This is a genomic window from Microbulbifer sp. THAF38, assembly GCF_009363535.1.
Taxonomy (GTDB): Bacteria; Pseudomonadota; Gammaproteobacteria; order Pseudomonadales; family Cellvibrionaceae; genus Microbulbifer.
On sequence record NZ_CP045369.1, the window covers coordinates 3,677,385 to 3,735,055 of the forward strand.

53 protein-coding genes and 3 tRNA genes (2 of these 56 cut by a window edge) are annotated in these 57,671 nt (G+C 53.1%); 25 read left to right on the forward strand and 31 right to left on the reverse strand.

Annotated elements, in window-relative coordinates:
• On the reverse strand, nt 1-2,217 hold the 5' portion of the coding sequence (locus tag FIU95_RS15930; protein ID WP_152454700.1) for an ExeM/NucH family extracellular endonuclease. 648 nt of this gene lie to the left of the window's left edge; the window shows 2,217 of its 2,865 coding nt (coding positions 1-2,217); it begins with the start codon at nt 2,215-2,217; its stop codon lies off the left edge, out of view.
• Between the two features lie 257 nt (nt 2,218-2,474).
• Here FIU95_RS15930 and FIU95_RS15935 point away from each other — a divergent pair, with 257 nt between their 5' ends.
• Genes FIU95_RS15935 through FIU95_RS15945 form a run of 3 tightly spaced genes read left to right on the forward strand, consistent with a single transcriptional unit; the run spans nt 2,475 to nt 4,430 of the window.
• Nucleotides 2,475-2,951, forward strand: coding sequence for a MarR family winged helix-turn-helix transcriptional regulator (locus FIU95_RS15935; RefSeq protein WP_152454701.1), 477 nt, complete (start codon nt 2,475-2,477; stop codon nt 2,949-2,951).
• Nucleotides 2,948-3,904, forward strand: a complete 957-nt coding sequence (locus FIU95_RS15940) for a S41 family peptidase (RefSeq protein WP_152454702.1) — start codon at nt 2,948-2,950, stop codon at nt 3,902-3,904. Before FIU95_RS15935 ends, FIU95_RS15940 begins: the two co-directional genes overlap by 4 nt.
• 55 nt (nt 3,905-3,959) lie before the next feature.
• A complete protein-coding gene (locus FIU95_RS15945) occupies nt 3,960-4,430 on the forward strand; it encodes an N-acetyltransferase (RefSeq protein WP_152454703.1) in 471 nt (156 codons plus the stop codon).
• Here the strand turns inward: FIU95_RS15945 and FIU95_RS15950 are convergent.
• A complete protein-coding gene (locus FIU95_RS15950) occupies nt 4,423-5,022 on the reverse strand; it encodes a pyridoxamine 5'-phosphate oxidase family protein (RefSeq protein WP_152454704.1) in 600 nt (199 codons plus the stop codon). The genes FIU95_RS15945 and FIU95_RS15950 overlap by 8 nt on opposite strands.
• Before the next feature lie 103 nt (nt 5,023-5,125).
• Here FIU95_RS15950 and FIU95_RS15955 point away from each other — a divergent pair, with 103 nt between their 5' ends.
• The 3 genes from FIU95_RS15955 to FIU95_RS15965 all read left to right on the forward strand — a co-directional run bounded on the left by FIU95_RS15955 (nt 5,126) and on the right by FIU95_RS15965 (nt 8,861).
• Nucleotides 5,126-6,589, forward strand: a complete 1,464-nt coding sequence (locus FIU95_RS15955) for a PLP-dependent aminotransferase family protein (RefSeq protein WP_216646262.1) — start codon at nt 5,126-5,128, stop codon at nt 6,587-6,589.
• Nucleotides 6,590-6,863: 274 nt separating this feature from the next.
• Nucleotides 6,864-8,249 (forward strand): hypothetical protein, encoded by a 1,386-nt coding sequence (locus FIU95_RS15960; protein WP_152454705.1) that lies wholly within the window; start codon nt 6,864-6,866, stop codon nt 8,247-8,249.
• A 162-nt stretch (nt 8,250-8,411) separates the two neighbouring features.
• Nucleotides 8,412-8,861 carry a hypothetical protein gene (locus FIU95_RS15965; RefSeq protein ID WP_152454706.1) on the forward strand — a complete coding sequence of 150 codons (450 nt, stop codon included), beginning with the start codon at nt 8,412-8,414 and terminating at the stop codon, nt 8,859-8,861.
• 48 nt (nt 8,862-8,909) lie between these two features.
• On the opposite strand, the gene FIU95_RS15970 is transcribed toward FIU95_RS15965, so the two are convergent.
• The 6 genes from FIU95_RS15970 to FIU95_RS15995 all read right to left on the reverse strand — a co-directional run bounded on the left by FIU95_RS15970 (nt 8,910) and on the right by FIU95_RS15995 (nt 15,475).
• Nucleotides 8,910-9,974, reverse strand: coding sequence for a hypothetical protein (locus tag FIU95_RS15970; RefSeq protein ID WP_152454707.1), 1,065 nt, complete (start codon nt 9,972-9,974; stop codon nt 8,910-8,912).
• 79 nt (nt 9,975-10,053) lie between these two features.
• A complete protein-coding gene (msrA, locus tag FIU95_RS15975) occupies nt 10,054-10,656 on the reverse strand; it encodes a peptide-methionine (S)-S-oxide reductase MsrA (protein ID WP_152454708.1) in 603 nt (200 codons plus the stop codon).
• 63 nt (nt 10,657-10,719) lie between these two features.
• Nucleotides 10,720-11,904, reverse strand: coding sequence for an iron-containing alcohol dehydrogenase (locus FIU95_RS15980; RefSeq protein ID WP_152454709.1), 1,185 nt, complete (start codon nt 11,902-11,904; stop codon nt 10,720-10,722).
• A gap of 229 nt (nt 11,905-12,133) precedes the next feature.
• On the reverse strand, nt 12,134-12,598 hold the full coding sequence (locus FIU95_RS15985) for a hypothetical protein (RefSeq protein ID WP_152454710.1): 465 nt from the start codon (nt 12,596-12,598) through the stop codon (nt 12,134-12,136).
• Between the two features lie 24 nt (nt 12,599-12,622).
• Nucleotides 12,623-14,011 carry an aldehyde dehydrogenase family protein gene (locus FIU95_RS15990; protein ID WP_152454711.1) on the reverse strand — a complete coding sequence of 463 codons (1,389 nt, stop codon included), beginning with the start codon at nt 14,009-14,011 and terminating at the stop codon, nt 12,623-12,625.
• 90 nt (nt 14,012-14,101) lie between these two features.
• A complete protein-coding gene (locus tag FIU95_RS15995) occupies nt 14,102-15,475 on the reverse strand; it encodes a glutamine synthetase family protein (protein WP_152454712.1) in 1,374 nt (457 codons plus the stop codon).
• Nucleotides 15,476-15,638: 163 nt separating this feature from the next.
• Between FIU95_RS15995 and ppa the strand changes: the two genes are divergently transcribed.
• Nucleotides 15,639-16,175 carry an inorganic diphosphatase gene (gene ppa, locus FIU95_RS16000; RefSeq protein ID WP_152454713.1) on the forward strand — a complete coding sequence of 179 codons (537 nt, stop codon included), beginning with the start codon at nt 15,639-15,641 and terminating at the stop codon, nt 16,173-16,175.
• A gap of 121 nt (nt 16,176-16,296) precedes the next feature.
• Here the strand turns inward: ppa and FIU95_RS16005 are convergent, their stop codons facing one another.
• The 3 genes from FIU95_RS16005 to FIU95_RS16015 form a co-directional block, all read right to left on the reverse strand.
• A complete protein-coding gene (locus FIU95_RS16005) occupies nt 16,297-16,800 on the reverse strand; it encodes a hypothetical protein (RefSeq protein WP_152454714.1) in 504 nt (167 codons plus the stop codon).
• Nucleotides 16,801-16,851: 51 nt separating this feature from the next.
• Nucleotides 16,852-17,676 carry a serine O-acetyltransferase gene (cysE, locus tag FIU95_RS16010; RefSeq protein WP_152454715.1) on the reverse strand — a complete coding sequence of 275 codons (825 nt, stop codon included), beginning with the start codon at nt 17,674-17,676 and terminating at the stop codon, nt 16,852-16,854.
• Between the two features lie 159 nt (nt 17,677-17,835).
• A complete protein-coding gene (locus FIU95_RS16015; protein ID WP_253868686.1) occupies nt 17,836-18,552 on the reverse strand; it encodes a M15 family metallopeptidase in 717 nt (238 codons plus the stop codon).
• 243 nt (nt 18,553-18,795) lie between these two features.
• Here FIU95_RS16015 and FIU95_RS16020 point away from each other — a divergent pair, with 243 nt between their 5' ends.
• The 4 genes from FIU95_RS16020 (at nt 18,796) to FIU95_RS16035 (ending at nt 21,808) form a co-directional block, all read left to right on the forward strand.
• Nucleotides 18,796-19,080, forward strand: a complete 285-nt coding sequence (locus FIU95_RS16020; RefSeq protein WP_152454716.1) for a TfoX/Sxy family protein — start codon at nt 18,796-18,798, stop codon at nt 19,078-19,080.
• Between the two features lie 220 nt (nt 19,081-19,300).
• Complete coding sequence (gene htpX / locus FIU95_RS16025; RefSeq protein ID WP_152454717.1) at nt 19,301-20,185, forward strand: protease HtpX; 885 nt, start codon at nt 19,301-19,303, stop codon at nt 20,183-20,185.
• A 125-nt stretch (nt 20,186-20,310) separates the two neighbouring features.
• Nucleotides 20,311-21,366 (forward strand): S1C family serine protease, encoded by a 1,056-nt coding sequence (locus FIU95_RS16030; protein ID WP_152454718.1) that lies wholly within the window; start codon nt 20,311-20,313, stop codon nt 21,364-21,366.
• A 97-nt stretch (nt 21,367-21,463) separates the two neighbouring features.
• Entirely contained in the window at nt 21,464-21,808 is a 345-nt protein-coding gene (locus FIU95_RS16035; protein WP_152454719.1) for a Rieske (2Fe-2S) protein, read from the forward strand.
• A 78-nt stretch (nt 21,809-21,886) separates the two neighbouring features.
• Here the strand turns inward: FIU95_RS16035 and sfsA are convergent, their stop codons facing one another.
• Nucleotides 21,887-22,585 carry a DNA/RNA nuclease SfsA gene (sfsA, locus tag FIU95_RS16040; RefSeq protein WP_152454720.1) on the reverse strand — a complete coding sequence of 233 codons (699 nt, stop codon included), beginning with the start codon at nt 22,583-22,585 and terminating at the stop codon, nt 21,887-21,889.
• Between the two features lie 255 nt (nt 22,586-22,840).
• Here sfsA and dksA point away from each other — a divergent pair, with 255 nt between their 5' ends.
• The 11 genes from dksA (at nt 22,841) to FIU95_RS16090 (ending at nt 35,707) form a co-directional block, all read left to right on the forward strand.
• A complete protein-coding gene (gene dksA, locus FIU95_RS16045; RefSeq protein ID WP_152454721.1) occupies nt 22,841-23,278 on the forward strand; it encodes an RNA polymerase-binding protein DksA in 438 nt (145 codons plus the stop codon).
• Between the two features lie 78 nt (nt 23,279-23,356).
• Nucleotides 23,357-24,238 carry a tRNA glutamyl-Q(34) synthetase GluQRS gene (gluQRS, locus tag FIU95_RS16050; protein WP_152454722.1) on the forward strand — a complete coding sequence of 294 codons (882 nt, stop codon included), beginning with the start codon at nt 23,357-23,359 and terminating at the stop codon, nt 24,236-24,238.
• 89 nt (nt 24,239-24,327) lie between these two features.
• Nucleotides 24,328-24,504, forward strand: a complete 177-nt coding sequence (locus FIU95_RS21230) for a hypothetical protein (protein WP_172975432.1) — start codon at nt 24,328-24,330, stop codon at nt 24,502-24,504.
• Nucleotides 24,494-27,454: an ATP-binding protein gene (locus tag FIU95_RS16055; protein WP_152454723.1), complete on the forward strand. Its 2,961-nt coding sequence runs from the start codon at nt 24,494-24,496 to the stop codon at nt 27,452-27,454. The genes FIU95_RS21230 and FIU95_RS16055 overlap by 11 nt, the downstream gene beginning before the upstream one ends.
• Nucleotides 27,455-27,581: 127 nt before the next feature.
• On the forward strand, nt 27,582-28,973 hold the full coding sequence (locus FIU95_RS16060) for a sigma-54 dependent transcriptional regulator (protein ID WP_152454724.1): 1,392 nt from the start codon (nt 27,582-27,584) through the stop codon (nt 28,971-28,973).
• A 908-nt stretch (nt 28,974-29,881) separates the two neighbouring features.
• Nucleotides 29,882-31,234 (forward strand): polynucleotide adenylyltransferase PcnB, encoded by a 1,353-nt coding sequence (gene pcnB, locus FIU95_RS16065; protein ID WP_371416967.1) that lies wholly within the window; start codon nt 29,882-29,884, stop codon nt 31,232-31,234.
• On the forward strand, nt 31,234-31,710 hold the full coding sequence (gene folK, locus FIU95_RS16070; RefSeq protein ID WP_152454726.1) for a 2-amino-4-hydroxy-6-hydroxymethyldihydropteridine diphosphokinase: 477 nt from the start codon (nt 31,234-31,236) through the stop codon (nt 31,708-31,710). The genes pcnB and folK overlap by 1 nt, the downstream gene beginning before the upstream one ends.
• Before the next feature lie 108 nt (nt 31,711-31,818).
• Entirely contained in the window at nt 31,819-32,505 is a 687-nt protein-coding gene (locus FIU95_RS16075; protein WP_152456425.1) for a deoxynucleoside kinase, read from the forward strand.
• Between the two features lie 5 nt (nt 32,506-32,510).
• A complete protein-coding gene (panB, locus tag FIU95_RS16080; protein WP_152454727.1) occupies nt 32,511-33,323 on the forward strand; it encodes a 3-methyl-2-oxobutanoate hydroxymethyltransferase in 813 nt (270 codons plus the stop codon).
• Between the two features lie 91 nt (nt 33,324-33,414).
• A complete protein-coding gene (locus FIU95_RS16085) occupies nt 33,415-34,215 on the forward strand; it encodes an acyl-CoA thioesterase II (RefSeq protein WP_152454728.1) in 801 nt (266 codons plus the stop codon).
• A gap of 454 nt (nt 34,216-34,669) precedes the next feature.
• Nucleotides 34,670-35,707 (forward strand): endonuclease/exonuclease/phosphatase family protein, encoded by a 1,038-nt coding sequence (locus FIU95_RS16090; protein ID WP_152454729.1) that lies wholly within the window; start codon nt 34,670-34,672, stop codon nt 35,705-35,707.
• A gap of 50 nt (nt 35,708-35,757) precedes the next feature.
• On the opposite strand, the gene FIU95_RS16095 is transcribed toward FIU95_RS16090, so the two are convergent.
• From FIU95_RS16095 to ubiM, 16 genes are all read right to left on the reverse strand, one after another.
• On the reverse strand, nt 35,758-36,726 hold the full coding sequence (locus tag FIU95_RS16095) for a zinc transporter ZntB (RefSeq protein ID WP_152454730.1): 969 nt from the start codon (nt 36,724-36,726) through the stop codon (nt 35,758-35,760).
• 160 nt (nt 36,727-36,886) lie between these two features.
• Nucleotides 36,887-37,297, reverse strand: a complete 411-nt coding sequence (locus FIU95_RS16100; RefSeq protein ID WP_152454731.1) for a GFA family protein — start codon at nt 37,295-37,297, stop codon at nt 36,887-36,889.
• Nucleotides 37,290-37,940: a hypothetical protein gene (locus FIU95_RS16105; RefSeq protein ID WP_152454732.1), complete on the reverse strand. Its 651-nt coding sequence runs from the start codon at nt 37,938-37,940 to the stop codon at nt 37,290-37,292. Before FIU95_RS16105 ends, FIU95_RS16100 begins: the two co-directional genes overlap by 8 nt.
• 139 nt (nt 37,941-38,079) lie before the next feature.
• Nucleotides 38,080-40,203, reverse strand: coding sequence for a polyribonucleotide nucleotidyltransferase (pnp, locus tag FIU95_RS16110; protein ID WP_152454733.1), 2,124 nt, complete (start codon nt 40,201-40,203; stop codon nt 38,080-38,082).
• Between the two features lie 24 nt (nt 40,204-40,227).
• Nucleotides 40,228-40,428 carry a hypothetical protein gene (locus FIU95_RS16115; protein ID WP_152454734.1) on the reverse strand — a complete coding sequence of 67 codons (201 nt, stop codon included), beginning with the start codon at nt 40,426-40,428 and terminating at the stop codon, nt 40,228-40,230.
• Between the two features lie 39 nt (nt 40,429-40,467).
• Nucleotides 40,468-40,737 (reverse strand): 30S ribosomal protein S15, encoded by a 270-nt coding sequence (rpsO, locus tag FIU95_RS16120; RefSeq protein ID WP_152454735.1) that lies wholly within the window; start codon nt 40,735-40,737, stop codon nt 40,468-40,470.
• A gap of 146 nt (nt 40,738-40,883) precedes the next feature.
• Nucleotides 40,884-41,825 (reverse strand): tRNA pseudouridine(55) synthase TruB, encoded by a 942-nt coding sequence (gene truB / locus FIU95_RS16125; protein WP_152454736.1) that lies wholly within the window; start codon nt 41,823-41,825, stop codon nt 40,884-40,886.
• Between the two features lie 3 nt (nt 41,826-41,828).
• Complete coding sequence (rbfA, locus tag FIU95_RS16130) at nt 41,829-42,224, reverse strand: 30S ribosome-binding factor RbfA (RefSeq protein ID WP_152454737.1); 396 nt, start codon at nt 42,222-42,224, stop codon at nt 41,829-41,831.
• Nucleotides 42,225-42,313: 89 nt separating this feature from the next.
• Nucleotides 42,314-45,169 carry a translation initiation factor IF-2 gene (infB, locus tag FIU95_RS16135; protein WP_152454738.1) on the reverse strand — a complete coding sequence of 952 codons (2,856 nt, stop codon included), beginning with the start codon at nt 45,167-45,169 and terminating at the stop codon, nt 42,314-42,316.
• 64 nt (nt 45,170-45,233) lie between these two features.
• Complete coding sequence (nusA, locus tag FIU95_RS16140) at nt 45,234-46,736, reverse strand: transcription termination factor NusA (RefSeq protein WP_152454739.1); 1,503 nt, start codon at nt 46,734-46,736, stop codon at nt 45,234-45,236.
• Between the two features lie 42 nt (nt 46,737-46,778).
• Nucleotides 46,779-47,243 (reverse strand): ribosome maturation factor RimP, encoded by a 465-nt coding sequence (rimP, locus tag FIU95_RS16145; RefSeq protein ID WP_152454740.1) that lies wholly within the window; start codon nt 47,241-47,243, stop codon nt 46,779-46,781.
• Nucleotides 47,244-47,490: 247 nt separating this feature from the next.
• Nucleotides 47,491-47,567, reverse strand: a tRNA-Met gene (locus FIU95_RS16150).
• Nucleotides 47,568-47,606: 39 nt separating this feature from the next.
• Nucleotides 47,607-47,683 (reverse strand) — tRNA-Met (locus FIU95_RS16155).
• A gap of 40 nt (nt 47,684-47,723) precedes the next feature.
• Nucleotides 47,724-47,800 (reverse strand) — tRNA-Met (locus tag FIU95_RS16160).
• Between the two features lie 401 nt (nt 47,801-48,201).
• Entirely contained in the window at nt 48,202-48,600 is a 399-nt protein-coding gene (locus FIU95_RS16165) for a nuclear transport factor 2 family protein (protein WP_152454741.1), read from the reverse strand.
• A gap of 479 nt (nt 48,601-49,079) precedes the next feature.
• Nucleotides 49,080-50,249 (reverse strand): 5-demethoxyubiquinol-8 5-hydroxylase UbiM, encoded by a 1,170-nt coding sequence (gene ubiM, locus FIU95_RS16170; protein WP_152454742.1) that lies wholly within the window; start codon nt 50,247-50,249, stop codon nt 49,080-49,082.
• A gap of 166 nt (nt 50,250-50,415) precedes the next feature.
• Between ubiM and FIU95_RS16175 the strand changes: the two genes are divergently transcribed.
• A complete protein-coding gene (locus tag FIU95_RS16175) occupies nt 50,416-51,213 on the forward strand; it encodes a PhzF family phenazine biosynthesis protein (protein WP_152454743.1) in 798 nt (265 codons plus the stop codon).
• Nucleotides 51,214-51,310: 97 nt separating this feature from the next.
• Nucleotides 51,311-51,733, forward strand: a complete 423-nt coding sequence (locus FIU95_RS16180) for a GFA family protein (protein ID WP_152454744.1) — start codon at nt 51,311-51,313, stop codon at nt 51,731-51,733.
• A gap of 57 nt (nt 51,734-51,790) precedes the next feature.
• Here the strand turns inward: FIU95_RS16180 and FIU95_RS16185 are convergent, their stop codons facing one another.
• Complete coding sequence (locus tag FIU95_RS16185; protein WP_152454745.1) at nt 51,791-52,951, reverse strand: NnrS family protein; 1,161 nt, start codon at nt 52,949-52,951, stop codon at nt 51,791-51,793.
• 503 nt (nt 52,952-53,454) lie between these two features.
• The gene (locus FIU95_RS16190) at nt 53,455-54,840 is read right to left on the reverse strand and encodes an MFS transporter (RefSeq protein WP_152454746.1); all 1,386 of its coding nucleotides are present in this window, start codon (nt 54,838-54,840) and stop codon (nt 53,455-53,457) included.
• Nucleotides 54,841-55,759: 919 nt separating this feature from the next.
• Between FIU95_RS16190 and FIU95_RS16195 the strand changes: the two genes are divergently transcribed.
• The gene (locus FIU95_RS16195; RefSeq protein WP_152454747.1) at nt 55,760-56,983 is read left to right on the forward strand and encodes a hypothetical protein; all 1,224 of its coding nucleotides are present in this window, start codon (nt 55,760-55,762) and stop codon (nt 56,981-56,983) included.
• A gap of 172 nt (nt 56,984-57,155) precedes the next feature.
• Here the strand turns inward: FIU95_RS16195 and FIU95_RS21365 are convergent, their stop codons facing one another.
• Nucleotides 57,156-57,671, reverse strand: the final stretch of a protein-coding gene (locus FIU95_RS21365) for a chitinase (RefSeq protein WP_152454748.1). Its footprint extends 1,887 nt past the window's final position; 516 of the gene's 2,403 nt are visible here — the last part of the coding sequence; the start codon falls outside the window, past its right edge; its stop codon occupies nt 57,156-57,158.

Here is a 57,671-nt window from a genome sequence, read left to right on the forward strand (position 1 = left end):
CCAGTCCACCGCGGCGGTAACCAGCGGAGCCAGTGAGGGGCTGGCGAGAGCGTGGTCCAAATAGCCAGACTGGCCGTCGTAGACATAGGAATAAGCCTCACCTGCTCCGTACCATTCGAGCAGATCGGTATAACCCGCACCCTTCAAAGTGGTAATGGGGTTTTCCATGGCGTAGCTGTTGAGGTCACCCAGTACCAGCACACGATTAATTCCGGTTCCGGTGGGGTCACTGTCGACCCAGCTCACCAACGCATCGGCAGCTTGAGTCCGCAGGGCATTCCAGCAGCCTTGACCATCCCCCTGATCACTATTCAGGCTGCCATCATTAGGGCAGCTACCCTTGGATTTAAAGTGATTCACCACCACGGCGAGCTCCTCGCCGGAGGAAAGTTCAGCGAAAGCCTGTAACAGCGGCTGGCGGTTACCGCCATCAAAAGGATAATCCTGCAGGGTAACGGCGCTGCCCATAGGCGCAACGCGGTCACTGCGGTAGATCATGCCCACGGCGATTTCATCACTACCCAGCTGCGTGAGATCCGGCTGCACAAACTGGTAGCTCTGCCCTGGTGCTGTAGCATTGAGCCCATTAACCAGATCCTGGATGGCGCTGTCGGCACCATAGCCGTCATTTTCCAGTTCCATCAGGCCGACGATATCGGCTTCCATACGCAGGATTGCAGAAATGATTTTATCTCTCTGGCGCTCAAACTCCTCCAGAGTATCGGCACCACGCGAAGTGGGGAATCCACCCCCATTACCATCGCCATTGAAATAATTCAGCACATTGAAGCTAGCAACGCGCAGGCTGCCATCGCCCGGCAGGATCGGCGCTTCATCGCGGAAATTGACCGGAGTAAATTGAGGTACTTCCACTGGGTGTACACGGTATGCACCAAAACCATAACCCATCACACCGGTGAGCCCCTCTAAGGTATCGCCACTGCGCAAGGTGTTAGAAGCGCTGAGACCCGAGGCCGGATAAGGCATTGTCTCGGGATTTTGCACAGTGGAGCCATCGTCCAGAATAATCTGATTGAGTGCATTGGCTTCCACTTGAGCAGCCGCCGCGGCGCCCGGCATATTGTTGTGGGTGGGGATATACAGGCGACCGTTGGACAAGATCACTTCGCCATAGCGGCCCAGGTTGTAATGACCGTTGACGGTGAGGCTCTGCGGGAATTCAACCAGCATGCCTTCGAGCTGCTCCTGCTCTTCTGCTGAGCCAAATGGCATCTGCACATTAGCGGGCGTTACCTGATAGCCGCTTCCACAAATGCTGACACCATCGATTTGGTTCAACTCGGTGAAATCAAAGAACTCATCGACGATACCGCCAACACGTACTAAGTCGCCAACCTGTACATTCACACCAAAGGCATTATCGTGCACAAACAGCCCTTCGGAAGTCGCATCCACGCCATCCTGATCGCTGTCCTCTTCCTGCAGGAAGAAGCCGGCCAGGCCGGTATTTGGGTCTTGGAAGTTGCCGACAACCACTGCCTCAATTTCGTGGCGCTCACCTTCAAGCGCACTGGCAGCACCGCTACCCTGAATCTGACTGATTAGGGTCGCAGCATCACCACAGGCTCCCAACTCGACTCCGTCATTGTCATTGTCATTTCCATCGCCATCTCCGTTGTCATCGCCTCCATCGGCACCGTGCCAACCGAGATGATCGAAGTTATTTAGGCCGGCGCTGGACCACTCCAGAGCGGGATCGAAAGCGCTGCTGCCATCGGTGCGACCTGTCTGCACATCCAGATTACGCACCAGTGTCTGATTCTGTGTTCCAAGGCTGCTATTGCCCCACTGGCTGCCGGGATCTGTGCCGATTTGGCCGATCACATCGGCAAAACCATTGGGGCCTACCAGCGCTACGGCATCGTCACCATTAAACAGGCCGCTGGTATAAATCTGGTCGGCCTGATCCAGCAAGGCTGCATCGGCACTGCCATGGGCCAGAACAAATACCGCACCGCCCTGCAAGGTGCCACTCAAAGCGATATTCGCTGAGGCACTATCGGAACCGTTGAAAAAGAGCTGGATTGAGTAACCGCTCAAATCAATCGCAGTTTCGCTGCCGTTAAAAATTTCCAGCGCCTTATTGTTACCACTGCCCTCGATGTATTCCGAAATAATGAGGTCACTGGCTTGGACCTCTGCAGCCATCAGTGGAAGACCCAGGGCTGCCAGAGCAGCCAAGCCAAATTGTTTCATCGTCGTTATTCCCAGTTGCCTGATACGGATTAAGCGGCGCACAGAGTGGCGGGGAATTCCTAAATTTCGATGAAACAAATGTTAAATTTCGGTTTCAATTCTGCGTGCTTAGAAACACTCGGCATTTGCTGATAGTGGAAAATGTGAGATCGCGACCAACTGAAAGGTTAACGGGATCACGAGAGTTAGGTGAAACCCCGCAGCAGAAAGAGATACTCTACAATTATTTATATAAGCACTTATATAAATTCGACACTATGAAATATAGCCAGCTGGGTACTCACCTCAGGCATTTAATCGAATTACTGGACAGCGATGTCGCAGATAGTTACCGCGTCTGCGGTATTAAAAACTACAAGCCGCGTTATACACCGGTAATGCGAGCCCTTATCCACAAGAGCCCGGTCACCATCAATGAAATAGCGGCCAGTGCCGCAATCTCCCAGCCGGCGGTTAGCCAGACGGTCAGAGATATGGTCCAGCAGGGATTGTTAGAAATCCTCACCGGGGAGGATGCACGCCAGCGCAAGGTCCGCCTCAGCCGTAAAGGCCAGCGCCTGCTACCAAAGCTCGAAATTCACTGGCAAGCCACTGCTGAAGCGGAACGTTCATTAAACCGGCAACTGTCTACACCTTTAACAACACTCGTTGAAGAAGCGATTACCGTTCTGCAGGAACAACCCTATCTCGATCGTATTCAGCAGTGCACTGCCAAGGAGAATAAAAAGCCATGAAACTGATTATCGCCTTCAGCCTGGCCCTATGCCACACTATCTCTTCAGCGACTTACGCAAGCGATGAGGATTGCCAGTTTAATCCCACCGTAGTTATCCAATCCGCCGCCAGCGCTATTGCAGAAACTTATGTACTCGCAGACAGAGCCCAGAGCGTTTCCTTGGCGTTGTCTGAGATGGCCAGTAGCCCTGAAGCTTTGCGCCTTTGTCGGGATTCCGAAAGTTTTGCCAAGCTAATTACCGAGAAAATCCGAACACTGTCCGGAGACAAGCATTTCTATTTGGAGCCGGTAAGCCCTGATGAAGATTCCAACAACTGGATAGCACAGTGGCGAGCCGAGGCGCCCAAGAGCAACTATGGAGTAAAGAAACTAGAATTATTGCCCGGTAATATTGCCTACTTCAAACTCTCTTCATTCCACACTTTTGAAAATGCCCGGCAAAGCCTGGCCGCGGCATTTACCCTTTTGCAACATAGTGACGGTCTGATATTGGACCTGCGCAATAATGGCGGTGGTGATAGTGATACAGCCACTGCCATCCTCGAATCCTTTGTGGACCCCACTAAGCCCCTGCCATATGTCATTGAAACCAGAGAGAAGCAACATTCCCCTGAACGCATCAAAGAACTTCCTTGGCCAGCCTATGGCACCCAGAGACCCATGGTAGTACTGATCAATGGGCGCTCCTTCTCTGCATCAGAAAGCATCGCCTTCTCACTGCAACAACTCGGTAGAGCCACTATTATCGGTAGTGCCAGCGCCGGCGGAGCCCATATGATGGATGTGCCTCAAACCCTGCCATTTGGCTTTGAAATTGGAATTCCCTCTAGTCGCCCGGTTTCGACTTTATCGAAGGAACTGGTTAACTGGGAGGGTCAGGGATTGAAGCCAAATATTGAAAGCAGCGAGCAAGAAATTTTACAGGTGGCGTTAGAGGTTCTTAAAAAATAAACTGTGTTTTAAAGTACCCCCAAACATTAAAGCAATGGAAATGTAGAACTCAACAATGCGTACTTCTTTACAACCTATAACCCAGAATAACTATGAGCCGGTCTACGATCTCGATGTCGCCGAAGCGCAGCAAGAATACGTCGCCTGCAATATGTGGTCACTGGTGGAGGCACAGTTCAATTCTGGATATGAAACTCGTGCGATTTATACAGGAGAAAAGCCCGTTGGTTTTCTTATGTGGGTTAAAGAGAGCCCTGAAAAAATTTCTATTTGGAGATTTATGGTTGACCAGAAGCAGCAGGGGAAGGGGATAGGTAGGGCAGCGCTTCAGCTAGCCCTACAAGAAATCCGGCAAACACCCAATATCGAGCAAATAGAAATCTGCTACAACCCCAAAAATCCGGTGGCTAAAGACTTTTATTCCAGTTTTGGCTTTACCGAAGTGGGCATGGATAAGGACAACGAAGATATGCTTGCCATTATCAACATCACCAACAAAACTCCTGAAGAGACTGATGCTATTTAAACGGGCAGGCGGGCTTAGTGCCACTCCAGACCGGTAAATCGAGATCTTCTTTATTGTCTGATGGCGCCCCTGTGCGACTCTTAAAAGAGCCTTCCTCTATGGTCAGGCGCATCAGGGCCGTACCCTTGCGCTCCTGTGGATTTGGAGCGCGCACTTGGTTCCAGCGGTCGGGTTCGATATCTTCGATAATGGATTTGAAAACTTCATCAAATTCCTGTGAATCCTGCACTCGTTCACCACGGCAAAACAAAACTGCCGAGCGATAATTTGCGCTGTGGTGATAAGCGGATTTAGCCAATACCCATTCGTCATAGTGGGCAAAGGAAATACACACTTGCTGCCCCGAATCAAGTAACTTCTGCAGGCGGCTTTTATTGGCCACATGTAAATACAAAAAGTCCCCATGGCGCCATACAGTCATGGGGATAACAATCACTTCACCATCCTGGGTAAAACCAATATGCCCCAGCTTCAGTTCATCGACCAAACGATAAATATCCTCGCGACGATAACTGGCCCTCTTGGCAGCACGGCGCACCCGGCTTTTCGCAGTTACCGGCAGTTTACTCTTTGCGGAATCTAAAACTACCATTCTTAAAAACTCCCACAACGATTTATCAAAAACAGATATCGCCAATATAGGGAGTTGCTGGTACTCTGATTAGATCCAGTTTTAATCAGTTAATGGTGCCAGTTTGAGCAGCCCCGATTTTGCCGACTTAACCCTGGACCCCAGGCAACCGTTACAAAGCCAGCTATACCGCAACCTGGTGGAGTGGATTTGCAGCGGCCGTCTCACAGCAGGGAGCAAGCTGCCCTCCTCTCGTAGACTATCCTCCACCCTGAATATCAGCCGTAATACGGTCACACTGGTGTTAGAGCAGCTCAAAGCAGAGGGCTTTGTTACCAGCCATGTCGGACAGGGCGTTTTTGTATCTAACACCCTGCCCGCTTACGTACAGAAACCACAGCACCAGGCATGGTATTCCCAAGACTCCGATGGCACAGCTCCCTTACCAGGGCTCTCAGCCCTTGGCCAAAAGCTGCAGACTGCCACGTCATTTAAAACCGACAGCGGTGTATCTCTACCTTTTTCACCGGGTATACCGGATCTCAATGCCTTTCCTTTAGCTATTTGGTCCAGACTCTACAGGCGCCACAAAGATAGGTTTCCACTGCTTGGCTATGGGCACAGCCAGGGCCATCCTCCCTTGCGCCAAGCACTGGCAGAATACCTGCGCAGCTGCCGCGGAGTGCTCTGTGATGAAAGCCAGATCATCATGACCAATGGCGCCCAGGAAGCCTTGAGTCTGTGTGCACAAGTACTACTTGAGCCCGGAGATACCGCCATCATAGAAAATCCGGGCTACCGACGCGCCCGCTGGGTGTTTCAAACCTGCGGCGCCAAGTTGGCACTGGCCGAATTGCAAAGCGGTTATTTAGACGTGGATGCACTGATTAAAAGCCAACTGCACGGCAAAGTCCTCTATACCACGCCAACCCATCAGTACCCTATGGGCGGAGTCATGCCGGCCAGCGAACGGTTGAAGCTGCTGGACTGGGCCACCAAGACGCAATGCTGGATTTTGGAAGACGACTACGACAGCGAATTTTCCTTTGAGCACAAACCCGTCGCTGCCCTCCAGGGAATGGCAGAGCATACTCCCGTTCTCTATATGGGCAGCTTCAGTAAAAGTCTGCAGCCGGGTCTGCGGTTAGGCTATCTGGTAGTCCCTAAACCCTTTGTTCAGGCATTTGCTCGGGCAAAGGAAATGCTCTCAGGCCACTCCCCACTACTCACCCAGGCAGTAGTTGCCGATTTTATTGCCGAGGGACACTTCGTGCGACACCTGCGCAGAATGCGCCTCAACTATCGGGACAAATGGTTGCATTTTTGCGATTTGGCACGAGATAAACTGGAACCCCAGGCGCAACTCATCGCAAGTAGTGCCGGAATGCACGTGGTACTCGCCACGCCCGGCAGGAATGACCTAGAACTGTCAAAGCAATTAGCTCTGCACCGCTTCGGCAGCACACCGCTCTCATTTTTCTATCCCGACAATCCATTGAATATGGGCTTGGTTCTGGGATTTGCCAATACCAGTAAACAACAGCGAGAGGATTGCATTGATATTCTAAAAGGCTACTTAATAAGCTGACGCAACCAACTCACTACTTTCACCTGACTTGTCTTTGGCAATAGCTTTGACAATAAATGGAGGCGATAACAACAATAGATAAAGTGCATTTGCCATCTTATCCAAGCTTCTTACGCAATATCTTCCTTTACCCACCGTATCAATCCTAGCCTTGACTGATCCGAACCTTTAGCTGTCGGCAATAAAGGTTAAGCTGTTCTAATACATTTAATCTACAAGTTTTTTTGGCATACGTATTGAGATGTAGTTGTCTGATTCAACTAGGCTAGGGTTTATGCACAATTCCAGCCAAAGTTTAGACTCAGGCCAAGCAAAAACGGAAACCTCGCCAACCGCATGGCTAGGCATGATAAGTCTGTTTTTAGGCGCCGCCTGCATTCAGCTAGTCATTATGCGCTACTTTAATGGCGAGATGGCACCGCAGGCCTTCGCAATAGGGTTAGAGCAGCTTATAAAAACCGAAGAAGCGCCGGCGGCCATTCAATCTTTAGCCATATTTTTCACTCCCCACATCAACAGCCTGACCGTCTCACTGCATTTTGCCATTCTACTTGCCGGGGTACTCTTAATATTGCGGGTATTGATAACTTTAGGTTCCCTATTAATGCTTATTAGCTTTATATTGTTATGGGGCTTTACTTATATGGGCGAAAACAGCTGGTTCTTTGAGTTCTTATCACCAGCTTTATTTGCGTTAGTCTTGGCTGTAAGCAGCTATAGCTTCACCCCAGATATCCAGACACCCTATCGCCAGCGCCTTTTGGGCAGCATTCTGGCACCCGACATAAGCCTTTTGTCGTGGAGTCTTTGGGTGATTTTGGCATCTGGCATTCTGTTTGCGATATTTTTGATGTCGCGCAATGGCGGCAATCACATACTACTAACCAGCCTTTTATCCAGCATTACCATTGCCGCCCTAGCAATACTTTCAAAATTTTTAGACCGATATCGCATGGTCGCACAGACAGAACAATCCAACCTACTGGTAGGGCGTTGGATTAACCTGTTCACCATCACCATTGGTGTTATGTTGATTTTCCAGGTTTATGAAGACAGCTTACTGAATTGGTTTACCGTAGAGGGCTATCAGGGCCTGGTGAGCTCCTATGTAGAATACGGAAACACACCGTTATGGTTTCGCAACGCATTAGCCTGGGTTGCAGAACATGCCAATCTTTTTATGCCGATTCAAAGAGTTTTCGAAGTCACTGCCGCAATCTGTATGGTCATATTAATTTTTCGGTTCCCTCTCGTTCTATTGACTACCGGACTATTTGCCATTCTTTCCTTTACCGAGTTCGGCGTGACCAACGTTTGGCCCCCCGCACCAGGCAACCCCCCGGCTTGGGTATTTGAGCTACTACTCACGACCTTAGTGAGTCTGACTTGCGGCCTTTATTATCTTTTCGACGCATTAAAGTATAAATCCTGGCGTTATTGGCTACTAGGACCCAGAGTATTCGATTCTCTATCCAGCCTGGATAAACGCTTATTATTTATCCTGTTCGTTATTCTAGAAATAATTGTATTTTCAGTGAACCCCACCAGTAAAGAAAACGATATACTAGCATTGCATTTTGTAGCGCTAGCACTTATCCCTTTGTTTTATATTTTGATATTTTTAGATAACTTCAGAAAAATCAATTCAAATCACTATTAAATACTATCTCTAAAAGCCTTCAAGCAAGATCTGCAATTCGCTACAACATTTGATCACCCCATAAAAATTCAACCACTCGTTAAATTATAACTTCACAATCTAAATAAAATTGCATAAGATCAAGAAAACTGAGCAGTTAAGTCAACATTATGAGAAAAGGCTATGGGATTTGAGTTACCAGATTTGATTGAGGGGGAACTTGAGGTCGAGATGGGTGGGATAATAACCTTCAGCAAGGACGGGTCTTTAGGAGAACAAGTTGGCTACTCAACATCTATCAATGGTGATCCATTATACGGACTTGATGAGGGAGACTGGCAAGAGTGTTGGTACGTTATAGGTTTTGAAACACTACTTGGCGATCCAATTTTTATAAACCTCAATAAAGGTAGCTTACCAGTTTACACTGCACCACATGGGATGGGAGAGTGGATAGAAACCTGTATAGCAGAAACCTATACTAGCTTCATTTCCACCCTTTCCTTTATTGAGAAATCTTTACAGTCTGGAGAAATAGAAAATAAAAACTCCACCCTCCAGCACATCAAGAGTCTGATCGGCTCTGGAGAAATTAACTTTTGGTCATTACTCATATATTCAAACGACCATTAGAAACCGATGCACTAACAAAATATTTTCTATCGAAAAATCTATCTCACCCTAAAAATCAATCAAACCAAGAATTCGCTTTTGCAGCATAAGAATTTTCTCGACAGTTGCGCGGGCTCCAATAGCCCCAACAAAAAAGAAATGATTTCCCGGCACCATCACTGAAAAATGATTACCTGAAGACCGGACAAATAACTGCAAACTTTCCCATTGGGAAGGTTTAAGAGTTTCCAATCCCTCCTTCCCCACTAACATCCTTATTAAGACTCGATCGCGAATAAACGCCCAATTGGAATTATTGAGCAGTATATTCTCAGCGTCACATATTAAGTTTCCATGAATAACCACAGGAAAAGGATAATCTTCATAGCCGAAAGTGTTGGCAGATTGGATAGTTTTCAATAAATCTTCTTCAAAGTGGCCATGCCTATACATCAATCCTGTACAAATCAATGCTACAGGAGTGGCGCCCAGAATCCTCTCTCGGTAAATATCCCTTGGAAGAATACTATGACCGTTATAGGTACTTTGATCCTCCAGAGCCTGGAAAAACCACGGATACAAGCTCTCACGATTTGCCAGTCCCTCCGGCGTCATAGTGATATTTTCAGCATTTGCCTTTGGTAAAAAGCCAGGGACAGCTGGATCTCCCGACATGGCGACGAACATCACTATTGAGAAGCTCTTACCAATCGCCTCCTTCCCAAGAGCTCCGGCAATCTTGCATCCCATACTCCAGCCACAGACGATCACTTCTCGCTGTAAGCTATTCTCAGAGACAATCTTGTCAATTACTTCCGCGACCTGCTTGCCCCAGTCTGCGATGGTGAAATTGGGGTAATATCCATCAAAGGCCATATTGGCTATGGGGAAGGATATCGCGAGAAAAGGGTGGCCTGAACGATGTACCCAATAACCAATAAAGTCTTCTTCCCTGGCCTCGGGGCAGCCATAAAAGATACGGGCCAAGTGAGAGTTACCCGGCACAAATACCATTAGAGGTTTGGATTTATCTGCAGCTATATAGCGATAAAGAACGGGAAACCCTGCTGTAATGCTCATTACCTCCCCTTCTTGCAATCTACCAGATTTGGTGTTCCCCATGTCTTTTACCACATCTGAATTGTCTTAGTCAGGAGAATAATACTCTTTAAATGCATCACTACTTGGGTGATCAAAAAACACTCCTCACTAATCAACTCTTGCTCTTACTTTTTCCTTTACCCCAAACTTCCTCAAGCCGTTGATCCCGCCCGCAGCGAAAGCGGTAGTATTTATAGCGTAGGGGATTGCGCTGATAATAATTTTGGTGATAAGCCTCTGCCGGATAAAAAGTTGCAGCAGGCTTTATCTGGGTGACAACTTTCTTACCCAACTCAGACTCTACTTTCTTCTTGCTCTCCTCAGCCAGCTTCTTCTCTTCTTCATTACCGTAAAAGATCTCTGCACGATACTGGTCGCCCCGATCACAAAACTGGCCGCCGGCATCAAAAGGGTCTACGTTGTGCCAAAAAATATTGAGTAACTCAGAATAACTCACTTTGTCTGCATCATATTTAACTTGCACCACCTCGGCATGGCCGGTACCACCAGCAGAGACCTGATCATAGGAGGGGTTCTTTACATGGCCACCGCTGTAACCCGAAGTGGTTTCCAGTACACCATTCACTTTGTCATAAGGCGGTTCCATACACCAGAAACAACCTCCGGCAAAAATAGCGGTGCGGATGTTAGGAGAATCCTGGGCATATCCAAGAGTGGCTGCAAAAAGAATAAACAGAGCTAAGATAACGCGCATAACCAATTCCTGTGAAAGATTCTACTGATAGGCTCTCTTCAGTCGGTCCTTAGATGAAATTTCTTACAGTGCAATATTGCCCTGGCAAGCTCGTAGGAAAATATCGCGATATTCCAGGGCATTGAAAGAGATAGGGTTACTACTTGCGGAGGGGTCTTCCGCGGCCATACAACCGATCTTATCGGCATCATCGGTTTTAATGCCGATTTCCATTAGGGTATTCGGGATACTCAATTGCTGGCGCAGACCAACAATCCAATTCAGCACCGCATCAAAACCACTTTCGAACCTGTCTTTGCCCGTTAATTGCAGTGAGAGGGCCAACTGCCCCATGGGAATCTCTATGGCGGGCCGGTTGGCTACGAGCACATAGGGCATCAATATGGCGTTGAGTAAACCGTGGTGCTTGTCATAGAGGGCACCGAGCGGATGTGCCAGGGCATGAATGGCTCCCAAGCCACGCTGAAATGCGGTGGCCCCCATACAGGAGGCCACCAGCATCTGTTGGCGGGATTTCAACTCAGTGCCAATCATGTAAGCACGGGGTAAATAGGTTTTAATCAAACGCATCCCCTGCAGTGCGATGCCCTCTGCCATGGGGTGGTAAATGGGGGAATAATAAGCTTCCAGGTTATGCGAGAGTGCATCCATGCCGGTGGCGGCAGTAATCTGGGGTGGTAACCCCAGAGTCAGCTCTGCATCCAATATAACGATATCCGGTAATAGTTTGGGGTGAAAAATCAGGCGTTTCAGCTTCGCCTGCTCATCGGTTATGACCGCCACCCGCCCGACTTCCGAGCCGGTGCCTGCGGTAGTGGACACGGCGATTACCGGGACCATACCGTCGGGGTCCACGCGTTTATAGTTATCGCCAATATCTTCAAAATCCCAAATGGGACGACGCTGCCCAGCCATCAGAGCAGTCGCCTTACCGGCATCTATGGCCGAACCACCACCAAAGGCGATTACACCATCGCAATTTTTATCTCGTAACAGCTCGACGCCACAATCAATATTCTCACCGTTAGGATTCCCTTTGATTGAGGAGAAAATCTCTATCTCTAAGCCATATTCCTTGCAAGGCTCTAATGCGCGTTGAAGCAATGGCATGCCTGCAATATCGGGATCGGTTACCAGTAAGGGGTGCTGCATATTGAGTTCAGAGCAGGCTTTGGCAAGGTCTGATATCCGGCCGGGACCAACCCAAATATTGGTAGGAAAATTCCAGTTCACCCGGTATTTATCCACATTAGCCTCCCTGCCTTTACCGCTTAAACATTTAAAATTTCTAGTTATCCACAGAGTTTATGCATTTTGCCGATCGGATAAGGATAAAAAACTGTCTGTTCATAACCTCACTGCTGTCTAACTATCTAACCTGTAAAAGCTCGGCGCTATTATCCATGGGCCAAACTCCAGCGGAAAAAGCACGATTTTCATTTTAGTAATTGGACCTATAAAATCAGCAGACGCATCATTAATCGACTACATCCTCAACAGGCTCGATAGATTCAATCACCTTAGTCACTGGTGTGAAATCTGCCGAATTACAGTCACCCTGAAAATGCGCAATTAGCAGATCATGCCCATTCCCCAGGAACCAATTTGCCAAACACCTTCCTTCCGATGAAAAAGTGACAAAGTAGCCTGAATATTTGCCAATCTGAACCGAAGATACTGGATGTTCCACCGGATGGTTTTTTAAAAATGCGCTGGGATCACCTCCACTACTCAACATTCCTTTTCTGAGAATGAAGGCCATCAGGTTACCCGTGTGCCCCTGACGAAAACCAACCCCTACATCATTATTGTAAGGATCTTTGTACCTCGACCAGCCATCAGGAATCTCTAAAGTAATATTTTCATAAAGGTAAGGTTCCGCGCTTGATGCCAGAGGATAAATTAAAAACAATCCATAAATACAACAAGTAATCCGCCTCACAAACTTTCCCTCTTTACTGGTTTACTAGCCCCCAACTTTAAAGTGAAATGATTTGGGCCTGGTTAGCTGCTCAAATCCAATTCTGGACAAGGTACATCCCCTGCCAGACTGTTTGACTCCAGTCCAGGCCAACTCCGGGTCCAGGTAGTCGCAGCGATTGAGGAAAACGGTGCCCACTCGCAAGTAATCTCCAATTGCCAGGGCAGTTTCTTCATCTCGTGAAAAAATAGCTGCGGTAAGGCCAAAGCGGCTGTTATTCATCAATTCTAGAGCCACACCATCGTCATGGACTTTTTGCACCCCCAAAACAGGACCGAAAGATTCCTCGCGCATTAGCCGCATTTTGTGGCGCACACCGGTGAGTAATTGCGGCGCCATATACTGAGTGCCGCGTTTGTCCTTGGAAAATTTATTACTCTGAAGGTGGGGCTGGGCGCCCTGTGCCAGTGCTTCGTCAATTTGAGCGCGCACTTTGTCGGCAGCCTCCGCATTGACCAACGGACCCAGGGTTGTTTGGGGATCATCGGGCCGCCCCAAGTGGTAGTCACCCACTAATGTAGCGGCACGCTCAACAAATTCATCAAACAGATTTTCATGCACATAGGCGCGCTCAATACCACAGCAGGACTGACCGGAGTTAAAAAAGGCACCATCCACAACTGCTTCTACCGCCTGTTCAAGGTCTGCGTCTACCCGCACATAAGCCGGATCTTTACCACCCAATTCCAGCCCCAGCTGGATAAATCGGCCAGCAACAGTGCGCTCAATATTCGCCCCCGCATCTACAGAACCGGTAAAAGCAATATGTTGAATTTCATCAGCACAGGCTAAACGTTGTGTATTTGAATGATTGAGATGTAAAAACTGAAAGACCCCGTAGGGCAGGCCCGCCTCCCTAAAAGCCTCCACCATGCGCTCCGCGCATAAAGGCGTTTGCGCAGAGTGTTTTAATATGACCGCATTGCCTGCCAGCAGGGATGGCACCACTGCATTAACCGCAGTTAAATAGGGATAGTTCCAGGGGGCGATCACCAGGGAAGTCCCCAGCGGCTCACGGCGTATAAAACGGGAAAACCCCGGCTTGATTGGCAAATGGATATCTTCAAGAGCCTCTTCCGCCAAGTTCGCCATGGCGATGGCACGCTCAGCAAAGCCATCTATTTCTCCTGGCGCATAGCGAATGGGCCTGCCCATCATCCAGCAGATTTCCTCTGCCAGTCGATGCTTTCGCTCAGTAAAAAATTCCACCGCACGGTGGACTATGGCGATACGCTCTACCATAGGGGTCAAACGCCAGGCCCTTTGCGAAGACGCCGACCTATCCAGGGCTACACGAATTTCGGCCTCGCCAGCCAGGGCCCGCTCTAGATACACACTGTTATCAACAGGGGAAATACAGCGCAGGTGGTGCATTTTATCTATCCGTTATCGCCGGTATCACCGGCATACATTGATATTCCTTCAATTTAAAAAAACCACTGAAGCGCACTGTTAGAATGCCATTTAAATAATTTCGAAATACCTATCCAATTCCCAATCGGTGACGTGGCGGCGATACTCGCGCTCCTCCCACTCACGGCTGGCGGCGAAGTGCTCAATAAATTCGCTGCCGAATAATTCGTGGGCGGTCTCCGAATTTTTTAAACGCTGGGTGGCATCCCACAAAGTGGTGGGTAATTCCTGCTGTGCCTCTTGTGCCAGGGCATAGGCATTACCTTCAATTGGCACACTGGGTTGCCACTGTTGCATTACCCCGTAAAGGCCGGAACCCAGGGCTGCAGCCAGCGCCAGATAGGGATTGGCATCCGCAGCGCCCAAGCGGTATTCCACCCGCTGTGATTTTTCACTGCCGGGAATAGCTCGCAGCGCCGTGGTGCGGTTTTCCACGCCCCAGTTCGCACCGGTAGGCGCCCAAAAACCCGGAACCAGGCGTCGATAGCTGTTAACAGTAGGGGCGAACAACGCCAGGAATTCCGGCATCAGGCGTTGCTGGCCGGCAATAAAGTGGCGCATGGTTTCACTTATCCCCTGGGGCTGGGAGCCATCAAAGAAAGCGGCACTGCCACTATCCAGATCTCGTAGCGACAAATGAATATGGCCACTCTGTCCCGGGTAATCACTGCTCCAGCGAGACATAAAGGTGGCCATCAGGCCCATACGTTGCGCCAGCACCTTCATAAAGGTTTTAAACAGTGCGGCTTTGTCCCCGGCAGCCTCTGCACTATCCACGGCAATGGCCGCTTCGAGAACACCCGGGCCGGTTTCTGTGTGGAGCCCCTCCAGAGGAAAATCCATGCACTCACCCATATCGAGGATTTCTCGGTAGAGTTCGGCGTGGACCGAGTTGCGCAACATTGAGTAGCCAAACCAGTCCGGTGTGAAGGGCTTCAGGTTGCGAAAACCCTTTTCCCGTACCGACGCGGGTGTTTCATCAAATAAAAAGAACTCATATTCCAGGGCCGCGAAGGGTTCAAATCCAATAGCCCGACACCGGTCTACCACGCGCTGTAAAGCCGCGCGAGGGCAGACTACCTGGGCTCGCTCATCAAACTCCGCCAGAAACAACAGCATATTGTCTTCAAAGGGAATATCGCGGCAACTGTGCGGCAAAATGCGTACCGGCGCATCCGGGTAGCCCGTATGCCAGCCGGTATAGCGGGTGTTATCGTAGAGCTGGTCTTTGACATCCCAGCCCAATACCACATCACAAAATGAGAATCCCTGCTCCAGGGAAGAGAAGAATTTTTCGCGACTCATATATTTGCCGCGCATCACCCCATCCAAATCAAACAGGCCCACTTTGACATGACTGAGGCCGCGCCCCTCAACGATGGCTCGAGCCTCCTGAACGGTTTTTACCTCCCGCGCTTTGATCATGGCCTTCCCTGCCCCATTGTTGTTATCAATGACCTACAGGATAGACCCGCCAGCCGAGCCTTGACGCCCCATATTTCCTTTAGGGGCGTGGCTTTCAGCCGTGCCGAACTGCATATATAATCCGCGCTCCAAATTTTTCGTTTTACCCAGTTCAGGAACAGCAATGAGCTTCGACAAGATCCCCGCAGGTAATGACCTGCCCAGCGATATCAACGTAATCATCGAGATCCCTGCCAACTCCGACCCCATCAAGTACGAGGTGGACAAGGACTCAGACGCCGTATTCGTGGATCGCTTCGTTGCCACTCCCATGTTCTACCCGGCCAACTACGGCTATGTACCCCAGACTCTGTCTGAAGACGGCGACCCCCTGGACGTGCTGGTAGTAGCACCCTACCCGGTAATGGTTGGCTCCGTGATCCGCTCTCGTGTGATCGGCGTTCTGAAAATGACCGATGAGTCCGGTGTTGACGCCAAGCTGCTGGCGGTACCTCACACCAAACTGACCAAGCTGTACGATCACGTTCAGGAAATTGGCGATTTGCCCGAGCTGCTGCTCAAGCAAATCGAGCACTACTTCGAAAACTACAAGGCTCTGGAAGCCGGCAAGTGGGTGAAAGTGGAAGGCTGGGCCGACGCTGAAGAAGCGCGCAAAGAAGTACTGGCCTCCCGCGAGCGCTACCTGAAAGAAGAAGGCTGATCACAGCTTCTTTAAAGCCCGGCACGATTTTGTATTGGCCGGGCTGACAGGCATAAAAAAACCGGCATTTAGTCGGTTTTTTTATGCCTGGGCGTTCCCTGTAATGGAAACTGCAGAAGATCTAATTGAGATCCCACTGGGGAATACTGACCGCTACAGCGGCTGTCTCAGCCCGCTCGCTCTCATCCAGTAACAACCCCTCCGCCGCACGTAGGCTGATATGTTCAGTGGACACCTGCACTTCCACCACCGGCTCGCGCTCATGATCTTTCACCAGGTTGCCCTCCATAGGCGCAAGCGTCCAGTTGGGGACAAGAGGCTCTTCTGATTGCGATACCTGCGTTGGCTCAGCAGTCTTGGATTCTGACGCACGCTTGGCGATATCAGAACCGCCCTCATTCTTGAGAACCACCTGAGCACCAACCTTGGCCAGGGTGGCTTGAAATTGCTCCGCCTGGGCGCGGCTGAGTCCTTTGCGAAGTACCAGCGGCCGACCACTAAACAGTTTTTCCACTGCCTGGGGGCTGCTCTTAAACAGGCGCGCCAAATTGGCCTTCACATCACCGGCGGTAAAGCCGGCAATCAGGTCGCCGTGAAAAATCAGGCTATAGGTGGCTTGGCTCATCACTCAATCCCTATGTGTAATGCTGGTTGGATAATGCTAAACGTGGCTACTTTATTCTTCGGAGCCCAGGGTTTGATCCATGGTCAGAGCGGGGGCGCCCTCTATACGTCCTCCCACTTGACGTGCGGGAACACCAGCCACCGTGGTGTGATCGGGAACGTCCTGTAGAACCAGGCTACCGGCGGCTATCTTCACATCCTCACCCACCCGCACAGGCCCCAGGATCTTGGCTCCGGCGCCAATCATCACGCCGTGACCAATTTTCGGGTGGCGATCCCCAGAACCGCGGCCGCTGCCGCCCAGAGTCACCGAATGCAAAATGGAGACGTTGTCGCCCACTACCGAGGTCTCTCCCACCACCAAACCCGTGGCGTGGTCAATCATGATACCGCTGCCAAACTTGGCCGCGGGATGGATATCCACAGCGAACTGTTCCGACACACGGCTCTGAAAATACAGCGCCAGAGTCGTGCGGCCCTGATTCCACAGCCAATGGGCGATACGGTGCGACTGCAGTGCGTGAAATCCCTTGAAGTAAAGAAAGGGGGTGAGGTATTGGTCGCAGGCGGGGTCCCGGTCATACCAGGCACAGATATCCGCCAACATACTGCGGGATATACTTTTATCTCCCTGTAGGGCGGAGGCGATCACTTCCTGCAAGGCGGTGGACGTGAGCGCATTGTGATCGAGGACTGAAGCTAACTGGTCGGCAATCGCGTGCTCAGGTGACTTGTGGCGCAGCACGGTATTGTGGAAGTAACTCGCCAGAATCGGCTCATCCCTGGCGGCTGCGGCAGCCTCTGCGCGCATGGCACTCCATACGTCTCTGGGCTCAGTTTGGCTGTCGATAATCTGTTCCTCACCTTTCTTACTCATTTTCCCAGCGCTTTCCTTCCCAGTGCCGCCTTATTGTATCTAATCTGCTTGAATCTAATCTGGGCCCCTGAGCTCGCGCAGCTTCGCAGGAATATCAGGGGCTTTCAAGCGCCACTCATTTTAGGAAACCACTGCAGAATCCAGTGGCGCAGATCTTTCTCAGAGCGGCATTTCTGCCGGATAACAGTGATCTGGAATCCACACAAAGCGCGTATAGATGTGCTCCAGTTGATCGCAAATCGTATCGCACAGCGCCAGGTCACTGGAGCGCAGCTGCACTTCCAGGCGCTCCAGGGTCAACAGGTGCTGTAGCTCCAGGGCTCGCGGTGCATAGCTCAAATGCCAGCGTTCCGGTGCCACGCCACCGCGATCCTCGGCATAGGGGCGAAAAAGGCCGTAACTCTGCCCTGTAGCTATGCGCTGGTCCAGCCACTGGTGAAAGGCACCGAAAACCCCATCATCAGACACTTCTTGTGGGGTTAGCTGTACCTGGTAGTCCTCTGCTACAGCAGCGGCATCGATAATATCGAAATCTGTACCCCAGTGATGGCGCGAGGCACCGGGTAATGCCGACCAACGCAGTATGGCCAGCACCAGCTCCTCCTGTGGCAGCTCGGAGATTTCAAGCGCTTCTCCATCGTTGTTAAGCACCGGGCGCTGCCCCTGGGCTTTGCCATTCCAGATGGTGCGCTGGCGCTCAAAACTGCGAAAACCGGAGACAACCTTGGGGTCAAAGCCGGCATCGCGCGCATCGCGCCGCAGGCGTTGAAAGGCGACCAGGGCCTCCGGGTGCAGCAGCTGCCCAGAGGGAGGATCGAGAATAACGTGATGATCCGTGAGCCCGAAGAGCATGCTCTTTAGTGGTGTGGATAACATTTGACTCCTATCGGCAGGCGATTCTTATTGGGCGGTCTAAAGTGAGTAAACACCCGGCTACTCTACCAAAGAGCGGCGTGGAATAAGTGAGCCCACCGCAATTTGCTAGATAAAGTAATAGGCGCTGTCTTAAAGCCCACGGCGGTAATCTTTGTTGGCAGTTTGTTAATGTATGTTAAGTTCAGTCCCGCGATTGAGGATTGATCGCAACCACTGGACGGAAAACCTTGCAGGGAAAACTGAATGCACCCCAGTCAATCAGAATTACTCAAGCTGAAAAATTTGGGGCTCGCCTCCGTCAACATCCTTCACTCCATTGGTATTCGCACCTACGAAGACCTCCATCGTATTGGCCCGGTTGAGGCCTTTATCAGTATTCGCAACCGCGGCATCAACGCCTCGCGTGTCATGCTCTATGCACTTCAAGGTGCCCTCCTCGACGTCCACTGGAACGACCTGGATCCGGATCTCAAGCAGCAGCTGGTCACTGAAGCCGATCGCCTGCTAGCCACGCAGAATTCTGACTAGGGCCTGCCCCTAAAACAATAGAAGGAATACACTGCCTACCGAGCTGTGGGAAGCCTGTGGTATGAGTGCCAATAAAGAGCTAAGAGGAAGCTGTTTCCGGCGGACCGCTAAATCAACACGTTTTTTATTATTTCCGCCCCGGCAGCAACACGAAATTTTGTCACACAAACCACCACACCCTATCTAAACTTGTCTAAGGGCAAAAAGACGGAGAGAGCCGATGTTGCGCATTGGACTATTCCTGCTGACTAACCTGGCGGTATTGGTTCTAGTCGGCATTATTTTCAATATTTTCGGCATTGGCGGCATCCTCCAGGCCAATGGTGTCGACCTGAATCTGGGTGCATTGCTGCTTCTCTGTGCGCTATTTGGTTTTGGCGGCTCTTTTATTTCCCTGTTTCTGTCCAAGAGCATCGCTCGTATGAGCACCCGCACCCAGATTATCACCGAGCCGCGCAGTGCCGACGAGCAATGGCTGGTGGAAACGGTGCGCGAGCTATCGCGCAAGGCCAATATCGGCATGCCGGACGTGGGGATTTTTCCCATGCCCCAGGCCAATGCATTCGCCACCGGATGGAATCGCAACAACGCCCTGGTCTCTGTGAGTGCCGGGCTATTGCAACGCTTTAGCCGCGAAGAGGCGCGCGCGGTGATCGGCCATGAGATCGGTCACGTGGCCAATGGCGATATGGTGACCCTGGCGTTGATTCAGGGAGTAGTGAACACCTTTGTGATGTTCTTCGCGCGCCTGGTCGGCTTCTTTGTCGACCGTGTGATACTGCGCAATGAGCAGGGCCTGGGTATCGGCTACTACGTGACCTCCATCGTGATGGATATAGTCTTTGGCTTCCTTGCCATGTTTATCGTCGCTTGGTTTAGCCGCCGCCGGGAATACCGCGCGGATCACGCCGGCGCCACCCTGGCCAGCCCCAACTCTATGATTGCCGCACTGCAACGGCTCAAAGTGGAATCTGAGCGGGGTCACGAGGAACCGCTGCCGGGCAATATGAAAGCGTTCGGTATTTTCGGCAATATGGGCGCACTATTAGCCACCCATCCGCCCTTGGATGATCGTATCCTGGCCCTACAAAACTTCCGCAAGTAATAGCCAGGTTGCTGTTTACACGCTTCGGGGGCGGGTTTTAATTCATTGCCGCGCCCCCATCTTCACTCCCTCACAGCGAGCACAGTAAACTTTTCAGTAAAGTGATAAAGCGAAGACGGCAACCCATGACACCGCTTAAAACTCTGCCCATTATTCTGTCGGCCCTTTTGTTCTTTTTCACCGCTCCCCTGTACGCAGAGGTACCGGAGTTCGCCACCGATGACGAGCGCAACACCATGCAGGTGTTTAATTTTGCCAGTCCATCGGTGGTGTATGTCACCAATGAAACTCTGGTTCGCGATCGCAGAACCCTGCGCCTGCACGCGGTGCCCAAAGGCGCCGGCAGTGGGTTTATCTGGGATGAGCAGGGGCACGTGGTCACCAATTTCCATGTCATCGAAGGCGCGCGCCAAGTTACCATCACCCTGCAGGATCGCAGTGAATGGCCCGCCACACTGGTGGGTACCGCACCGGAAAAAGATCTAGCTGTATTGAAAATCGAAGCGCCGAAAGGATTGCTCAAACCTCTGGTAGCAGGCACTTCAAGCAACCTATCAGTGGGGCGCAAGGTACTCGCCATCGGCAATCCTTTTGGCCTCGATACCACCCTAACCACCGGAGTGGTCAGCGCACTGGGGCGAGAAATCGAAGCCGCCAACAACCGCACCATCCGCAATGTGATTCAAACCGACGCCGCCATTAACCCAGGAAATTCCGGCGGCCCTCTGCTGGATTCCCTCGGCCGCCTGATCGGTGTAAATACCGCTATCTATAGCCCCAGCGGCGCCAGTGTGGGTATCGGTTTTGCCATCCCGGTGGATACCGTAAAGAAAATAGTGCCGCAGCTAATTAACTACGGCCGCCTGGTACGACCGATTCTCGGTATCGAATCGGCGCCGGACCAATGGAGTAGCCGCTACGGCTTTGAAGGTGTTGCCGTGCTGCGCACTGCGCCCGGCCTGCCGGCGGAAAAAGCCGGGTTACAGGGCATCTACCGCACACGCCAAGGGGGGTGGCAACTCGGAGACGTTATCGTGGAAGTCGAACAACAGCCCGTCCGCAGCTACGACGACCTGCTCAATGCACTGGAGAAGTACCGCGCCGGGGACCAGATTACCCTGGGAATAATGCGCAACGGGACAATCCGCTACACCTCTATTACACTCGCCGCTCCCCAGTAAACAGGGACAGAATCCGGCGCGTTTCTCCCCTGAGCAACACACCTGGGAGTGCGCGCCGTAATAACCAATAAATAATTGCGCCTAAGGCCGACCAGTTATGCAGAAATACTTCCTGTGTCGTTACGATGAGTTAACGGAAGGACAATCCAAGGGCTTTTCCCTCGGCGATACCGCCGCCGGCACCGACAATGTGTTTGCGGTAATGAAGGGTGGTGAGGTTTTCGCCTATAAAAACACCTGCCCCCATCGCAGTATCAATCTCGACTGGCAGGAAGACCAGTTTCTCGATCCCGATGGCGCATTGATTCAATGTGCATCCCACGGCGCACTGTTCACCATCGAAACCGGCGAATGCATTGCCGGGCCCTGTACAGGGGATTCTCTCACGCCTGTGCCAGTGGAATACGCTCAAGACGGCCTCTACGCCCTACTGCCGGAATAAACTGGCCTAAATAAAATCGCAGGAGTGAGATTTTATTGGCTGGGCGAATTCCGCCCAGCCAATAAAAACCAAGCTCTCTCAGCGAAATGGCAAAGCTTCGCTTAGAACAATTTCAGTGGCATTCATCTGTGCCTTGTAAGCGAGCACCTGCACACCGGCAGACAAAGCGCTGTCGAGAGCCTTGGCATAAACGGGGTCGATCTCTCTCGCTGCCTCTACGCTATCTATGCCACTGTGCTGTACACAGTAAAAAAGCACTGCACGCACACCGTTCTCAGCCAACTTCTGTAACTCACGCAGATGTTTGGCACCGCGAGCACTTACCGCATCGGGAAAATAACCGCGCGGCCCATCTGCAAGAGTGACATTCTTGACCTCCACATAGCAGTCGCCGGCATCGCCGGACAACAGAAAATCAATACGACTGTTTTCCTCGCCGTAACGCACTTCCCGACGCAGGGATTCATACCCTTGCAGCTCACTAACTACACCGGTGTTTATGGCCTCTTCCACCAGGGCATTGGCGCGCCCGGTATTGACTCCGGCCAAGGCGCCGTCTGGAGTTGTACAGATTTCCAGCGTGTGACGGTACTTGCGCTTGGGATTGCCCGAATCCGAATACCAACATGCGCCTCCTTCAACCCAACAGTTTTTCATAGAGCCTGTATTTGGGCAGTGAATCGTGAACATCTCGCCATCCGCCGTCTCCACATCTGCGAGGAAACGCTTGTAGCGGCGCAACAGGGTGGCCTTTTGTAACGGAGGAGAAAACTTCACTGGCTGGCACTCTTGTACATTTCGGCGCCACAAAATAGCAGACAACTATTTGTGGCGCGAATCGCGCATATTTGATAGCTTCCTCGCTCTCGGTCGCCGGGGGTCTCGGTAACCGGGGCAAGGATTAGCCTGCCACCGCAACTGCTTGAATAGGTGAAAAAAACATCACTCAAAAAGATTCCGGTCTAGGCTAGATTGAATTTGGTGGTATCGCCCCCATTAACGGGGGTCCGTAAAGAAAGAGAGGCAACGACTATGCCCAAAACTGCTGCGAGCACCGATTCTCTGCACGGCTTTGAGCCCTACAAGGAGACTAAGGGCGAAGAGTACATGAATGAGAAGCAGCAGGAGCATTTCCGCAACTTGCTGTTGGCCTGGAAGGCCGAACTGATGGCGGAAGTGGACCGCACCGTTTCCCATATGAAAGACGAGGCCGCAAACTTCCCCGATCCCGCCGATCGCGCGAGTCAGGAAGAAGAGTTCAGCCTCGAACTGCGCACCCGCGATCGCGAGCGCAAGCTGATTAAGAAAATCGACGCCACCCTGGAGCTGATAGACCAGGATGACTACGGTTTCTGTGAAGCTTGCGGGGTTGATATTGGTATCCGCCGCCTTGAAGCGCGCCCCACTGCAACCCTGTGCGTGGACTGTAAAACCCTGGCTGAGATCAAGGAAAAACAGCTTTCCGGCTGATTTTTTCCCTTCGCATTGCGGCGATCACCCCAGATCGCCCAGCTGGACAGGGCGGTCGACGGGACCGCCTCTACCATCTTGAATAGCAAGACTCCCTATATCGGTCGCTTCGCTCCTTCGCCGAGCGGTCCCCTGCATTTCGGCTCGCTGGTGTGCGCACTCGGCAGCTATCTGGACGCCCTCGCCCATGGTGGGCACTGGCTCGTGCGTATGGAGGACCTCGATCCCCCCCGCGAGGAACCCGGCGCAGCCACGCGCATCCTGAAAACCCTGGAATCCCATGGGCTGCATTGGCACGGTGCGGTTGAATGGCAGAGCAAGCACCACGCACTCTACGAAGAGACCCTCTTTCGATTGCGCCAGCAGGGACTCTTGTACGCCTGCTACTGTTCACGCAGTCAGATCCGCCAAAACGGTGGTCACGATAACTTGGCCTGCCGAACTAGGGGTACAGGGGATAAAAACGATAGTGTCTGCGCCCTGCGCCTGCATTGCGCAGGCGGAGAAGAGCGCTTCGAGGATATTTGGCGCGGGACACAAAGCCAGTCAGTACGCGAAGACACCATTCTCAAGCGCCGCGATGGCCTCTACGCCTATCAATTGGCAGTAGTGGTCGATGATATTGCCCAGGGCATCACCCATGTCGTGCGTGGTGCCGACCTACTCGACACCACCGCCGCACAAATCCGCCTGTTTCACCTGCTCGGCAGCGAAGCGCCGCACTTTGGTCACCTGCCGCTGGTCATGGGGCCGGGGGGAATGCAAAAACTCAGCAAGCAAAACCACGCACCGGCGATTGACGACAGCAAAGCCGCCAGCAACCTTTGCACCGCATTGGATTTTCTCGGCTTCCATGTTGCGGATGGTCTGGAGAGAGAGGCACCGGAACATATTCTGAAGTGGGCTGCGGCGCGCTGGCAACGCCATCAGGTCGATAAGCGCGATCGGCAATTGCACTGATCCTTGGAGGCAATTAACATTTTTGCGCCAGCCGAAACTCGGCCAGCCATTTACCTTTTCACCCTCCATGCGGATTTACATAACAACCTATGAGCAACCGCACCCTGCTAATTCTGCTCGTGCTGGTGGGCTATGTGTTCTCCCCCACCATATTTACCTGGATGATCAACCCCGTTGGCGCCTGGTATCGGCCCTTTATTCTCTGGTTCGCTCTGATCCTGCTGGCGATTTTTATCCAGTGGAGGCGCAAGTCGAATGAGCTTTGAGATAGCCCATATCGCACTGATCGGGGTCGCCTATATCGCCACCCTGTTCTTTGTCGCTTTCGCCACTTCCAAGGGCTGGCTGCCCTCGCGCTGGGTGCGCCATCCTCTGGTGTATGTGCTCTCGCTGGGGGTCTCTCTATCCGCCTGGACCTTCTATGGCATTGTCGACCTTGCCTGGCAATACGGATACGGAGTGCTCGCCTACTACCTGGGCACCGGTGCCATGTTCCTATTCGCGCCGGTGGCGCTGGAGCCCCTGGCTCGCCTGGCCCAACGCTACCAGCTTTACTCCCCCGCTGATCTCTTGGTATTCCGCTACCACAGTCGCCAGGTAGGTACCCTGGCCACCCTGTTTATGCTGCTGGCGCTGTTACCACTGGTGGCTCTGCAGATCCAAGCGGTGTCAGAGACCCTGGCACTGCTGTCGCGGGACAGTGTCGCCGCCCTGGGCCTGCCGGATAGCGGCGTCTCCAGTAAAAACCTGATCGCCTTCTTCTACTGCGTGCTGTTAGCAGTGTTTACCAGTATGTACGGCGCCACCCGCGAGCGTGGTGAGGGCCTGGCCAGCGCCATGGCATTGGAATCCCTGGTTAAGCTGGTAGCGTTAACCGCGGTAGGAGGCTATGCGGTTTACGGTGTATTCGGTGGATTTTCGGGACTCGACCAGTGGCTGCTGGAAAACAAAGATATGCAACAGCTGCTCTACACCCCCATTGAGCAGGGCTCCTCCCATACGCTACTGCTGGTCTTTATCGCCACCGCCGTGGCCATGCCGCATATCTTTTATCTGAGTATTGCCGAGCGGCCCACCGGCCAGGCCCTGCGCACCGCCAGCTGGGGATTCCCGCTATTCCTGTTGCTGATGGCGCTGCCGATCTTTCCGATTATGTGGGCGGGTTTCGCCCTGGATGTGGCCGAACCGGTGCAGTACTTCTCGTTGGCAGTGCCGCGAGCCAGCGGCTCGGCGCTGCTGACCACACTCGCCTTTATCGGCGGCCTCTCCGCCGCCACCGGCGCACTGATTATGATGACCCTGGCGCTGTCCACCATGGTGATGAACCACTGGTTACTGCCGGGCACCCGCTGGCATTCTGAAGACAATATGTACCGCCAGCTGGTATGGCTGCGTCGAGCATTAATCGCCGCGTTGTTTATCGCCGGTTTCGCCTTTTACCTGCTACTGGACAATCGCCTATCCCTGTCGGATCTGGCCCTGCTGGCTTTTATCGGCTCTCTACAGTTCCTGCCAGGTATCTTCGCCGTTATTCACTGGCCGCGGGGCAATCGACGCGGTCTGATCGGCGGACTTCTGGCTGGGATGCTGATCTGGGGTTGCGGCTTGCTGCTGCCATCGGTATTTGAGATTACTGGTATCACCCTGCCCGGTACTTCTCTTCAGATCCCTTTGGGGATGTCCATCTGGACCCAGATCACCACCCTGTCGCTCGGCGTCAACATACTGCTGTTCGTCAGTCTGTCGCTGTTCACTTCGACGAGCAGCCTGGAGCAATACGCCGCCGACCTGTGCAGTGACGACACCATCGCCCAGGCTCTGCGCCTGGGTCTCGATGTGCAGTCCGCAGCGGACTTTCGTCTGCGCCTGGCGGAGAGCCTGGGGGCGGCGACCGCCAACACCGAGGTGAAACGCGCCCTCAGCCAGCTCAACCTGCCCGATGATGAACGCCGTCCCTACGCCTTACGCCAGCTGCGCAACCGTCTCGAATCCAACCTGTCGGGGCTGCTGGGGCGGGTGCTGGCCGGCCAGATTATCGATCGCCACTTTCCCTTCCAAAACAGCGATCAGCCGGCCAACAAGGATATCCACCTGATCGAGACCCGCCTGGGGCGTTACAAACACCAGCTCACCGGACTGGCCGCAGAGTTGAACAACCTGCGCCTGTACCATCGGCAAATGCTCGAAGAGCTACCCATGGCCGCCTGCTCCCTGGGGCGCGACGGCGAGATCCTGCTATGGAATTACGCCATGCAGGATCTCACCGGTATTGCCGCCGTAGAGGTGATCGGTTCAAAACTGGAATATCTGGCCGAGCCCTGGCGCAGTCTGCTAGCGGAGTTCGCCGAGTCTACCGATGCCAGCCGCTTCAAGCAGCAGGTCAGTCTCGACGGCAACAGCCACTGGCTCAACCTGCACAAAACCCGACAGAAACGCAGCCGCAGCGGGCCAGCCCGCAACCAGCGCGGCGATGGACAGATGTTGCTACTCGAGGACATTACCGAAACCCAGATATTGGAACAGGAGCTGATTCACAGCGAACGCCTAGCCTCGGTGGGGCGTCTTGCCGCCGGTGTCGCCCACGAAGTGGGCAACCCGGTGACCGGCATCGCCTGCCTGGCGCAGAACCTCCAGTTCGATTGCGACAACCCGGAAGTGCTGGAAACCGCCGACCAGATCCTCAGCCAGACCCAGCGCATCAGCCGTATCGTGCACTCGCTGGTGAATTACTCCCACAGTGGCAGCCAGGAAAGTGAACGCGCGCCGGTGGACCTCTACGCCTGTGTGCAGGAAGCCGTACATCTGTTATCCCTACAGCGGGATAAAACCGAGGTACGTTTCGAAAATGCGGTGCCCGCAGATCTAATCGCCCCCGGAGATAACCAGCGCCTGATCCAGGTATTTATCAACCTGCTCAGCAACGCCCGCGACGCCAGTCCAGATGGCGGCCTTATCCGCATTGAAGGCCGCGAGGCCAGGGGCTGCGCCTGTGTGTCTGTCACCGACGACGGCCCCGGTATCTCGGCCCAGCACCGCGAGCGCATCCTGGAACCTTTCTTCACCACCAAAGAACCCGGAGAAGGCACAGGCCTCGGCCTGGCGATGGTGTACAGCATTGTTGAGGAACACGGGGGACAGCTGGAACTGGAGAGCCCGGCTAATCCGGAGACCGGCCGCGGCGCCAGATTTACTGTGCAGCTGCCCTTGGCGGGTTAAGAATCCAGCCGGCAAACCGGCCAGATATTGGGCAAAAATAACCCGATTCTCCGTTTTTGAGTTGCATAGAAACGGCGGCCGGGTAAAACTAGGCGTTTGTTGAGCATTTTGTAACCAGGCGTAACATATGAGCCACATCCTGATCGTCGAAGATGAAGCCATTATTCGAACGGCGCTGCGCAAACTGTTAGAGCGGCACCGATACAAGGTCAGCGAAGCGGGCTCAGTCAGGGAGGCCCTCAGTAAATACCGAGTTAACGAGGTCGACCTGGTTATCTCAGATCTGCGTCTTCCCGGTGCGCCCGGCACCGACTTGCTCAAACACGCCGGTGAAGTGCCAGTACTGATCATGACCAGCTACGCCAGCCTGCGCTCCGCGGTGGACTCCATGCGTATGGGCGCTGCGGACTATATCGCCAAGCCCTTCGATCACGATGAGATGCTCGCCACCGTTCGCCGTGTCATCGGCAAGGCCGAGCAGAGCCGCGCTCAAGCTCCTGTAGATAAAGGCAACCCCGGCACTATCGCCGGGATGATCGGCGACAGCCAGGTTATGCGCGAACTCTACGGGCGCATCCACAAGGTGGCCCCCACAGATGCCACCGTGCTGGTACACGGTGAAACCGGTACCGGTAAGGAACTGGTGGCCAAGGCTATCCACGAGGAGAGCCGCCGCGCCGGCAAGCCGCTCATCTCCGTCAACTGTGCCGCCATTCCCGAGACCTTGATCGAATCTGAATTGTTCGGTTACGAAAAAGGCGCCTTTACCGGTGCCCAGAGTGCCCGCGAAGGGCTGGTTGCCGCCGCAGATGGCGGCACACTGTTTCTGGATGAAATCGGGGAACTCCCCCTGGAGGCCCAGGCGCGACTGCTTCGTGTGATACAGGAGGGCGAAGTGCGTCCGATCGGCTCTATTGAGTCCCACAAAGTCGATGTACGCCTGGTTACCGCCACCCACCGCAACCTGCGCCAACTCGCCGCTGAACGCAAATTTCGCGAAGACCTCTACTACCGCATCAACGTGGTGCAGATGACCCTGGCCCCGCTGCGCGAACGCGGCCGCGATGTCCTTGCACTAGCAGAGCACCTTCTGGAAAAGTTCTGCACCAAAATTGAGCGACCCCTGTTGCGTCTATCTCCTGAAGCCGTCCAGGCTGTCACCACCTACACCTGGCCCGGTAACGTACGTGAACTGGAGAACGCTATACAGCGCGCGGTGATCCTCACCGACCGCGATAGCCGGGAAATCGATCATAGAACCCTGGATATCGACCTAGATTTGGTCCCTGTGGAGGAAGCCATTGGCGAACCCCGTCCACGCAGCCTGCACACAGACCCCCGTGAAGACCTATCTCTAGAGGATTACTTCGCGCGCTTCGTTATAGAGCACCAGGACACCATGAGCGAGACAGAACTGGCGAAAAAGCTGGGAGTTAGCCGCAAATGCCTGTGGGAAAGGCGTCAAAAACTGGGCATTCCCCGTAAGAAGACCCGCCGCAGCGCCGTTGCCGAAGCCTGATCACCTTGTTCTGGGGGGCAAAGCCCCCTATGCCCTATCACTGAGCACCTGCCACCGGCCGCACTAGCCCGCGGCGGCACTTGAATCACAAAAAAATGCCACCCAACGGTATGCCCCGCATGCCGGCGCCCCGCCCCGCCTTGCTACACATCCGGTAACAAGGGGAAGTGTTACCCAACACCTACCTCAAGTAACAGTTGCCGCACCTTACGTAACGCAATGGCGCTTAGAAAAGTTCCATCAATTTTCGTAAAGATTGTAACTTATTGATTTATAAAGAGTTTCAAAAGTTGGCACACTAAGTGCTTTACTCTTAGTACAAAAATTAAAAACGGCCAACAATAAAAATAAATGACCGTTAAAAGCCCTATAACTACTCAAAATAAGTGGGCGAAACACAATAAAAATAATGGGGCGGCCGATAACAAAAGCAATGAGTGGCCAAAACCGCAAGAACAACAATAAACAATAACAATAAATTCGAAAGAAGAATAAAAATAACAACAAGCGCGTTGCAAACTGACTGATTTATACCTGGGAGAGGGTGTTTGCTTGATAGCAAATTAAGAGCGCAAGGAAGCCGCTGCCTTCATACCTGTAATAATAATTCCCAAACTTTTCCCCAACTTTCCAGCACCCGCAGATTGCGGGCGCATTGCTTTGCGTGTGTTAGAATCGCGCCAGCGAGTCCTCCACACTGACAGCAGATGCCATTGCCGCCCCCTGTTTTGGACTTCGCCCCTGGGCCAGCCCAGGTTCAGAGGCCCCAGTAGTGCAACAACCTACCCTATCTCATATGGGGCAAGGAAAGTGCGGGTTAAAGCCTGCCGCCACCGAAGATGTGGCCTCAGCACCAACAGGGCATTTTCGGTCACCAACAGATGGCAGCAGTCAAGACAGACAGCCGTATGCTCAATAATTTGATTAGTAGTATCAAACGCTGGCGCAAGCCGGCCAAGAAAGGCCCCAGGATTATCGCTCGCAGCGATCACAATATCTCCCGCCGGGACATCAGCCGCGCGGCCCTAACGGTCATGAAGCGCCTACAGGAGGCGGGTTACCAGGCGTACATTGTCGGTGGCGGTGTGCGGGACCTAATGCTCGGCGGCCACCCCAAAGACTTCGATGTCGCCACTGACGCTACCCCAGAACAGGCCAAGACACTGTTTCGCGGCGCACGCATCGTCGGGCGGCGTTTTCGAATCCTGCACGCGCGCATCGGCCGTGAGGTCATTGAGGTCACCACTTTCCGCGGTCACCACAACGATGGCGAAGAGCACGAAGCCAAGCAGTCCGAACACGGAATGCTGCTGCGCGACAATGTCTATGGCGATCTGGAAAGTGACGCCGTGCGCCGGGACTTCACGGTTAATGCGCTCTACTACACCACCGATGGCTTCGCCATCCACGATTACACCGGCGGTGTGGAGGATATAGAAAAGCGTCTTATCCGCATGATTGGCGCACCGGCCACACGCTATAAAGAAGACCCAGTGCGTATGCTACGCGCGGTGCGCTTCGCCGCCAAACTGGATTTTGCCATTGAAGCCGGTACCGAAGCCCCGTTGCAGGAACTGGCCCCTCTACTGCGCAATATCGCCCCCGCGCGCCTGTTTGACGAGATTCTCAAGCTGTTGATGAGCGGCCAGGGCGAGCGCACTTTCGAGTTGCTGCGCCGCTACCATCTGTGGCAACACCTGTTCCCCGATAATGCCGCCCAGATTGAAAAGAACCCTGCGGCACTGGAGCTGACCCGACGCGCACTGCGCAATACCGATCAGCGTATCCAGGCCGATATGCGTGTCACCCCCGCCTTTTTGTACGCGGCCCTGTTGTGGCCGGCTGTGAATGAAGAACAGAAAAAACTCATAGAGAAAGGGGTGCCGCCGGCACCGGCATTGGCCCAGGCGGCACAAAAAATCACAAGCAACCAGCTGGCCCACACCGCGATTCCCAAGCGTTTCTCTATCCCCATGCGCGAAATCTGGGACCTGCAGCACCGCCTGCCACAGCGCGGCGGCAGTCGCGCACAGCGTCAAATGGAGCACCCCCGCTTCCGCGCCGCTTACGACTTCCTGCTATTGCGCGAAGATTGTGGTGAGCTTGAACCCGGCTTGGGCAACTGGTGGACCGAATTCCAGCAGGCAGACGAAGAACAGCGTCAACAAATGGTGCGCAAGCTCCAGCGCAGCGGTGGCGGCAACCGCCGTGGCCGCAACTCCCGCGGCGGGCGCCGGCGCAGGCCAAAGGCTGCCGAATAATGGAAAGAGTTTTTATCGGGCTCGGCAGTAACCTGGCTGAGCCCCAGAAACAGCTGCGCGGTGCCCTGAAAGCCATCGAAGAAATTCCCCACAGTCGCCTGCTGCGCTGCTCCAGCTTTTATCACAGTGCCCCTATAGGCCCAGGGGAGCAACCGGATTATGTCAACGCTGTGGCGGAACTGGAAAGCGCGCTGCAACCCATCGAGCTACTTAACCAGCTGCAGTCGATTGAGCTAGCCCACGGGCGCGAGCGCTCGGTGCGCTGGGGAGCACGAACCCTCGACCTGGATATTCTGCTGTTCGACGAGTTCCAGTTAGACGAAGCACGCCTGCAGGTGCCGCACCCGCGCATGGCAGAGCGCAACTTTGTGCTGCTGCCACTGGCCGAGCTAGCCCCCAACCTGCAATTGCCAACTGGGGAATCACTGCAACAGCTGCTGCAGAATTGCCCCCAAAACCGCCTGGAGAAAATCTAACCAGCCCTTAATGCAGCGCCAAAAGTGCTCGACTGGCCGCCCCGCTTAATAGTATTTTTGCGCCTGCAGCCCATCAGGGAAGACGCCCCAACCAAAGGAGTCAAACACGTGGTTATCGACAACAGCGAAACCAATCTGTGTGAATTTGACCAACCGGAAAGAACCCCACCGAAATTCATTGCTGTTGAAGGCAATATCGGTGTGGGAAAAACCACGCTGGCCAAGAAACTGGCCACCACTTTCAATTACGACACCCTCTTGGAGCTGCCCGAGGAAAACCCCTTTCTCGAGCGCTTCTACCGCGATCCCAAGAACGCCGCACTCCCAACCCAGTTACATTTTTTGTTGCAGCGCTCCCAACAGATCCAGGCCCTACGCCAGGATGATCTGTTTGAACCTGTGCGAGTGGCCGACTTTCTTATCGAGAAGGATCAACTGTTTGCCCAGGTCACCCTGGACGCGGATGAACTCGCACTCTATCAACAGGTGTTCCAGCACCTTACCTTAGAGGCGCCTAAACCCGACTTGGTAATTTATCTGCAGGCGCCGCTGGAAGTCCTGCAGACCCGCATCCGCAATCGAGGCATCCCCGCAGAGTGCGCAATCAGCAATGAATACCTGGCCACACTCAACGATGCCTACACCCAATTTTTCCATTTCTACGACAGCTCACCGCTGCTGATTGTCAACAGTGAGGATATCGATATTGTCGATAGCCCCGAGGATTACCAGCAACTGGTGGAGTACATGCTCACAGTGACCAAGGGCCGTCATTACTACAACCCGGGAAGTTAACCGCTATGTATGCACCCTCAGAATTAGAAAAGCTCGTTACCGTGCAAACCCTGCGCAAGATGAAAGCGAACGGTGAGAAATTTATTACCGTCGCTCTCTACGATGCGCCCATGGCAGCTATGGCGCAGAAAACCGGGGTAGAAACCGTATTGGTGGGTGACTCTCTCGGCATGACCGTGCTGGGTTACGACAGCACAGTGCCGGTCACTATGGAGCAGATGATCTACCACGTGGAAGCGGTAGCGCGGGGCAATAAAAAATCCCTAATCATGGGTGATATGCCATTCATGACATACGCCACACCGGAGCAAGCACTCACAAACGCCACCCGCATCATGCAGGCCGGTGCCCATATGGTGAAGATCGAGGGTGGTGCCTGGCTTGCCGACACAGTCAAAATGCTCACCGACCGCGGTATCCCCGTCTGTGCCCACCTGGGGCTCACCCCCCAGTCCGTTCATAAGCTCGGCGGCTACCGGGTTCAGGGGCGCGACGAAAAACACGCCGAGCAAATGCTGGAAGATGCGATCCTGCTGGATCAGGCCGGTGCCGACCTTTTGGTGCTGGAATGTGTACCCAGCGCTCTGGCCAAGCGCATTACCGAGTCCGTATCTATGCCGACTATCGGCATCGGCGCGGGGCGCGATACCGATGCCCAGGTTCTAGTCATCAACGATATCCTCGGCCTTACCGAACAACCACCGAAGTTTTCCAAGAACTTCCTGGTGGAAGCCGGCGATATCCCCGGCGCCCTGCGCAAGTACGCAGCGGACGTCAAACTCGGCGTATTCCCCGAAGACAGCCACACTTTCAATTAGTCTTCTATTTGGGGCCAGTTAACACCAGCTTAAATGGCCCCGATATCTCCTCGGCGGACTGCACAAAGTCCGCCTGTCCAGCGGTAACACTATGACCTTTGATGAACTTCTCCTTGAGTGGCGCAATAACCAGGGCGCAAATACAGTCCCCACAGGCTGGAGCCAGGGTCGAGCCACTTTTGGCGGCTTGGTTGCGGCCATGCTCTACGAAAAAATGGCGACGGAGGTTGCTGAGGTAGCAAGGGAAAGCAGCCTGCGCTCTCTAACCCTCTCCTTTGTCGGCCCGGTTAGCGCCGATGCCTTAGACGTTAATACGCAAGTATTGCGCGCTGGCCGCTCAGTAACACAAGCACAAGGCCAGCTGCTGCAGAGCGAATCAGTCATGCTCGCGGCGCTCGGCAGTTTTGGCAACGGCAGAGACTCCTCCGTAAAAGCTGCCCCCCCTGCCGCCCCTGAATTTGCCGAACCGGAGAAATGCATCGCCCTGCCGTATATTGAGGGTGTGGTACCGGAGTTCACACAAAAATATGACTACCGCATTGCCCGTGGCCAAATGCCTTTCAGTGGCACCTCGGAGCGGCAACTGGGCGGTTGGGTACGCTTTAAAGATGGCAGTGAAAATACCGTAGGTATCAGCCATCTGCTCGCACTGATCGACGCCTGGCCTCCAGCCACTTTACCGATGCTAAAAGCACCTGCACCGGCCAGCTCTCTCACCTGGACGGTGGAGTTCATGGAGCCCCTACCCGAGCGCAGCGCGTCGGATTGGTGGCAATACCTAGCTGAAGTGGAGCAAGCGGAAGATGGCTATGCCGTGATTCAGGCGCGCCTTTGGGACAGCGGGGGCAGACTCGTCGCTTTATCCCGGCAGATGGTAACTATTTTTGGTTGAGCAGAATAACTGCAACCCTTTTTTCAAAGCACTCGAAATATATTCACAGCTCTCATCTTTTACCCCTTAGCCCATCCACCCGCAGAGCCATACCCAAGTAATACAGTGGATATGGCTCTACCATTCGGCTCACCCCACCAAGTCACCAAGTGATAAAATAGAAACGTGAAAATAACCTGGGCTTAATTCGGCGGCTTTTGCCCGCTAAAAGTCAGGATAATCTCAACTGACTGACAGCTAAATAATTTTCCTATCATCAAAGGCTGATATCCCCAGTCAAACACACAAGCTCACACCATTTACTATAAAAATAAAATAAAAAAAATCTTTCTTACTCCAATTTGTAATCTACGCTATCCATCATCCCACCCTCAAAAATAAAAAGTCCAAACATAAGAGGCTTGCTATTTCTGCCCCCTGCACCCATCAGCGATAAAACTATGGAGAATAAAAAATGATAAAAAGAATCTGTATTTCCCTTGCCCTATTGATCAGCTATCCCGCCAGTGCTGCAGACTTCGAAGATGTCTGGGACGCTATTACCTCATGCAACTGGTTCAAATTTATCGATGATGTGGATGAGAGCGGATCAAAAGATCTGGATGGTTACGAATATGGTGACACTAGCTTTGAAGATGCCAACTCAGGCAGCTTTGACATGATGGTCTACAACATGGATGGTTTTTTACAATGTATCGGCGGCAACAGTAAGTCAGACTTCAAACAGATTATTCGCACTTTCAATGAAGATCCCAAGGATCTCTGGCTGATGCAGGAGGTTTGGAATAAAACCAAGGCCAATTATCTGGATGATGATGACAAACTCAGTAACGATACTGTCCCCTATCGCTCAAAACACTGGAAGGGAGGTGGTACCTCTTTTGGTAATGGTCTACTCACTTTTTCCAAATTTCCTTTTGACCGGGACAATCGCAATGATAACGACTATTCCTTTGCCACTTATGAAGAGGAAACCTTTAATAAATGCTCAGGTAATGATTGTGATACCGAGAAGGGTTTTACCGTAGCCAAAGTTGAAGTGACTGAAAATTATCATGTGCATATCTATAACACCCATATGGATGCGGGCCACAAGGACGCGGACCTGACTGCCAAAGCAAAGCAACTAGATCAAATCGCCGATATGATTGTCTCCCACTCAAACAATGCCACCGTTATTTTGGCGGGCGACTTCAATATGGCATTTGATGAAAATGATGACGACTGGCGCGGCGTTAATTACCAAACCTGGAAAGCCTTCTTCGAGAAAACAGGTGGCAAACATGCCTGCCAATATATGCTCTCTGGCAACGACACCAGCCTGGAAGCCTGTGCCGATGAGCTACAGAATGACACAGACCATGTAGTGGTGATTAACAACAACCCCAACTACACACTGGAGGTCACCAATTATTTTATCGGCTCTCCAAGCTATTCTGGGTTAAGCGACCACGATCCAGTTTTTGTGGATTTCTCCTGGACTAAAAACTAAATCCACTCAAGGGCTCCTTCCAGGGCATATGGTGGGATATGGAAGGAGCCCTATAACCACTTTTTCCAAAAGAAAAATGCAATCTGCCCGCCAAGCGCAATAATTAGCAGCACGCAAAATGTTAGAAAACCCTCTTGAGATTGGGCCCAGGGCATACCACCGACATTGATACCAAATAAGCCAGTCAAAAAACTGAGTGGCAAAAATACTGCGGCCACCACCGACAACATATACATACGGCTATTCAGCTGCTCGGAGTTATAACTCAATAACTCCTCCTGGGTGACTGAAGCACGCTCGCGCACCACATCAATATCTTCAATATGCCGTTGCAGGCGATCGCTGACTTCGCGCAAATGCAATATATTGGTTTCGTGAAACCAGGGCATTTCTGCAGCCATAATGCCAGATAGAGCTTCCCGTTGTGGAGATAAATAGCGGCGCAAAGTAATAGCCTGCTTACGTAAATGCGCAAGTTCCGAACGCAACTCACCACCGGCGGAATCCAGAGCCAGGCTCTCCAGCTCATCAATTTTCTCTTCGAGCTGATCCACAGTATCGCTCATACGGCGCACCAGTAAATCCGCCAGGGAGACGATAAAGTTTGAAGGGCCACTGGGGCCACGACCAGCGCGCAGACGTCCGAGTAGATCCTCTACCGACAACAAGCGGCGCTTACGGGTGCTGATAATACGGTCTGCCTCTATCCACAGGCGGATCGAAACCATATCTTCAGGTTGCGAGGCCGGGTTTAGATTCACACCACGCAGGGCTATCAACAAGTTATCGCCTATCGGCGTGGTGCGGGGACGAGACTCCTCTGACAGAAGAGCCTCTACCACCAAGCGATCCAAACCGCTCTCTGTACGCAACCATTGGGCCGCGGTCTCATCGGTATAATCCATGTGTAACCACAACACGCCCTGCCCGGGTTGCCAGCCACCTACCTCAACCCAGCTCAGCTCCCTGCCGCCACCACGGTGATCGAGAAGATAGGCGTGAATCAGCCCAGATTGCATTTTCCCACTCCCTCGCCGGCTGCGGATAAAGCACCAATAATCCGGCATTCAAAAAACTGAAAGAAAAAAGACTGGCGCAGATACGCGAGTCTATAGATATCCCACCTACCGCCTCTTTGGAGTCTTATCAACCATTCACAGGCCTATTCGGTAAGGATTATTACTTTGCGACGCTCAGGTGTGCCAAGCCCGCAGCATTCTGTTCCCAGTTTTGCCCGTCGAATGGCTCAACCTCCAACTCCGGTGGAACGCTATCAAGGCAACGTACATTGAGGCTGTAACCATCGGGGTTTGAGCGGGGTATGTAGAAAGGCTTAACGCCACAATGGCGACAAAAATAGTGTTTCGCCACTCCACTGTTAAAGGTGTAACAGCTGAGATCCCCCTCACCCTGCTCCAGCTGAAAGTTTGCCGCCGGTATAATCAGGTGCAGGTAGCCAACCTTCTCGCACATAGAGCAATTACAGGCGTGTGCCACCAATGGCTCATCATTGTGACGTTGATGCACTGCGCTAAAGCGCACGGCACCGCAGTGGCAGCCGCCCTGCAGTCTGGTGGTTATTTTATTCATTAACGGTTCGATCCAGATTGAATAGTGGGCGAGCCCACAATAGGAAAAAAACAGAGAGCGCGAGAAGCAGGTGGAACCAATTTGTGCGGGCCAGGCCCAGTAGCCGTGAGGCACCGGTGCCAATAAATAGCCCGTTGATCAACACTAACAGCGCACCCGCACCAATTATCAGGGCCTGGTCTCGCTTGAGGCGTCTCGGTGCTATCAACTCCAGTAATGCCACCGACAGCCACAATAAAATCCCCACAGTAGAAAAGAGGTCAACTACCGTCTGGGTGGACATCCAGCTACTCTGCGCGAGTCCAATCGCTCCTGCCAATAACAATACAAGGACCAGGTACGCCGGTGTACGATTATCCTGCCCCCAAGGTAGCTCCAGCCGCGCCCATATAAGGGCGATACCGATCAACAGGAAAGAGACAAAACCGGAAATCTGCGTAAGTGCCCGGTGCAGATCAGTTACTCCGGGATCGATCCCATAGCGATAGGCTCCCACCAGGGCGGCCAGGGCCATGCTAATAAGAGCGGCCACGATGATTAGAGCTGCCGATTGAAAGCGCGCGCGGGTGAGATACCAGTACTGGTTGGCGACTAGCAGACAGGTTAGCCCGAGGAGCGTATCGAGAAGCCAGTAATTGTGCAAAATTTTCCCTCTTTTCGCAGAATTCTAACCGAAAAAACGCCGGCAAAAATGCCTTTGTGCTCTTAGCTACAGCCAATATCAGCCATAAAAAAACCCGGCACTTGGCCGGGTTTCTTCAGGCTTGGTCAGCTCGAGAGGTTTAGGCCTCTTCGGAACCTTGTTTCGCCTCTTCGGAAGCGGCTTGCTCAGCCTTTACTTCCTTAATGGACAGCTTGATGCGTCCGCGCTGGTCAACGTCGAGTACCTTAACCTTAACCTTCTCACCTTCGCTCAGGTAATCGGTCACGGCATTTACGCGCTCTTCCGCAATCTGGGAAATATGCACCAGACCATCTTTGCCCGGCAGGAAGTTTACAAATGCACCGAAGTCCACGATGCGCACCACAGTGCCCTCGTAGATAGCGCCGATCTCGGCTTCTGCGGTGATTTCCTCGATACGGGTAACCGCCGCTTCGAGGCTCTCGCCATCTTCCCCAAAGACTTTGATAGTACCGTCATCTTCGATATCGATGGAGGCGCCGGTCTCTTCAGTGATGGAGCGAATAGTCGCACCGCCCTTACCGATCACGTCGCGGATCTTGTCCGGATGGATCTTCAGGGTCGCGTAGCGCGGTGCGTTCTCGTTCACAGTTGTGCGCGAGGAATCGATCACCTTGTTCATTTCCGCCAGGATGTGCAGACGCGCGTGCAGGGCCTGCTCCAGAGCGGTTTCCATGATCTCTTCGGTAATACCCTCGATCTTGATGTCCATCTGCAGCGCGGTTACACCAGAGGCAGTACCGGCTACTTTAAAGTCCATATCGCCGAGGTGGTCTTCGTCACCGAGGATATCGGTCAGAACCGCATAGCCTTCGTCTTCCTTCACCAGACCCATAGCGATACCGGCTACCGGTGCCTTCAGCGGAACACCCGCATCCATCAGCGCCAGGCTGGAACCACATACGGAAGCCATGGAGCTGGAACCGTTGGACTCAGTGATCTCGGAAACCACACGCACGGTGTAGGGGAAGCTGTCCGAGCTCGGCAGCACTGCAGCGATGCCGCGGCGCGCCAGGCGGCCGTGACCAATTTCGCGGCGACCGGTAGCACCTACACGACCCGCCTCACCTACAGAGTAGGGAGGGAAGTTGTAGTGCAGCATAAAGTAGTCTTTGCGCTCACCTTCCAGGGCGTCGATGATCTGTGCATCGCCAGTGGAACCGAGGGTAGCCACTACCAGGGCCTGGGTCTCACCGCGGGTGAACAGCGCAGAGCCGTGGGACTTGGGCAGAGCGCCAACTTCCACAGCGATCGAACGTACAGTTTTGCTGTCGCGACCGTCGATACGGGGCTCGCCACGCACTACAGCGCCGCGCACCAGTTTTTTCTCCAGCTTGCCGAAGTAGCTTTTTACCAGGTCGGCGCTAATTTCTTCAGTGGAGAGTGCTTCGGCCGCTTCGCTGCGCAATTCCGCCAGGCGGGTGCTGCGCTCCTGCTTGTTGGTGATACGGTAGGCTTCGGCAACTTTCTCGCCGAATTGGCCTTCCAGAGCCGTTTTCAGCTCGGTGTTTTCCGCCGGTGCCTGCCAATCCCACTGGGGCTTGCCAGCTTCGGCTTTCAGCTCTTCACACACCTTGATGATGGCTTGCATTTCCTGGTGCGCGTATAGTACGGCGCCCAGCATGATGTCTTCCGGCAGCTCTTGCGCTTCGGATTCCACCATCAGTACGGCGTCTTTAGTGCCGGCTACCACCATGTCCAGTTCGGAGGTCTTCAGAGCCTGGTAACCCGGGTTCAGCAGATAGCCATCTTGCTGGGTGTAACCCACACGCGCAGCGCCGATGGGGCCTGCGAAGGGGATGCCGGAGACAGACAGCGCTGCGGAGGTACCGATCATGGCAGCGATATCCGGGTCCATATCCTTCTCGGCAGAAAGTACAGTACACATTACCTGTACTTCGTTCATAAAGCCGTTGGGGAACAGTGGGCGGATCGGGCGATCGATCAGACGGGAAGTCAGAGTTTCTTTTTCAGACGGGCGGCCTTCACGCTTGAAGAAGCCACCGGGAATTTTGCCAGCCGCGTAGGCTTTTTCCTGATAGTGCACGGACAGCGGGAAGAAGCCTTGATCGGGCTTGGCTTCCTTGGCACCGACAACGGTACACAGAACAACAGTCTCACCCATGGTAACCAGAGCGGAGCCCGTCGCCTGACGCGCGATGCGGCCGGTTTCGATGGTGACTTGGTGTTGTCCGTATTGGAAGGTTTTGCTTACTGGATTCACTAGTTTTTTCCTATTTCCTTACGGTTACTGGCCCATTCCAGTAACCCCTACAGTGGTTGCCCGGGAGAGAAATCCAAACGCCTCTCCCAGGGCGGCACGGGGATGTGCCGCCACCGACCAGGGGTGGCCGGTGCAAACACTGCACATCCAGGTCGGGTTCTTTTCCGCTGGCCTGTGCAGTGCAACTTCTGAAAAATGACAGCAAGGCCACTTTTCAGCAAGCATTAAAAAAGAATGCCCGCCAGAGGCGGGCATTCCAGGGTCTTAGCGACGCAGGCCGAGCTTAGCGATCAGCTGTGCGTAGCGGTTCAGATCCTTGCGCTTGAGGTAGTCCAGCAGCTTGCGGCGCTGGTTTACCATGCGGATCAGACCACGACGGGAGTGGTGATCCTGCTTGTGCGCAGAGAAGTGACCCTGCAGTTTGTTGATGTTGGCGGTCAGCAGGGCTACCTGGACTTCCGGAGAACCGGTATCGCCTTCGGTTTGGCCGTGCTCTTTCAGGATGGCTGCTTTTTCAACGGCAGTCAGTGCCATAACGAATTACCTCGTCGTAATATGCTTTAAAAGATTCGGCTGGCCCATGCATATTTACAGACCAGCTAATCGTGAATGCGGCTGTGCCGCGCGGGCACTTTCAAGTTCACCTTAATATTGGCTTTCACCAATATTGCGGTTTCCACTCAAGTGCCACTTACCAAACGCCGTGGTGCTACGCACCCCTCGTCGGTAATTTCTCCTACGCCCAGAAAATCACCATTTTCCAGGAAGAGGCGCACCATATCACCTTCCGCACCGATACGATAGACCTGCAAATCCATTACCGACTGTCCCTGACGCACATAGTAACCAGAGTCATCCGGCAGGACGAGTTTGGGCAAAGATGACGCCGGAGAGTCCATCGGCAACAGGTGGTGATCCAGTACTTCCGCTTGGTCCTCTCCGCGCTCTTCGGTGAGCTCATCCAGAGTGACCGAGTCCGCTTCATCGAAGGGGCCAGCGGCGCTGCGGTGCAATACTTCCACATAGGCGCCCACACCCAGGGCTTGCCCCAGGTCTTCGGCGATACTGCGAATATAGGTGCCCTTGGAGCAGTGCACCTCAACTTCCGCACGGGGCTGTGGGCCCGGTGTAAAGCTCAGCAATTCAAATTCAAAAATTTCCACTTCGCGCGCTTCGCGCTCCACTTCCAAGCCCTGGCGCGCCAACTTATAGAGCGGCTGCCCCTTGTGCTTGAGAGCGGAGTACATAGAGGGCACCTGCTTGATGCGGCCACGGAAGGCTTCCATCGCTTTCAGCACGGCTTTTTCGGTCAAACCGGAAGCATCTTTAGTTTCCAGTACATCGCCATCGGCATCGCCACTGGCTGTAGTCATGCCGAACACGAAAGTACTGCGATAGCGCTTGTCCGCATCGAGCAGGTACTGGGAAAACTTGGTGGCCTCACCGAAACAGATCGGCAGAACACCGGTCGCCAGCGGGTCCAGGGCGCCGGTGTGTCCCGCGCGATTGGCAAAAAAGAGTCGTTTGGCTTTTTGCAGGGCGTCGTTGGCGGTAATGCCGGCGGGCTTGTTCAATAACAGCACGCCGTGAACCGGCCGGCCCCATTTTGGTCTGCGGCCCATAGATCAATCTTCGTCAGAGTCGCTGTCGTCTTGATGCTTGCGATCGGCACGCACCGCTTTGTCGATCAGTGCGGAAAGCTCTTGGCCGCGCACCGAGGTCTCGTCGTAGCGGAAAAACAGACGCGGGATGGTGCGTATTTGAATCGCACGAGCCAGCTGGCTGCGCAGAAAACCGGCGGCCTTGTTTAGCACTTCCATCGAGGTATTGATCTTGTTGCGGTCATCTTCACCCACAAAGGTGACAAACACTTTTGCCGTGGTCAGATCGCGGCTGACTTCAACATCGTTGATATTGACCATGCCCAAGCGCGGGTCTCGCACTTCCTGTTGAATCAGCTGGGCCAGTTCGCGGCGCATGGCGTCGGCGACACGGTCGGCGCGGTGGAATTCTCTTGCCATTGTTTACCTATTGAGAATGGCGGTTTAAAGACAGGAAAACCCGCACGGCCAAGCCGCGCGGGTTTCTTCTTCACCCGGTCCGGAACGCTTTACAGTTCGCGGGCAACTTTGACGATATCGTAAACTTCAATCTGGTCACCGGGCTTCACATCGTTGTAGTCCTTCACCCCGATACCACACTCCATGCCGTTGCGCACGTCCTGCACATCGTCTTTGAAGCGACGCAGGGATTCCAGTTCACCCTGATAGATTACAACGTTGTCGCGTAGTACGCGGATCGGCTTGTTGCGGTAGACGGTACCCTCGGTAACCATACAGCCGGCAATAGCGCCAAACTTCGGCGAGCGGAAAACATCGCGCACCTGGGCGATACCCACAATCTCTTCGCGCACTTCCGGGTCCAGCATGCCGGACAGGGCCTTCTTCACTTCGTCGAGCAGGTTGTAGATCACGCTGTAGTAGCGAACCTCAACCCCTTCGGTCTCAGCTGTTTTACGGGCTGCAGTATCGGCACGGGTATTGAAGCCCAGTACGATAGCGCCGGAAGTCAGAGCCAGGTTGATATCGTTTTCGGCGATACCGCCCACACCACTGGATACCACGTTGACGGAAACTTCTTCGTTACCGATATCCGCCAGCGCACCCAGGATAGCTTCCAGAGAACCGCGCACGTCGGCTTTGATGACAACCGGCAGCACCTTGCGCTCGCCAGCTTCCATATCCGCAAACATGTTTTCCAGCTTGGCGGCCTGCTGGCGCTGCATACGCTCGCGGCGCTCACTATCAGCGCGCTGCTCGGCAACTTCACGGGCCTTGCGCTCATCGGCAACCACCATGAACTCATCACCGGCGTTTGGCGTGGAGTCCAGACCCAGCAACTCTACCGGAGTAGACGGGCCGGCTTCTTTAACTTGCTTACCGTGCTCGTTGGTCATGGCGCGCACGCGGCCATAGCTCTGGCCAGCCAGGATAATATCGCCGCGCTTCAGTTCGCCATTCTGTACCAGCAGGGTGGCAACTACGCCGCGACCTTTTTCCAGGCGGGACTCAATCACCACACCGGTGGCCGGCACATTCACTTTAGCCTTCAGTTCAAGCATTTCCGCCTGCAGGGAAACTGCTTCCAGCAGCTCATCGATACCCTGGCCAGTGTGCGCAGATACGTTGATGAACTGAGTATCACCACCCCAGTCTTCCGGGATCACATCTTTTGCGGCCAGCTCATTTTTCACGCGATCGGGATCAGCGGCTTCTTTGTCGCACTTGTTCACGGCGACAACCAGCGGCACACCGGCGGCGCGAGCGTGATTCACAGCTTCTTCAGTCTGCGGCATCACACCGTCATCGGCAGCCACTACCAGAATAACGACGTCGGTAGCTTGGGCACCGCGGGCACGCATGGCGGTAAAGGCGGCGTGTCCCGGGGTATCCAGGAAAGCGATCTCGCCCTGGCTGGTTTTCACCCGGTAGGCACCGATGTGCTGGGTAATACCACCAGCCTCGCCAGAGGCGACTTTGGTCTTGCGGATATAGTCGAGCAGAGAGGTTTTACCGTGGTCAACGTGACCCATCACGGTTACTACCGGCGCGCGGGAAACCTCGGTGCCCTCTTGAGCCTTGGATTGCGCTACCAGGCTGTCTTCAAGCTCGGTCTCAGAGCGCAATACCACCTTGTGACCCATTTCTTCAACGATCAACTGGGCAGTTTCACGATCCAGGGGCTGGTTGATGGTGGCCATCTCACCCATTTTCATTAGGCGCTTGATCAGCTCACCAGCCTTCACATTCATCTGCTTGGCCAGTTCTGCAACGGTGATGGTTTCACCCAACTGTACTTCGTACACCTGCTTCTCCGTAGGCCGTTTAAAGACGTGTGTCGGCTTCACCTTCACATTCGGACGAGACAGGGAGCGCGTGCTGCGCTTGCTGGCTTCATCTTCCTCAAATACTTCCAGCGCCTGCTCATATAGGGCGGTTTTGCTGGATTTCTTCGGGCCGGATTTGGAGCGGCGACCGCGGCGTTTGCGCGGCTCATCATCGCTGTTGCGATCTTCACTCGAGGTCGTTTCCAGCTTGCGACGCAGAGAAGGTTTAACCTCTTCGGTTTTCTCTGCGGGCTTCGCGGGCTTGGCTGGCTTGGCCTTGGCTGCCTGGGCAGCTTTCTCTTTCTTCTCTTGAGCGGCGCGTCGGTCGGCTTCCAGTTTGGCCTTCTTCTCTTCTAGCTCACGCTCTTCTTGCTCTGCCTGCTGCTTGCGACGTTCCATCGCGGCGATACGCATCGCCTCAATATCATCTACATACGTTGAGCGGATGGGTGCGGCGGGTTGCGCCTTTTTCGCTACATTTTCTACGGGTTTACCCTCTGCCTTTTTATCGGCTTTCTCTGCTTCTTTGGCGGCTTCTGCTGCGGCAGCTTCCGCACGAGCCTTCTCTTCCGCTTCGGCAGCGGCTTTAGCCTCTGCTTCAGCCTTTAAACGCGCTTCCTCTTCTTCAGCGGCACGACGGGCGGCCTCAGCTTCAGCTGCGGCCTGGGCCTCAGCTGCCGCTTTGGCATCAGCTTCTGCTATTGCAGCCGCGTCCACACCCGTGCGCACTTCTTCCGCTTCGGTAGCGCTTTCGTTACCTGCTTCCGCTTCAAGCTCAGCCTGTGGACGCTTCACATAAGTGCGCTTCTTGCGTACTTCCACGTTTACAGTTTTGCGGCCGGTGCCAGAGCCGGTTTTCAGCGTGGTTGTGGTCTTGCGTTTCAAGGTGATCTTGCGCGGGCTCGCGCCCTGCTCCCCGTGACTGCTTTTCAGGAAACTGAGCAGGACCTGCTTTTCTTCATCTGACACCACTGCATTCGCAGAGGTGTGAGGCAAACCCGCTTCTTTCATCTGCTTGAGCAGACGGTCTTCGGTGGCACCAACCGATTTGGCGAGTTCGCTAACTGTTACTTCGGCCATTCTCTCTCCTAAAAGTCACTTGGTCGGAGGGGGTTACTTATACGTAATACTTGTTGCTGTGTGTTTAAGCCTGTTCGCCGCTATCATCGGCAAACCAAGGCTCACGCGCCTTCATAATCAGCGCTGCGGCACGTTCCTGATCGAGACCCTCGATATCGAGCAAGTCATCCACCGCCTGTTCCGCCAGGTCTTCCATAGTCGCAATACCGCGACTGGCCAGCTGGAAGGCCAGATGGCGCTCCATACCATCCATATTCAGCAGGTCTTCCTGGGGCTCGGAGGCATCCAGCTTCTCTTCAGAGGCCAGGGCCTGGGTGAGCAGGGAGTCCTTGGCACGGGCACGCAGCTCTTCAGCGATATCCTCGTCGAAACCCTCGATTGCGAGCATTTCTTCGATGGGTACGTAAGCCACTTCCTCCAGGGAGGTAAAGCCCTCGTCCACCAGTATGCTGGCCACATCCTCGTCGATATCCAGGCGATCGATAAACACCTGCATGATGGAACTGGACTCAGCTTCCTGTTTATTCTGCCACTCGTCGGAACTCATGACATTAATCTGCCACTGAGTCAGCTCTGACGCGAGACGAACATTCTGGCCACTGCGGCCAATAGCCATAGCGAGGTTCTCCTCAGCTACCGCCACGTCCATTGAGCCGGCGTCTTCATCCACAACGATGGATTCGATTTCCGCCGGCGCCATGGCATTGATCACGAACTGGGCCGGGTTCTCGTCCCACAGTACGATATCCACACGCTCGCCGGACAGCTCATTAGACACAGCCTGCACACGCGCACCGCGCATGCCCACACAAGCTCCGACCGGATCGATACGGCCGTCGTTGGTGTTTACGGCGATCTTGGCACGCAGGCCAGGATCTCGGGCAGCGCCCTTGATTTCAATAACCTGCTCGGAGATTTCCGGCACTTCGATGCGGAACAGCTCGATAATCATTTCCGGACAGGAGCGGCTCAACATCAACTGAGGGCCGCGGGCTTCCGGTTGAATTTCCAGCAGGATGGCACGGACGCGGTCACCGAGACGGAAAATCTCCCGGCCAACCAGTTGGTCGCGAGGCAGGCGCGCTTCGGCATTGTTGCCCAGATCCACGGCGATAAAGTCGCGGGTAACCTTCTTAACCGTGCCGCTCACCATCTCGCCAACGCGGTCGCGGTATTCGTCTACAACCTTGGCACGCTCGGCTTCACGCACTTTTTGCACGATCACCTGTTTAGCGGTCTGCGCGGCGATACGGCCGAATTCTACATTCTCCACCTGTTCGCGGTAGATATCACCGGCTTTCAGCTCGGTGTCTTTCTCGTGGGCTTCTTCCAGGGTGAACTGAGTGCCCAGCTCCGCCAGGGTATCATCATCCACCACTTCCCAGCTGCGGAAAGTCTCGTAGTCGCCACTGCGGCGATCGATGATAACCTCAATGGTTGAATCTTCGTCGTAGCGTTTCTTCGTGGCCGTTGCCAATGCCGCTTCGATGGCCTGGAAAATAATCTCCTGGTCAACGCCCTTCTCGTTGGATACCGCCTCGGCTACCAGCAAGATTTCTTTGTTCATGCAACTGTGCCTCAAAATCGCCTGAATTCAGGCGCCTACAGGTTACTTGGTAAATTGGGGAATAATATTTGCTTTCTCGATGCTGTCGATCGGCAGCAGGTATTCATTTTCGCCATCCACGCGCAGAACGACCTCATCCCCTTCCACGCCGGCCAGCAGGCCGCGCCATTTGCGCTGGCCGTCGAGCGGCATACGCAGGCGTACCTCTATCTGGGCGCCGACAAAACGCTCGTATTGTTCCAGCTTATACAGGGGGCGATCGAGACCTGGGGAGGAGACCTCCAGGGTATATCTACCGCTAATGGGGTCTTCCACATCCAGTACGGCACTCGCTTGGCGGCTGACTTTCTCGCAGTCCTCCACGCCTATGCCATTTTCAGAATCGATATAGATGCGCAGCAGCGCGTTGCGGCCGTGGGTCTGATAATCGATCCCCCACAGCTCACACCCCAGCGATGCCACCACCGGCGCCAGAAGTTCTTCCAGCAATTCGCGTTTGCTCGCCATTTACGTCACCACATACAAAAAATGGGCCTGCGGCCCACTTCGAAAAATATCTGCAACTTTTTTTGCAGATACGAAAAAGCCCCTGACGGGGCTTTGACCGCACATCCATGCAGCCAGTATGCATGAATGCAATTTGGTAGCGAAAGCAGATAACAATCTGAGACTTTCACTCGGCAATGCCGGCCAGAGAAGAAAAGGGAGCCCAAATCATCGGGCATCGACCTAAGCGCCACTGGCACCTGAATTTTGGTAGCGGGGGCAGGATTTGAACCTACGACCTTCGGGTTATGAGCCCGACGAGCTACCAGGCTGCTCCACCCCGCAACAACACATGCGCATCAAAGTTTTTGCCAAAAGCAAAATTGGTAGCGGGGGCAGGATTTGAACCTACGACCTTCGGGTTATGAGCCCGACGAGCTACCAGGCTGCTCCACCCCGCAACAACAAATGCACATCAAAGTTTTTGCTGAAAAGCAAAATTGGTAGCGGGGGCAGGATTTGAACCTACGACCTTCGGGTTATGAGCCCGACGAGCTACCAGGCTGCTCCACCCCGCAACAACTCCAAGAAACAAAGCCTGGTTGATCTTTGTTTCCCTGCGGCGGGACCAGCCCAACCACTCAAGAGGCTGCGCATTCTATGGTTAGCATCCCGATGAGTCAAGCCACAATTGGCATTTGTTTTCGCCTTTCGTGTAAAACCCCCTACCTTTTTCTGGCCCGTTGACTCCCCGAAGATACTTTTATGCTCCGGGGCTTACGAACCCTGAAAGTCACTTAGACCCACCACGTAAAATCACCTACAAGGCAATTCACGGCATTTGGCAGGCAATCCAAAGGACATGATAAGAAGGCCTGCTGGGACTTTGGGAACAAGTGAGAGATGAGCGTTGAGCACTACTCCTGCTTACCCGCAATCTCCGGTGTAGTTATTCCGCCTCCAAATCAGAGAGCGGCAGTTAGGCAAACACACGCGCCAATAAGTCAGTATCCAAATACGCGGTGATCTCTACGATTTTCGCATCGCGCATCACCATAGCCCAGCAGTAAGCCTGCTTGTATTCCACGCCATTTAATGCATGGCCGGTGCTTTCAAAGCGCAAAAACACCTTCTCTCCCTCTGCTGCAAGGTCAACAAAGGTTGTCTTGAGGCCATCCTCCAGGCTATCTAATAGCGGAGCGAAAGCATTATCTATTAAAGCCCGCTTCGAGTGAAAAACTCCCGAAGCGGGCGTAGAGCCTATCACTGTCCACAACACATCCTCGGCAATCAGTTCAAAAAGGGGGCCACTGTCGCCCGCCTCCCATGGGCGGAATGCTTCGCGAACCAGTTGTTTATTAGCTTCAGCAAAATTCATGCCCCCCCCTCTTAACTAGACGCCTGCAGGAACGTAGCTCACTTCAGAACCAGCAAACCCAGACAAAAATGGGGAAGTGGCAACATCTGTCGTGAATATTCTGCTGGGTCAACTCTGTAGAAGTAATTACCACTAACATTATTTTCTAGCACACTTCTATGCCACACCTCCAAAGCCTAGCAGCCCTGTATTGGTCCCTTTATCGGCTTATCAGCAATGAATATACCGCTTTTGTAACTAGCCCAAAAAAGTTCTCTTCACGACCACCTGCAAATACATTCATTTCAACCAAGTGACCCTCAGTATCAACTTCGATAACAGTCAACACGGTGGCACTTCCGGTAAGCAAGCGCCTCTCAAAGTGCTTCCACCGCAAGATCCGAAATTAAACCACTTAGGAATAGGCTACCCTCTTAGCCGGAAATCAACCTCACATCCCATCCCTTTCTCGCTAACAATTCACTCGCATAGGCCTTCGGTCAGTGACGGGTAAGCTGGTGCACTATGGCTCGCCGCACCGGCGGGAAATGCTCACTGATACGCAATACAGCCTTGCGCAGCAATTTCGCCGGCAGACGATCATCGGTAAAGAGGTCCACCAGCCGATTGGTGCCCGTATATATTGGATGCGACTCCAGGCGATGCTGAACCTGATAGCGAGACAGAACGCGGGAGAGCGCTACCGACTGATATAGGCGCGTTACATTGTGTAGCTGATTGGTCAGACTTTTCGCTCCGGCCAACCCCAGGTTAAACCCGTGAGCCGTGACTGGATGCATCCCCACAGCCGCATCCCCCACCAGGGCAAAGCGTTCCGCGTAAAATCGATGGGCATAGACGGCCACCAGCGGATAGCTATGTCGCCGGCCGAGCGCCTCTACAGCCCCCAGCACCCCAGCACTCTCCCTCTGCACGTGCGCTGCAAATGCTTCATCGCCATAGGCCATAATTTCCTCGGCGCAACTTGCGGATACTGTGACCACCGCCGAGCAGGTATAAGCATCGGACATAGGCAGCAGAGCCAGAGTGGAACCGTAGCGGAAGCACTCGCGGGCTATGCCACCGTGCTCCCGCTCTGTACGCACCGCCCCCAGTATCGCAACCCTACCGAAATCACGCATATCCGCACCGATCCCCGCCATGCGGCGCACCTCTGAAAAGCGGCTGTCTGCCGCCACCAACAGGGCTGCGGCAATATCCTGCCCACTATCCAGCTGCACCAGTCGCCGCGCTGCCTCGCAGCGCGTGCCAACAACCGCACTATTCGTCTGCAGCTGAATATTGCTGTCCTCACGTACCGCGTCATAGAGAGCCCGCCGGATTGCATAATTGGGCGCAATAAATCCTAGCGGCCCACGCCCACGCGTGTCGAAATCCAGATAAGTGGGAGAGTTGCCATCCACCACCTGCGCAGAGTCCAGCGGGCCCTGCTCGCTGGACTTGAGCCGCTGCCAGACTCCCAAGGACTGCAGCAACCTTACGGATTTGTGAGTGAGCGCAATTTCCCGTCCATCGTTCGCAGGACTCGCCAATATTTCTTCACCCTGACGCTCCAACAAGGTGACTCTGCAATCCCGAGCAGCCAGCATAAGCGCCAGTGCCATACCGGCGGGGCCTGCCCCCACAATCGCGACATCTGTGTGTAGCATCCCAAACTCCCTAAACCACCCCAAACCATTTACGACTCGCGATGAAAAACTCTTGTTATCCACCGCTCGACATGCACTGTATGCTGGAACAGTGGCCACTCGACTGATACAAATCAGGAAAGCGCAAGGCAGAAAAAAGAGTAGATGCACAGACAAGGAATCGTATATGCAGCTCGAAATCGACATCATCAACGCCTTCACCGACACCCAGTTTGGCGGCAACTCCGCAGCGGTGATCATCACTAAAGAGTGGCTCAGCGAGCCCTTGATGCAGTCCATTGCCGCGCAAAACAATCTCTCGGAAACCGCATTTTTGCGTAGGCGTAGCGACAGCGAATACCAAATCCGCTGGTTTTCTCCATTAACAGAAATCGATTTTTGCGGTCACGCCACCCTGGCCTCAGCTTTTGTCGTATTTCGCAGGCATCCACACTTTAAAGGACTGAATTTCTTCGCCGAGGCAGTAGGTAATATGCACATCAGCCGCAACAGCGACGGCCTGATCTCCATGGACTTTCCCTCCCGCCCCCCACAACCACTGGCCAGTATTCCCAGTGACCTGCTCGAAGGACTGTCCATCACACCCACAGAGGTTCTGCGCAACAATCAAGCCTACTTTGCCGTTTACAGCGCAGAAGAAGATATTTTGCGCTTACAACAGGATGCTGCCAAGCTGGCTAGGCTCGCTCCCTATGATGTAGTAGTAACCGCACAATCAAAGAAGTACGATTTTATTTCCAGGTATTTCTGGCCCGCTAATGGTGGCGCCGAGGACCCAGTAACCGGGTCTATCCACACAGGTCTGGCACCCTACTGGGGAGAAAAGCTGGGCAAACCTAGTTTGATCGCCCACCAAGCTTCCAAGCGTGGCGGCCTACAACACTGCCAGCTAGAGGAAGAGCGAGTAATCATCTCCGGCAACGCCGTGCCATACCTTAATGGCATCATCGATGTAGCCGAATAATTTTTATGATTCGGCACGTTTGTGGCATCACCTGCGAAACCACAACCATATGTCATATGTAGGGCCCCCAAATAACCCCGAAAAAAAAGGAGTAGAAATGAATCACAAAGGCTCATGTCTCTGTGACGAAGTGCACTTTGAGGTAGAGGGGGAGTTTGAAAGCTTCTTTCTTTGCCACTGCGACCACTGCCGCAAAGACACCGGCTCCGCTCACGCTGCAAACCTGTTTTCTTCCTCGGCAAAACTGCAGTGGTTAAGCGGGGAAGAGTACATTAGGGTGTTTAGGCTCCCCTCGACCCGGCACGTAAAAAGCTTTTGTAGTCAGTGTGGCTCCGCACTGCCTTACGCGGATAAGGAAACAGGGCTAGTGGCGGTGCCCGCAGGCAGCCTCAACAGCCCCATCACCATCAAGCCCACAGGACATATCTTTATGGGCAGCAAAGCGGATTGGGACAAGGACCTGAGCAAAGCCCCCAAATTCGGCAGCTTTCCCCAGGAAGATAATGTTGATATTTCCTGAAAGAAACGCGGTGCCGCTCACAAATAAGTAAAACTGCACCGCATGCTGTTTATAGGCTTAGCCGGGATGACCATCCACTCTGGGCTGAAATAATACAGGGGTGTAGTAAATCAGAAACAGGGAGTAGCCAAGCACCCAGGCAATAATCGCGGCGAGAAAGCCGCTGGGGGCCGGCGCCCAAAAAATACGGGCCAGAGCGGACAGGGCCAGCGCGGCAAACGCCAGCGGCATCAAACGCGGCGCCTGTAGAATACGACCGGTGTGCCCCAAACTCACTCGACTGGTCATCGCCAAAATCAAGCCGCCGATGCCACCCACTGCAAAAGCGTGTAGCGCAGGACTTTGCCAGGCGGGAGCCACTCCACTCCAAGCCAGGGCGGCGAGAAAACACCCCAAAATCACCAGCCAATAGCTCAGGTGCAGAGACCAAACCATAGGCTCAGCCCAGATTTTAGTGGGGTGCCAACGCAGCACTCTTATTAGCTGCAAAACACCTAGAGACAAAGCAAGCAGTGCCCAGACTATTCTGGGTAAATCCAAGGCAACACTGAGTAGCAGCAGTACTACCGAGATATGCGTACCCCATTCAACTAGAGGTAATTTTTCCCGGGGACTCAAGTGGAAGCGTCGCGCAGTAAAGAAAGGAATAACTCTGCCACCAATGACCAGAATAATCCCTGTCACCAAAAGCAGAGCCATCAGTGCCACTCGGCTCTGTGCACCGGGCAATAGCCAATGACAGGCCGCTAGCCCGGCAAAGGCCAGCATAGCGGGCAACACAAACAGATTGCGCCACTGTTTTGTACGCAGCACTCGTGCCCCCAACAGGAATGCGGCCAACAGGAAGAAGGATACTTCAGCTACTACCGGCATCCACAGGGGCACTGCCGCGACCAGATACCCCAGGCGCGCTAGTAACCACAAGCCCACCAGGCTCATTAACTGGGGCCCCTTGGGCGAAGGGATTCCAGTCCAGGTTTGCATTGCAGTGCCAAGAAAACCCACCACCACCGCCGCCGCAAAGCCAAATAGCATTTCATGGGAGTGCCAGGCGATCCCCACGCGCAGCGCGGGCAATTGCCAGCCGGACAAAGAAGCCTGCCAGATCAACAGAGCAACCATGCTCCACAGGGCGCCACCCCAGAAGAAAGGCCGAAAAGGCATGCGCCAAAATGGAGCAATGGATTCCGCACTCGCGCGGTCGACAATGGGTATCACAGTCTGTTCTCCTTAAAAAAAGGGAGGTTAATTCTCCCGGGACAATTGCCTGCTTTCACAATGGTTCTCTCCGCAGTTATCACTTACTGCACAATGCCAGTACCACTGCCTCGACATCGGCGATAAAAACGAACGAAGGGTCACAGGAAGCAGCACCAATAAGTCCCGCATCTACTCAATGTTCGGCGTAAAGCCGACCCGATGATTCATCACAACGCGAATTAACGCCTGAGAGTCCATTCCAAGGATTGAGCATGCTGCTTATTTTCCCCCAATCAATCCCATTAGTTAATAGGAAATGATCATAGTTTTTTAATTTTATAACCCTATTTAAAAATAGGGTATTACCCGGCCCGCTAACTTAAAGTTGCACTTTAAGTTAAATTAAATTGAGCCATATAAAATTGAGCTGCAAGATTTTTTATTAAAAAATCAAAAAATGGTTATCTATAAAACCAATAACCATTCGGACCAAATCAGCGAAACACACCCAAGCCAACGGTTTATCCCTTCTGAACAATGCGCTCTCCACGCACAAACAAGATACTCACCAGCAGTGCCAACAATGCTAGATAAGCATTTACTAAAAATGCACGATCAATCCCCGCAGATAAGCTCGGAGCCAGAGAGACAATGGTAGTATTCATTGCGAGGCCAATCGCCCCACCAATAATCTGAAACATAAAAACCAACGCTGCAGCAAGACTGGCCCTGCCAGGGCCAACGGCTGTAACGGCAGCCGTTGTGATAGTTGGAAAAAAAAGACCCAGCCCAATCCCCAGTGATATCAGACCCGGTACTAAGTGCATATAGCGTGTATGTTCCAGCAAACTCGATAACAAGAACATTCCGCCCCCAAGAAAAATAGCCGCAGCAGATAAGATCACTTTTGCCCCCAGCAAGGCGTAGAGCCTACCGGCAATATAAGAGACAACCCCATAAGTCATCATAACTGGCAGCAGCCCAGCGCCTGACCAGACTGCGGAAAACTTCAACTCTTTTATCAAAAACTGAGGGACATAGAGCAACATTGAGACAAAAATAACCGAGAGTAAAAGTGTTGTAATGCCCACGGTAAGAAAGCGCCAATTAGTAGCCACATCCGCGGGAATAAGAGGATTACGCTCGGTGTGTGCCTCGGCCCAGGCGAACATGCAAAATGCAAGCACAGAAACAAAAAAGAGCCCAATAATTAAAGAACTCCCCAACCCCATATCCACAACAAGATCCAGCGCCAGCAATAGTGCCAACAAGCAAACAGATAGGAAAGTTATCCCTGCATAGTCCACCTGCTCATCGGCATTCTCTGGAGTGTCATCATCAATCACTCGCCAACTAATCAGCATTGCCAAAAATGCAATGGGAAAATTAATAAAAAATATCCAGCGCCAACTTAAAAAATCTGTTAGAAAACCTCCTAGTAGAGGACCCACCGAATTAGCAAACCCGCACACTGTCATAATCAACCCCCCGGCCTGCCCAGCCCTGCTCTCAGGCATTATCTGGTAGGTCATACCAAGGATCGCTGGCCACATTAGGGCCCCACCCACCCCCATCAATGCACGGCTGCCCAACAACATCCAGGTATTGACCGCAAAGCCACCTAGCAGGGAAAACAAAATAAATATACTGGTACCAATAAAAAAGAGCCGGCGACGCCCAAACATATCCGCCAGGCGACCGCCGGTTACTATCAATACGCCAAAGACTAAGGCATAACCATTGATCACCCACTGCATTGTGGAAATATCTGCATGAAAATGCTTCTGCATAGCCGGTATTGCCACAGAAAAGGCTGTAAAGTCATTGGCAATCAGAAATATCGCGAAAGTTAATGCGGTTAATGCAACAATCTGCTTTCGGGAAAGTGCATCTTTTGCCACCGCCATAAATACTCCAATCTTTCGACACTTGGATACATCAGCCCCATATATTCATGATTTTAGTGGGCAATCATTCCTGGCCCTGGACAATAATTGCAATTGGCAATGGTGGGCTTAGGCTAAAAATTGAGAGTCTAGTACCGCATTACCAGGAAATATTTCTCATAAGCCAAGCTATTCACCATCAAGTCAGAAAACTTTATTCCCAGGACTTTCATACTTCTTTCTCATACCGGCTTATCCATTTATCGTCAACACTTACCTATGTAAGCAAACTGAAATAGGCAAGTAACCCCTTAAAATCATGAGGTTTACCCTTACATAGCAGTGAGCGTAAGACTACAAAGAATTAGCAGCTGCACGCTAAATCATTCTGGTGAAGATACAAATATTCTAGACTTGCAGCCATTAACGTAGTGAATACTTAATGTAGAGGATGGAAATGGTAAATTTCACTTCGTTGAAAAAATCCGCCAACGACCGGCATCCAGGTAGAGACAAGTAGTAATGCCACTAACAATGGCTTGGAAAAGGTTCTTTGTGCAGTTCTGAAGCTTATCCTCCATTCAGAGCCGATCCAATGCAGTAACCCGACTTCGGCGCCGGGCATAGGCGGAAGCAGTAGCCAGCCGTTGAAGTCGGACTTTCTATTACAGGACAAAAAGCAAAGAGCGCTCTTTCCTCAATTTATTTGAAGAAAAAATACACTAGTAGCCAGCCTCAATATTTCAAACAAAACCAAGCACAGTACATACTCCTCTCCAACTCTTAAGTTTCTCATGAAAGAATGGCGGAACCGCAGCCATCCTCTATAAAACAAGATCTAAAATTTAGTGAATGCCCCATCAATAATGGGGTATCTAATAGCTGATTTTCGCCAGGGATTTAGCATTACCCAGAGATCTTTGTAGTAAAGGAGCATCTCATGAAAATCTCTCCTCTTGTCACCACCGCACTGGCTATCGCCATCAGCGGGGGGGCTCTCGCCGACAATAACTTTGTTATCCTCAATCAATTTGGCACCGGGAATAGCGCCACCGCTAATAATGGCGACTCCGATGTCAATAACAGTTTGATCATACAGACCCAGATTGGGGTAAATAACACCGTGGACGCCCTGCAAATTGATGGCACCAGCAACAGTGTTATCAGACAGACGCAAGTAGGCGTGACGAACAACAGCGAAGCCGCTCAGGAAAACACCACCGCTAGCAGCATCAGCACCGAGCAAACTGGGGACAATAACCAGGTCAATGCCGGCCAGGGAACGACAAGCGATAGCAGCAACTCAGTAATTCAACTGGGAGCATCTAATAATGCTAATGCGCAGCAAGTCATTGTCACTGCCAGTAGCCAACAGGTACAACAGACAGGCGAGCACAATACGGCGGGATCCCTTCAGGAAAATACCAGTGACAGCAGCGGCATCCTCCGTCAGTTTGGTAGTGCCAACAGCGCTAACATCCTGCAGTTCCTAAGTTCAGAGAGCAGTGCCGATATTTTTCAGGTGGGCTCCGAGAACAGCAGCCGCGTGGACCAGTTGGATAGTACTTCCGTTGTGGGCTCGATCATCCAGGTCGGCAGCAACAACTTCGCAAAAATTTCTCAACTTGATGGAAACACAGATACCTCTCGAATAGAACAGGCAGGCTCACAAAACTCTGCGGAAACCAGCCAATGGGTCAGCAGATCCAACTCGGTTAGTATCACTCAGTTGGGCATACTTAACTCTGCCACCAGCAATCAAAACTTCTCCAGGGATGGCGTTATTAATATTAACCAAGAAGGGGGCGATAACAGCGCAATGGCAAACCAGAATGCCCTGCTAAGCAGCGCTCTTATCAGTCAGGCCGGCAATCACAACGCGGTCACTTCCACTCAGCTGGGTATCGATGTGCGTTTTTCCGCTTTCCAGGTGGGAGAGAGTAATAGTCTTACACTGGAACAAAATGGCAGCTTACTTACCACTACCTCCGCGCAGATCGGCAGCTTGAATACTGCAGAAATCAACCAAAGTGGGTTGCGCAATAACCTGGAATTACTGCAAGTCGGCAGCGCCAATTTTAATCAGGTCACACAGTCAGGAACTGATGGCAACTCTATTGTAATTCAAATTGGCAACGCCAATACCCTGCATATTTTCCAGTGAGTGAATCAGTGTAATTTTGTCAGTATTGACTCTATGAGTTATCCACAGGTGGGGAAAACGGAAAAGCGCGAGAAAGGAGTAGTAAAAAGGTGACCCGGCGTTGGGGATGGTACCGGGTCACTTTGCAAGCGGGTAAGGGTCTGACAGGGGCGTTAACACACCCCTCTTTTTTTTAATTTTGGTAATCGATTGTCATATCAAAGTTACCTTCCACACACTTGGCATAGTCGCCTTCATTCAGTGCTGAGTAGGCCGTTTGGTAGTTCACCAGCTGACAAGCGAAACTCTCATTATTGGGGTTATCGGCAGACCAGCCCCAATCTTTATCCCAGTAAATATTCAGGGAGGCAGCACCGCCCGTCTCGAACTGGCCCATATTGGCACACCCCAACTCTTCATCCGCGGGAATATCCACACCCAGGTACTCTGTGAAGCTTTGGTAGTAATCTATACGATTCTGGGAGCGGGAATCCTCTGAACCCTTACTACACTCGATAGCGCCGTTCACAATATTGGTGGTCACACCAAAACCGGAGGTCAGGTTATTCGCCAAATCAACGCTATTGGGCTCCCAGGTACCATCAACGACATGCAACATGCTCGGCTTGGGAGGCTGTGGATATACGAAGAAGAAGATGGCACTGGCCAAGTTCAACCAGGTATCCGCAACTAGCTCCGGATTCTCCAA

What these genes read in the sequence shown, in the direction of transcription:
- FIU95_RS16060 (WP_152454724.1), top strand. Translation starts at nt 27,582, where the DNA reads ATGAGCCACATCCTGATCGTCGAAGATGAAGCCATTATTCGAACGGCG.
- FIU95_RS15965 (WP_152454706.1), top strand. Translation starts at nt 8,412, where the DNA reads ATGGGATTTGAGTTACCAGATTTGATTGAGGGGGAACTTGAGGTCGAG.
- FIU95_RS16085 (WP_152454728.1), top strand. Translation starts at nt 33,415, where the DNA reads ATGACCTTTGATGAACTTCTCCTTGAGTGGCGCAATAACCAGGGCGCA.
- htpX (WP_152454717.1), top strand. Translation starts at nt 19,301, where the DNA reads ATGTTGCGCATTGGACTATTCCTGCTGACTAACCTGGCGGTATTGGTT.
- FIU95_RS16090 (WP_152454729.1), top strand. Translation starts at nt 34,670, where the DNA reads ATGATAAAAAGAATCTGTATTTCCCTTGCCCTATTGATCAGCTATCCC.
- FIU95_RS15990 (WP_152454711.1), bottom strand. Translation starts at nt 14,011, where the DNA reads ATGCACCACCTGCGCTGTATTTCCCCTGTTGATAACAGTGTGTATCTA.
- panB (WP_152454727.1), top strand. Translation starts at nt 32,511, where the DNA reads ATGTATGCACCCTCAGAATTAGAAAAGCTCGTTACCGTGCAAACCCTG.
- pcnB (WP_371416967.1), top strand. Translation starts at nt 29,882, where the DNA reads ATGCTCAATAATTTGATTAGTAGTATCAAACGCTGGCGCAAGCCGGCC.
- FIU95_RS16055 (WP_152454723.1), top strand. Translation starts at nt 24,494, where the DNA reads ATGAGCTTTGAGATAGCCCATATCGCACTGATCGGGGTCGCCTATATC.
- rimP (WP_152454740.1), bottom strand. Translation starts at nt 47,243, where the DNA reads ATGGCGAGCAAACGCGAATTGCTGGAAGAACTTCTGGCGCCGGTGGTG.
- msrA (WP_152454708.1), bottom strand. Translation starts at nt 10,656, where the DNA reads ATGCGCGTTATCTTAGCTCTGTTTATTCTTTTTGCAGCCACTCTTGGA.
- nusA (WP_152454739.1), bottom strand. Translation starts at nt 46,736, where the DNA reads ATGAACAAAGAAATCTTGCTGGTAGCCGAGGCGGTATCCAACGAGAAG.
- FIU95_RS16190 (WP_152454746.1), bottom strand. Translation starts at nt 54,840, where the DNA reads ATGGCGGTGGCAAAAGATGCACTTTCCCGAAAGCAGATTGTTGCATTA.
- FIU95_RS21230 (WP_172975432.1), top strand. Translation starts at nt 24,328, where the DNA reads ATGAGCAACCGCACCCTGCTAATTCTGCTCGTGCTGGTGGGCTATGTG.
- FIU95_RS16180 (WP_152454744.1), top strand. Translation starts at nt 51,311, where the DNA reads ATGAATCACAAAGGCTCATGTCTCTGTGACGAAGTGCACTTTGAGGTA.
- FIU95_RS16020 (WP_152454716.1), top strand. Translation starts at nt 18,796, where the DNA reads ATGCACCCCAGTCAATCAGAATTACTCAAGCTGAAAAATTTGGGGCTC.
- truB (WP_152454736.1), bottom strand. Translation starts at nt 41,825, where the DNA reads ATGGGCCGCAGACCAAAATGGGGCCGGCCGGTTCACGGCGTGCTGTTA.
- dksA (WP_152454721.1), top strand. Translation starts at nt 22,841, where the DNA reads ATGCCCAAAACTGCTGCGAGCACCGATTCTCTGCACGGCTTTGAGCCC.
- infB (WP_152454738.1), bottom strand. Translation starts at nt 45,169, where the DNA reads ATGGCCGAAGTAACAGTTAGCGAACTCGCCAAATCGGTTGGTGCCACC.
- FIU95_RS16100 (WP_152454731.1), bottom strand. Translation starts at nt 37,297, where the DNA reads ATGAATAAAATAACCACCAGACTGCAGGGCGGCTGCCACTGCGGTGCC.
- FIU95_RS16030 (WP_152454718.1), top strand. Translation starts at nt 20,311, where the DNA reads ATGACACCGCTTAAAACTCTGCCCATTATTCTGTCGGCCCTTTTGTTC.
- FIU95_RS16195 (WP_152454747.1), top strand. Translation starts at nt 55,760, where the DNA reads ATGAAAATCTCTCCTCTTGTCACCACCGCACTGGCTATCGCCATCAGC.
- folK (WP_152454726.1), top strand. Translation starts at nt 31,234, where the DNA reads ATGGAAAGAGTTTTTATCGGGCTCGGCAGTAACCTGGCTGAGCCCCAG.
- FIU95_RS16115 (WP_152454734.1), bottom strand. Translation starts at nt 40,428, where the DNA reads ATGCTTGCTGAAAAGTGGCCTTGCTGTCATTTTTCAGAAGTTGCACTG.
- FIU95_RS16165 (WP_152454741.1), bottom strand. Translation starts at nt 48,600, where the DNA reads ATGAATTTTGCTGAAGCTAATAAACAACTGGTTCGCGAAGCATTCCGC.
- rpsO (WP_152454735.1), bottom strand. Translation starts at nt 40,737, where the DNA reads ATGGCACTGACTGCCGTTGAAAAAGCAGCCATCCTGAAAGAGCACGGC.
- ppa (WP_152454713.1), top strand. Translation starts at nt 15,639, where the DNA reads ATGAGCTTCGACAAGATCCCCGCAGGTAATGACCTGCCCAGCGATATC.
- FIU95_RS16035 (WP_152454719.1), top strand. Translation starts at nt 21,464, where the DNA reads ATGCAGAAATACTTCCTGTGTCGTTACGATGAGTTAACGGAAGGACAA.
- FIU95_RS15995 (WP_152454712.1), bottom strand. Translation starts at nt 15,475, where the DNA reads ATGATCAAAGCGCGGGAGGTAAAAACCGTTCAGGAGGCTCGAGCCATC.
- FIU95_RS15935 (WP_152454701.1), top strand. Translation starts at nt 2,475, where the DNA reads ATGAAATATAGCCAGCTGGGTACTCACCTCAGGCATTTAATCGAATTA.
- ubiM (WP_152454742.1), bottom strand. Translation starts at nt 50,249, where the DNA reads ATGCTACACACAGATGTCGCGATTGTGGGGGCAGGCCCCGCCGGTATG.
- FIU95_RS15960 (WP_152454705.1), top strand. Translation starts at nt 6,864, where the DNA reads ATGCACAATTCCAGCCAAAGTTTAGACTCAGGCCAAGCAAAAACGGAA.
- FIU95_RS16005 (WP_152454714.1), bottom strand. Translation starts at nt 16,800, where the DNA reads ATGAGCCAAGCCACCTATAGCCTGATTTTTCACGGCGACCTGATTGCC.
- FIU95_RS16175 (WP_152454743.1), top strand. Translation starts at nt 50,416, where the DNA reads ATGCAGCTCGAAATCGACATCATCAACGCCTTCACCGACACCCAGTTT.
- FIU95_RS16015 (WP_253868686.1), bottom strand. Translation starts at nt 18,552, where the DNA reads ATGTTATCCACACCACTAAAGAGCATGCTCTTCGGGCTCACGGATCAT.
- FIU95_RS16095 (WP_152454730.1), bottom strand. Translation starts at nt 36,726, where the DNA reads ATGCAATCTGGGCTGATTCACGCCTATCTTCTCGATCACCGTGGTGGC.
- FIU95_RS15945 (WP_152454703.1), top strand. Translation starts at nt 3,960, where the DNA reads ATGCGTACTTCTTTACAACCTATAACCCAGAATAACTATGAGCCGGTC.
- FIU95_RS15940 (WP_152454702.1), top strand. Translation starts at nt 2,948, where the DNA reads ATGAAACTGATTATCGCCTTCAGCCTGGCCCTATGCCACACTATCTCT.
- cysE (WP_152454715.1), bottom strand. Translation starts at nt 17,676, where the DNA reads ATGAGTAAGAAAGGTGAGGAACAGATTATCGACAGCCAAACTGAGCCC.
- FIU95_RS15950 (WP_152454704.1), bottom strand. Translation starts at nt 5,022, where the DNA reads ATGGTAGTTTTAGATTCCGCAAAGAGTAAACTGCCGGTAACTGCGAAA.
- rbfA (WP_152454737.1), bottom strand. Translation starts at nt 42,224, where the DNA reads ATGGCAAGAGAATTCCACCGCGCCGACCGTGTCGCCGACGCCATGCGC.